Here is a 40,442-nt window from a genome sequence, read left to right as displayed (position 1 = left end):
CGACGTACCGGATCACTTCGGCGTCGAGCGGCAAGGCGCTGGACGTGCGGGACAACTCGACGGCCAACGGTGCCGCGATCCAGCAGTGGACCTACGGCGGTGGCAGCAACCAGAAGTGGGTGGTGACGGCCACCTCCGGCGGCTACTACAAGGTCGTGTCCACGCTCAGCGGCAAGGCGTTGGACGTGGCGGGGGTCTCGACCGCCAACGGTGCCGGGGTCCAGCAGTGGGACTACTCCGGTGGCGGCAACCAGCAGTGGCGCCTGAACGCGGTCGCCGGTGGGTGCACCCTGACGGCCAAGCACTCGGGCAAGGCCCTGGACGTGCGGGACAACTCCACCGCCGACGGTGCCGGGATCCAGCAGTGGGACCTGTCCGGTGGCGCCAACCAGCGGTGGACCCTCACCGCGGTGAGCTGACCGCCTGACCCGGTGGGCAGGGACGACCACACGGCCGCCCCTGCCCACCGAGGGCGTACTGCACCGTGTTCCCACACCCTCCGCTCGCGTCGCGCGTGCCTGCCGGTGGCTTCAGATCGCGTAGGTCATCGGCTCCGCCGGTGCCGCGTACTGGCCGGCGTGCGCCACGGCCGCGGCGACCCTCGTCGTGACCTCCGGGTTGAAGACGCTGGGGACGATGTAGGTCGGGTTGAGCTCCGCATCGGTGACCACCGAGGCCAGGGCGTAGGCCGCGGCGAGGAGCATCTGGTCGGTGATCCGGTGCGACTGCGAGTCGAGCAGGCCCCGGAAGACCCCCGGGAACGCCAGGACGTTGTTGATCTGGTTGGCGAAGTCCGACCGACCGGTCCCGACGACGGCCGCGTGCAGCGCCGCGTCGTCCGGGTCCACCTCCGGGCGGGGGTTCGCCAGCGCGAACACGATCGAGTCGGAGGCCATCGTCGCGACGTCGTCGCCGGTGATGACGTCGGGCGCCGAGACCCCGATGAAGACGTCGGCGTCCTTGAGGGCGTCGGGGATCGACCCGATGATGCCCCGGGGGTTGGTGACGGAGGCGGTCCACACGAGGGACGCCGCGAGGCCTGCTCGATCGTGCCGGATGACACCGTCGATGTCGGCGACGACGACGTCGCGCGCGCCTGCCGCCAGGAGCAGCTTCAGCACGGCGGTCCCGGCCGCTCCGGCGCCCGAGAGCACGATGCGCACGGTCTCGAGCTGCTTGCCGACGACCTTGAGCGCGTTGGTCAGCGCCGCCACGACGACGATCGCGGTGCCGTGCTGGTCGTCGTGGAACACGGGGATGTCGAGACGGTCCCGCAGGCGGGCCTCGATCTCGAAGCACCGCGGCGCCGAGAAGTCCTCGAGGTTGATCCCGGCGAACACGGGGGCGATCGCACAGATCGTCTCGACGATCTGGTCCACGTCTGTCGTGTCCAGCGCGATCGGGAACGCGTCGATCCCCGCGAACCGCTTGAACAGCACGGCCTTGCCCTCCATCACGGGCAGCGACGCGAGCGGACCGATGTTGCCGAGGCCGAGGACCGCCGTACCGTCGGTGACCACGGCGATCGTGTTGCGCTTGATGGTGAGGCGGCGGGCGTCCTCCGGGTGGGCCGCGATCGCCTCGCAGACGCGCGCGACGCCCGGGGTGTAGGCCATCGACAGGTCGTCGCGGTTGCGCAGCGGGACCTTGGACTCGATGGACAGCTTGCCGCCCAGGTGCATGAGGAAGGTGCGGTCGGAGACCCGGTCGACGACGACCCCGGTCAGCACGCGCAGCGCGTCGACGATCTCCGCCGCGTGCTGCTCGCCGCGGGTCGCGCAGGTGACGTCGACGGTCATCTGCTCGTGGCCGGAGGCGGTCACGTCGAGCGCGGTGACGATGCCACCGGCCTTCTCGATGGCGGTGGTGAGCTCGCTGACCGCCGTCGGACGGGCCCGCACCTCCAGTCGCGCCGTGATGGACGAGGAGACGCTGGGGGACACCATCTGGCCATTCTGTCGCCTTCGTCGGGCTACTCGCTCGTAAGGTGGCGCGCGTGACTCTCGACCCGCTGCTGCAGCTGCCCGGCGTCCGTGAGGCCGTGGAGCGTGCACGCGTCGCGTGCGAGGAGCTGCGCTGGCACGAGGCGTACCGGCGCCGGTGGCGTGAGGTGCGAGCCGAGGCGGGGCTGCGTTCCGTGCGCGCCTCGGCGGAGCTGGAGGGCGCGCGAGTGCCGCTGTCCGTGGTGCGGGCACTGGCCACCGGTGGTCTCTCCCACGGGCTTTCCGACGACGAGCCGGTGGTGGCCGGTGCCCTGCGCGCGGCCGTCGTCGTCGAGGAGCTGATGCCGGCGCTGGGCGCCCGCGGTGCCGCCGCGCTGCCGCCCTTCGGCCAGCTGCTGGCGCGCGTGCACGCCGCGGCGACCGGCGGCTGGCTCCCGGCGGAGCACGTGGGCCGGCTGCGGGTGGACCTGCCCCCCGCCGACCTGACCGGCCTCGGGCCTGCGCTCGTCGGCGATGCGCTGGCGGCGCGCGTCGACCTGCTGTCCTCGACCGTGGCCGCCTCGGAGGCGCCTGCGCTCGTCGTCGCCGCCGTCGTGCACGCCGAGCTGCTGACCTTGCGGCCGTTCCGCGCCGGCAACGGCGTCGTAGCGCGGTCGATGGCGCGGCTCCTGCAGACGACGCGTGGGCTGGACCCGACCGGTTCGCTGATCGAGTCGTGGTCGGTGAACCCGTACCTGGGCGCGGCCGCGGGGTTCGCCACCGGGACGCACCCGGGTGTGGCCGGCTGGATCGAGGCCTGCTCCGCGGCGGCGGTCGCCGGCGCCGCCCGGGCGCGAGCGGTGGCCGACGGCGTGCTCGCGGGGGCGCTGCCGCAGGACTGACCCGCGTCTCAGGCGGAGACCCGGTTCGTCCCACCCACCGGACCGCCGTCCCAGCATGCGACGACCGAACCGTCCTGGCCTGCGGCCCCGCAGGTGGGGGTTCCCATCCGAGTCGCAGCGGAGTAACAAGGGGGTCACAACTGCATGACCCGCGAGGGCACCCACGCGCAGGAGAGCCCACCTATGGGCAGGTCGACCGGGCTGGTCCCGTAGCGACCGACGCCGGTGCACGCATGTTCACCCTCCGGTCATCGTTGGCGACGGCGCCCCTCAGGGGGCGCTGTCGTTCGTCCGGGGTCGGTCGCGTTCGTCGGTCCTGGACGGGCTCAGCGCCGACGACGGCGTCTGACGACCAACCACGTGACGAGGACGGCGACTGCCACGAGCACGACCGCACCGGACGTGATCACGCGGGCAGGCGGACGTGGGAACGAGAACAGCGGCACGGGCCGGTTGAAGCTGAGCGTGTCCCAGTCCTTCTCGGCGACCAGCCTGCGCAGCGCCCGGTCGGGGTTCACCGCGAACGCGTGGCCCACCACGCCGAGCATCGGGGCGTCGGTGATGGAGTCGGAGTAGGCGTAGCTCTGTGACAGGTCGTAGCCCTGCTCGTCCGCGAGTGCCGTGATCGCGGAGGCCTTGTTGTCGCCGTACGCGTAGAAGTCGATGTCGCCCGTGTACCGGCCGTCGACGACGTGCATCCGGGTCGCGATCACGTGGTCCGCGCCGAGGGCGGCCGCGATCGGCTCGACCACCTCGGCCCCCGACGCCGACACCACCACGACGTCGCGCCCTGCCGCGTGGTGCTCGGCGATGAGCGCGACCGCCTCGAGGTAGACGGTCGGGTCGATGGACTCGTGCAACGTCTCGGCGACGATCGAGGAGACCAGTGCGACGTCCCAGCCCGTCACCATCCGACTCAGCTGGGCCCGTAGGCGCTCGGTCTGGCCCTCGTCGGCACCCCCGAGCAGGTACAACAGCTGGGCGTACGCGCCCCGCATCACGGCCCGGCGGGTGAGCAGGCCCTCCGCGAGGAACGACCGGGAGAACGCGGTGGCCGACGACGTCGCGATGATCGTCTTGTCGAGGTCGAAGAATGCCGCAGCCCGAGGCCCGGACGACTTCGTCTCAGGCGTCTCCTGCTCGTCCATGCTGCTCCGGTGTGCGGTGGTCGGCTGCGTGCTCCGCGAGCCTAACGGCAGTCACCGACAGATCCCGTGACGTGCACGCCACTCGTCGGCGAGCAGGGCGTACCCCACGCTGTCCAGCCAGCGCCCGGACCGGTGCAGCGACTCGCTGACCGCATGCACCTCACGGCGCATCCCCAGGCGTTCCATGAGCCGCACGGACGCGTCGTTGTCGAGGAAGGCGTTGGCGACGACGCGTCGCACGGCGAGGTCCTCGAAGGCGTGCCGGACGAGCTCGCGGACGGCCTCGGTGGCGTACCCGTGGCCGCAGTGGGCGGGATCGAGCACCCAGCCGAGCTCGGCCTGGGCGCCACGCGCCTCGTCGGCCACCTCGCGCTGGGCCCACGCGTCCTCGCGGCGGAGCATCAGGTCGCCGACGATCGTCGGCTGCGAGCCGTGCCGCAGCTCGACGACGAGAGTTCGAGCGAGCCGTGCCGGGTCCGTGAAGTACGCACGGAAGGCGGCCGGCTCGCTCGGGGTGCCGGTGAGCCATTCGTTGACCGAGTCGAGCCGTCGGTAGGCCCAGGTGGCTGCGGCGTCGTCGGCGTTCGCCGGGCGCAGGGTGAGTCGATCCGTGGCCAGCGGCCGGTCCAGCGCCGGCACCGGTTCTTCTGCTGAGCTCATGTCGAGAAGTGTGGCCCCGATGTCCCGCCTCCCGGGCAGGACCAGTGCAGATCGGCCGGTCGCCCCGGCCAGAGTGTTGGTGCCGTCGCCGGTGCGGACGATGGACAGCCCTGCGAGCCAGTGGTCGATGAGGTGACCACGACCCAGCGCTCGTCCTGCGGCGGTGAGCCGTCCACAGCCCGGAGCTCGTCGCGTTCTCTTCGTCTGGCCGTCGTCGGCCTCTCCCCGCGGGGGAGCCTGGGCAGGTGCCGGCGACCGACCGGCCGGGACGGGGTGGACGTGGCGGCCGTGGTGCTCGGAGTCGTGGCAGCACGCGGCGGCGCGGGGGCCTCGACCTTCGCCGCGACGGTCGCGCGGGGGCTGGCGGTGCGCACCTCGACGGCTCTGGTCGACCTGGACCGGGCGTCGGGTGGGATCGACGTGCTGCTCGGGCTCGAGGGGACCGACGGGGTCCGCTGGCCCGACCTGGTCGGCGCGCGCGGCGACGTGTCGGGCTCCGACGTCGTCGCGCTCCTGCCGCGGTGGGGGCGGTGCGCGGTGCTGAGCTCCGACCGGTTCCGGCCCGGTGTGCCCGAGCCTGCCGTCGTCGCCGACGTGCTGCACGGACTCTGCTCGGCGCTCGGTGCCGTCGTGCTCGACCTCGACCGGGCCGCCGTCGTGACCGGTGAGTCGCTCGTGGCCGTGTGCGACAGCGTGCTCGTCGTCGCGCCCCGGGACCTGCGCTCGGTGGCGGGTGTCCTGGCCATGCGGCCGTTCCTCGACGGACCGGACGTGGGGCTCGTCGTGCGCGGACCCGCGCCCGGGGGCCTGGGTGCATCGGAGCTCGCGGCGGCGGTCGACCTGCCGGTCCTCGCGACGCTGCGCCGGGACCGGCGGCTCGCGCCCGCACTCGAACGCGGCGGACCGCCGGCCCGGGGCCGGACCGCCCGGACGGCCGCTCGGCTCGTGCGTGGTGTGCTGTGAGCGTCGACCCGGCGTTCCTCGACCGGGTCCGCGCCCGGGTCGGGGTCGGTGACGCGCTGGAGGTGGCGGTCGAGGCGGCGGCCCGGTCGTCCGGCGTGGTGCTCGGGTCGAGCGCGTTGTCTGCGACGTCGCGGACGGTGCGGGGCGAGCTCTTCGGGGCCGGTCCGCTGCAGGCGCTGCTCGACGACCCCGACGTGACGGACGTGCTGGTCAACGGGCCGCGGGACGTGTGGGTCGAGCGGGCCGGCCGGTTGGTGCCCGCGGCCCTCGACCTGGGGTCGGAGTCGGACGTGCGGGCGCTCGCCGTCCGGCTCGCGGCGGCCGGTCAGCAGAGGCTCGACGACGCCTCGCCGACGGTCGATGCGCGGTTGCCCGACGGCACGCGCCTGCACGCGGTCCTGCCGCCCGTCGCCGGCACCGGCGTGCTGCTGAGCCTGCGCGTGGTGCGGTCGCGGGCACTGACGGTCGACGAGCTTGTCACCTCCGGCACGCTCGCGGTCACCCTCGTGCCCATGGTCCGCGCGCTGGTCGCCACCCGCGCGAACGTGCTGATCTCCGGCGCGACGGGTTCCGGCAAGACGACCCTGCTGGCGGCGCTGCTGTCGCTGGTGCCGCACGACGAGCGGATCGTCGTCATCGAAGAGGCCGGGGAGCTGCGACCGAACCATCCGCACGTCGTCCGGCTCCTCGCCCGGCGGCCCAACGTCGACGGCGCCGGCAGCGTCGGCCTGAGCGAGCTGGTCCGGACCGCGCTGCGGATGCGTCCCGACCGGATCGTCCTGGGCGAGTGCCGTGGTGCTGAGGTCCGGGACGTGCTCACGGCCTTGAACACCGGGCACGACGGTGGGTGCGCGACCGTGCACGCGAACGCTGCCGAGGACGTCCCGGCACGCCTCGAGGCGCTGGCGGCGCTGGCCGGGATGTCGCGCGACGCCGTCGCCGCGCAGGCGTCCAGCGCGATCGACGCGGTGCTGCACCTGCGGCGTTCCGGGCCGGATCGGGCCGTGCGGTACGTCGCCGAGGTCGGCGTGGTCCGGCGTTCCGGAGGCGGGACGCTCGAGGTGGTCGACGCCGTGCGCGCGGACGCTGGTGGCACGTGCGTCAGCGGACCGGGATGGCCCGCACTCGCCGAACGACTCGGGCTCGGCGGTTCCCACGGATGACGGAGCTCGTCGGGCTTGGCGTGCTCGCGGGGATCGCGGTCCTCGGCGTGCCCGTGCCTCGGCTCGTCGTGCTCCGACGTGCGCGTGGGGTCGGCCGACGGCGCGGGGCAACGGGCGGCGACGACGACCTCGAGCTGTCAGCCGTGGTCACGCTGGCCGCGGCGCAGCTGCGCGCCGGAGCAGCGCCGTCGGCTGCCTGGGCTCGGGCCCTGGGTTGGCCGGTGGGTCGGGTGCCCACGGTCGAGCAGCTCGTGGGTCGGGCCGCGCGACGCAGGCGGGGGCACGACGCGCTCGCCCAGCGGGCCGCAGCGGTCGTCGCGGCCGCACGGTTGTCGGACGACCTGGGTGCCCCCCTCGCGACGGTGCTGGACCGCGTGGCGATCGGGCTGGCCGCCGACGAGGAGTGCGAGGGCGAGCGGACCGCCGCCCTTGCCGGTCCGCGTGCGACCGCCCAGGTCCTGGCGTGGTTGCCGCTCCTGGGCCTGGTCCTCGGCGTGGCGCTCGGGGCGCACCCGGTGCAGGTCGTGCTCGCCGGAGGCGTCGGGACGGCCGCGGCCGTGGTCGGTGCCGTGCTCGTCGTCCTGGGGCGGTGGTGGACGCGGGCGCTGCTCGCACGGGCGGAGCGAGCCGACACCGTGCCCCGACGGCGACCGAGGAACGCCGACCGAGGTCGACGACTGCTCGACGACGGAGGGCGACGGCCTCGCGCCCCCGGCGGCCCGGGGCACCGGTTCGCGGGAGCCGACGAGGCCGAGCGGCGGGCGGCGTGAGCGGCCTCGTCGTCGTGCTCGCCGTGCTCGGCGCGACGAGCCCCTGGTGGAGCCGGGGCCCCGTGCCGCGTTCGCCGGCCCTACCGGCCGCTGTGGTCACGCCGACGGCCTCGGACCCCGTGCTGCTGCTCGACCTCGTGGAGGTTGCCCTCTCGACCGGTGCGTCGTTGCCGCGTGCGCTCGCCGCGGTCGGATCGGCGGCGAGGGGTGCCGCCGGCGAGCACCTCTCGCGGGCGTCCGCGTCGCTGCTGCTCGGGGCGTCATGGGCGTCGGCGTGGGCAGGCTCGGCCGCAGGTCTGAGCGACGTCGCAGAGGTCCTCGAGGCCAGCTGGACCACGGGCTCCGCGCCCGGGCCGGCGCTCCGCGCGCGTGCTGACGAGCTCCGGCGTCGGCGCCGAGCCAGGGCGCGCGCTGCGGCCGGCGCGTTGGGCGTGCGACTCGTCCTGCCGCTCGGCCTGTGCTTCCTGCCCGCGTTCGTGCTGCTGGGTCTCGTCCCGATGGTGCTCAGCCTCGCGGCCGGTCTGTTCGGCGGCTGACCCGGACCGTCGGGACCGTCGTCGGGCGGGTCGTCTGTGTCCGACTGCCTCGCCGGCCGACCCGCACCTGTCCGAGCGCCTACACGGCCGGCCCGCACCCGTACCTGGTCGTCGCCGAGACGCCCACAGCCCCGGCGCCGCATGCCGATCCGTGGAGGCCCGTAGCGGTGGACCGTGCGGACGCACGCTGGTCGGACGCCGGATCGACGGCGTCCCGACGAGAGGAGACGGACATGACCCGCGACGAGGATCCGACCAGCGCCACCGATCGCCGGACCGCACCGCCGTGGCAGGAGCCGATGCCGGCAGACCGGTCCGTGCACTTCCTCGAACCGCGGTTGGCCGCCCGCCGCCGGGCCGTGCTGCCGGGCGTGACGAGGTTGCTCCGGGACCGCGGACGGCACGTTCACGACGATCTGGCCGAGGCCGGGATGGCGACCGCCGAGTACGCGATCGCGACGCTCGCGGCGGTCGGGTTCGCGGGGCTGCTCGTCGTGATCCTCCGCGGCGACGAGGTGAAGGGGCTCCTCCTGGCCCTCATCCGGCAGGCGCTGGCCCAGTGAGCGCGCGGGACCGGGGGAGCGTCACGGCAGAGCTGGCGGTCGGGCTGCCGGCCGTGGTGCTCGTGCTGGTCGCGCTGCTCGCGGTCTCCTCGGCGGCGATCACACAGGCGCGGTGCTCCGACGGTGCCCGGGCCGGCGCACGATCGGCTGCGCTCGGCGAGGACGATGCGATGGTCGTCGCGACGGCGCGTCGGGTGGCCGGTGCCGACGCCGACGTGCGCGTGTCGCGGTCCGACGGGTGGGCGGGCGTCACGGTGACCCACACCGTGGGACCGTGGCGCGGCGTGCCGTTGCGTGCCTCGGCCACATCGGTCGCGCGGGACGAGCCGTGACCAGGTTGCGGGTCGGAGCGCGACAGTTCGGCGCACCTGGACGCCGTCCGGCGGGAAGCGCGAGGCGCTGGACGGGACCTCCGGTCGGCGACGACGGGTCCGGGACGGTGCTGCTGCTCGGGCTGGTGTGCGTCGTGGTCCTGATGACGGGCTTGCTCGGGCTGCTGGCGTCCGCGCACTCGGCGCGCGGGCGTGCTCAGGGGGCCGCCGACCTGGCGGCCCTGGCCGCGGCGTCCCGACTGCTGCCGGCGGGCGGCGGGGACCCGTGCGGGATCGCCGCACAGGCGGCGTCGCGCAACGGCGGGCGCCTGACGATCTGCGAGGACCAGGGCCGGGGTGTGGTGCGTATACGGGTCGTGGTGCCGACGCGCGTCGGGTTGGCCTCGGCCGAGGCGCGTGCCGGTCCGGCCTCGGCCCGGGAACGAGGCGGGTAGAGGACTGAGGGAGGGTCAGGTGGGGGCGTGGGCCAGGACCGCGTCGAGCAGGCGGATCGCGGCGGCCTTCTCCAGCGGGTTGTTCGCGTTGCCGCACTTGGGGGACTGGACGCAGGACGGACAGCCCGACCGGCACCGGCACGCCGCGATCGCGTCGCGGGTGGCGCGCAGCCAGGTGGCGCCGAGCCTGAACCCGCGCTCCGCGAAACCCGCTCCGCCGGGATAGCCGTCGTGCACGAAGACCGTGGCCACCCCCGTGTCGGCGTGCAGCGCCGTGGAGAGGCCGCCCAGGTCCCAGCGGTCACAGGTGGCGAGCAGGGGAAGCAGCCCGATCGAGGCGTGCTCCGCGGCGTGCAGAGCGCCCGGCGCGGTCTCGGCATCGACGCCCGCCGCCTCCAGGACCGACGGGGGAGCGGTCCACCAGACGGCGGTCGTGCGCAGGGTGCGGGCGGGCATGTCGAGGGTCTCGTTCCCGAGGATCTGGAGGTCGGGGATGCGTTTGCGCTGGTAGCCGGTGACCTGAGTGGTGACGTCGACGGCGCCGAACCCCCACGTGACGGGCCCCCAGGGGACCTGCGCGTCGACGGAGCGGATCTCGGTGCTCGTCGCGTGCCGGGACCAGGTGCCGTAGTCGACGTCCCGGCGGGTGACCAGCGCGACGCCGTCTTCCAGGCGCAGCTCGTCGACGACGAACGTCGCCCCCTGGTGCACGTAGACGGCGCCGGTGTGCACGGTGGAGTCGGAGGACGCCGCGTCGACGGTGCCGAGCAGGCGTCCGGTCACGGACTCGACGACGCGGACGGGCTCCCCGCCGGAGCCGCGCAGGTCGGTCAGGCGGCTGGCCACCTCGTTGCGGGTCCAGTACCAGCCGGACGGCCGCCGACGCAGTGCGCCCCGCTCGACCAGCTCGCCGAGCAGCTCGAACGTCCGCGGCCCGAACCGTTCGAGCTCCTCGAAGCGCAACGGCAGCTCGGCGGCCGCGGCGCACAGGTGCGGGGCGAGGACGTAGGGGTTGGTGGTGTCGAAGACGGTGGCCTCGACCGGGGTGTCGAAGATCGCCTCGGGGTGGTGCACGAGGAACGTGTCGAGCGGGTCCTCCCGCGCGACGAGGGCGACCAGTCCGTCCGCGCCGGCGCGTCCCGCGCGACCGGCCTGCTGCCAGAGCGACACGCGAGTCCCGGGCCAGCCCGCGATCAGCACCGCATCGAGCCCGGAGATGTCGACGCCGAGCTCGAGAGCGTTCGTCGTCGCGAGCGACAGCAGTGAGCCGGTCCGGATCGCGTGCTCCAGCGCACGCCGCTCCTCGGGCAGGTAGCCGCCGCGGTAGGCCGACACGGCCCGGCCGAGGGACGGGTCCACCTCCTCGAGGTGTGCGCGGGTGGACGCAGCGACGGACTCGGCCCCGCGGCGCGAACGCGTGAACGCCAGCGTGCGGGCGCCCGCGATGGTCAGGTCAGCCAGGAGGTCGGCGATCTCGGCGGTCGCGGTGCGACGCGGACGGTCGGCGGGCTCACTCACGACGCGCTCACCGGTGCCGACCGGTCCGGAGCCCTCCCGCGCGCCCGCGACGACCGCCAACGCGGCGATCGCGGACCCGAGCGGGACCGGCTCCGCAGCGACCGGCGGCGTGCTCAGGGCACCGGAGGAGGAGACCCGCTCCGTCCCAGCGGACGTCCCCCAGACGTCGTCCGGCGCGGGTGGTCCCAGGGCGTCCGGGGCGCGGGCGAGGTCGGGCAGCGGCAGGTCGCTCGCCCATGGGTCGTCGTCCGACGTCGGAAAGGAGATGCCGGGCAGCTCCGGCGGCTGCCAGAGGACGAACGTCTTTCGCCCGGCGGGGGAGGCGTCGTCGGTCACCGCGGTCACGTCGGACGGGTCCACGCCGACCAGCCGCGCCGCGCTGACCGCCGGGTCGGCCGTCGTCGCGGAGGCCAGCAGGAACGTCGGCGTCGCGCCGTAGGACTCGGCGAGCCGACGCAGCCGGCGCAGGACGAGCCCGACGTGCGCGCCGAAGACGCCGCGGAAGGCGTGGCACTCGTCGAGCACCACGAACTGCAGCGACCCGAGCAGCCGCGCCCACCGCCGGTGCTGCGGCAGGAGTGCGAAGTGCAGGAAGTCGGGGTTGGTGAGCACGACGTCGGCATACTCCTGCACCCAGCGACGCTCCTCCAGCGAGGTGTCGCCGTCGCACGTCGCGATGCGCGTGTCCTGGGTCCGGGACGCGACGAGCAACCGGTCCAGCGCGACGAGCTGGTCGGCGGCGAGCGCCTTGGTCGGGCACAGGTAGAGGGTCGTCGCGCGACGGGCGAGCGACTCGATGCGCCCGGGGTCGAGCGTCGAGCGGGCCGCCGCCGTGCGGACGCGGGACAGGGCCGGCAGCCAGAATGCGAGCGACTTGCCGGACCCGGTCGACGTGGCCAGGACGGTGTGCCGGCCGGACCAGGCCGCGTCCGCCGCCGCCACCTGATGGGTCCACGGGTGTTCCACCCCGAGGGCCCGGTAGCCCCGCACGAGGTCGTCGTCGGCCCACGACGGCCAGTCGGCCTGGGTGCCCGCGCGTGCCGGCAGGTGCCGGACGTGTGTCATCCGTTCGGCTCGTCGGCCCCCTGCCAGCAACACGTCGAGGAGCTCGCCGGTTCGCGCCACCGGGTCATCCTCGCACCGTCAGCCGCCGGCGACGCGCTGCTGGCAGGATCGGAGGCATGGCGGCCCACATCGACCTGAACTGCGACCTCGGCGAGGAGATCGACGTCTGGGAGCCGGGGGTCGCAGGTCTGGATGCGCTGCTGCTCGACGTCGTGACCAGCGCGAACGTCGCATGCGGGTTCCACGCCGGTGATCCGCGCGTGATGGCGACGGTCTGCCGGGCCGCCGCGGTGCGTGGCGTGTCCATCGGGGCTCACGTCTCCTACCTCGACCGCGAGCACTTCGGCCGTCGGGCCCTCGACGTCCCGCCGGACGTGCTCCGCGCCCAGGTGGCCTACCAGGTGGGGGCGCTGCAGGCCGTGGCGCGCGTGGTCGGCGCCACCGTGGCCTACGTGAAGCCGCACGGTGCGCTCTACAACACGGTCGTGCACGACGAGGGCCACGCTCGAGCGGTCGTGGAAGCCGTGGACCTGCCGGTGGTCGGCCTGCCCGGGTCGGCGGTGCTCGCGATCGCGGCGGCGCGCGGGCTGCGCACGGTCGCCGAGGCGTTCGCGGACCGCGGCTACCGAGCCGACGGGACGCTCGTCCCCCGCTCCGAGGACGGCGCACTGGTCACCGACCCGGCTCAGGTGGCGGCCCGCGTCGTCCGGATCGTCGACGAGGGCGTCGTCACGTCCGTCGACGGGACGGATGTGGAGCTGCGCGCGGAGTCGGTGTGCGTCCACTCGGACACTCCCGGAGCCCTGGCGCTCGCCCGGTCCGTCCGCCAGGCCCTGGAGGAGTCGGGGATCATCGTGCAGCCGTTCACGATGCCATGAGCGCAGAGCCCGGCGACGGGACGGTCGGTCAGCCGCGCGTGCTGTGGTTCGGCGACGACGCGGTGCTCGTCGAGCTCGCGGACCTGGCCGCCGTCCGGGCGCTCGACGACGCGATCCGAGCCGCGAGAGATCGGGCGGCCCGACCACCGGCGGCGCAGGAGGGGACGCCGGCCCCGAGGGCCGCGGCCGCCAGCGCGCCGACGGTCGTCGCGACGATCGTCGACCAGGTGCCTGCCGCCCGCACCCTGCTGCTGCGGGTCGCCCGGGGTGCTGATCCCGGCGCGCTCGAACCCGTGGTCGCCCATGCCTGGGCGCAGCGACGGACGGCAGCCGAGGCGGTGCCGGACGAGCCGGTCACGCTCGAGGTGGTCTATGACGGCGAGGACCTCGCGGGCGTCGCCGAGCTGACCGGTCTGTCCGTGGCGGAGGTCGTCGCCCGGCACACCGCGGCGCAGTACACGGTCGCGTTCGGCGGCTTCATGCCCGGCTTCGCGTACCTGACCGGGCTCGACCCTGCGCTGAGGCTTCCGCGGCTCGCCTCGCCGCGGCAGAAGGTCCCGGCGGGGTCGGTGGCGATCGCCGACGAGTTCAGCGCCGTCTACCCGGCGGCGACCCCGGGCGGCTGGCGACTGCTCGGGCGGTGCGCGGTCCCCCTGTTCGACGTGGACCGGGACCCGCCGGCGCTGCTGCGCCCCGGCACGCGGGTCCGGTTCGTGAGCACGTCGTGATCGAGGTGATCGACCCGGGCGTGCTCACGCTCGTCCAGGACCTGGGGCGGCCCGGGTGGGCGCACGTCGGCGTCGGCCGGTCGGGCGCCGCCGACGCCGGGGCGCTGCGGCTGGCCAACCGGCTCGTCGCCAACGACGAGCACGCCGCAGGCCTGGAAGTGCTGCTCGGTGGGCTGCGCGTCCGGACGCTCGGACCGGTGACCGTCGCGATCACGGGGGCGCCCGGTCCGGTGTGGATCGACGGGAGGCCGGTCGCGCACGACGCGGTGCTGGAGCTGGCGGCCGGTTCGCAGGTGCGCCTCGGGACGTCGACCGTCGGGCTGCGGTCGTACGTGGCCGTCCGCGGCGGGATAGCGGTCCCGGCGGTCCTGGGTTCGAGGTCCACCGACCAGTTCGCAGGCATCGGCCCTGCGCCCCTGGCCGCCGGCGACGTGCTCCCCGTCGGGCCGGCACCGCGGGACTGGCCGATCGTCGACCTCGCCCCGCAGCGCCCGTGGCCTACCGAGATCGTCCTGCCCGTCCAGCCCGGTCCGCAGGTGACCTGGTTCGACGACGGACTTGCCGCCCTGTGCGGTCACGAGTTCACCGTCACCCCCGCGACCAACCGCGTCGCGTTGCGGCTGTCCGGCCCGGCGGTCCGGCGCCGCCAGGCCCGCGAGCTGCCCTCGGCCGGTCTGGTGCCGGGTGCGGTGCAGATCCCGCCCGACGGCCAGCCGGTCGTGTTCGGCGTCGACCATCCGGTCACGGGTGGCTACCCCGTCCTCGCGGTGGTCCGGGGTCGGGCTCTGGACGTGATCGGGCAGCTGCGGCCCGGCAAGGGCCTCCGTTTCGTCGTCGGCTGACACACGCGTCAGCGATACCCGGTCGCGTCCGGCGGTCGACCGGCGCCCTGGACCTCGTCGAGGTAGCGCCAGCAGTCGGGCCGCGATCCGTCGACGTCGGTGAACCCGTACTCCTGGGCGAGCCCGCCCGACGAGAAGGAGCCACCGTTGCGGCGGCGCACGTCCGGATCGGCGGCAAGACCGGCGACCGCCCGCCCGACGAACAGCGGGCTCTCGGAGATCGCGGCGAAGTGCCGGTCGGTGGCATCCCGCCACGTCTCCTCCGTGACGCCCATGTGCTCGAGCATCATCTCGGAGCGCAGCCAGCCGGGCGTCAGCGCGACGGCGGTGCCGCCCACCGGTGCCAGCTCGCGGGCCAACGTGAAAGCGAGTCGTAGGGGCACGGCCTTGGCCAGGTCGTAGAACGTCGACACCCGGTAGTTCGCGTCGTTGTGCTCGCGGGTCCCGTCGGTCATCTCGACGACGAGCCCGCCCGGGGTCCGGGTCAGCAGCCGCAGCGCGAAGTGGCTGGTGATCAGGTGCGTGCGCGTGACGTTGTCGAGCATCTGCAGGCCACCCGCGAGGTCGTGCTCCCAGACCGGCACGTCCCACTCGATGAGGTTCTCGCCGCCCCACACGTCGTTGACCAGCACGTCGAGCCGACCGTGGTCGTCGGCGATCCGGTCGGCCAGCGCCGCCACCTCGTCGGGAACAGAGTGGTCCACGCGCACGGGGATGCCTGTGCCGCCGGCGGCGGTGACCGCTGAGGCGGTCTCCTCGATCGTCTCGGACCGGTCGTACCCGGACCGCGCTGCGCCGCTGCTGCGACCCGTGCAGTAGACGGTGGCGCCCGCCTCCCCGAGAGCGACCGCGATCCCGCGACCGGCCCCACGCGTCGCACCGGCGACGAGCGCGACCTTCCCCACCAACGACGTCTGTGCCACGACGCGAACCTACCGACGTCCTCCGACACCGAGCGCCGGCCCCGCCTCAGGAGATCGTGACCTGGACCGGGAGGTCCGTGACCGACACCGAGGTCGAGTGGTGCACGCCGTCGACGAACAGGTCGACAGCGACGTCGACGACCGGGACGACCGTGTAGGTGCCGCGAGCCAGCGGAGCGGGGTCGTTGCCCGCCGTGCCGCACCTTGTGAGCACGGCTGAGTCGCTGAGGTCCAGCGTGCTCCTCGTCCCGAGGTCGGCCCGCGTCCTGGCAGAGGCCGCGTCCGAACGGGTGCTCCCGACGATCGTGCCGCCGTCCGCGACGAGGAAGTACGGCGGGTGCTGCAGGTCGGTGCCCGCACGAGCGGCGCCTCTGTTGGTGAGGCCGGCCGCGTAGGGGAGCGGCTCTCCGGCCAGGACCGACAGGGTCGATGGCTCGACGTCGAGCGAGAGCCCCGCAACCGTCCCGGGATCGCTCGGGCCCGGCAGCGCGTCGCCGCACGTGAGCGGTTCGGGCATCAGCCTGTCACCGAAGATGCCCGTGCCGACGGGGATCGAGCCGGGCCTGGCCGACATGGCCTGGGCGTCGCCGAAAATCGTGAACGGGATGGCGGGTCCGACGGCCGTGACCGGCTGGGCGTCGCCGTGGGCGACCAGGTCCTCGACGGTGCCGTCCTCGACGATCGACGGGTCGACCCCTATCGGGGTCAGCTGCACCAGCGAGTGCAGCTCGTACGCGCCGCCAGGGAGCGGCCGCCCCGTGCTGACGGCGCTGTTCCCGGCGTCGCACACCTCGAGAGAGATCCGGCCGAGGTAGACCGGCAGGGGCCCTTGGACCCCTTCGAAGGAGACGAGATCGGTCCGGGTCCCGTCGTACAGGTCCCCGCCGGCGACGACGACGCCGTCCTTGGTCACCGCGAACGTCGGCCCGGCGCCCGGAGCGGCTCCGACGACGTGGACACCGTTCTGGAGCGGCGTCTCGACCCGCGCGGTGACGGTCAGCCCGCCACCGGCGTCGACCGTGCTCGGTGAGGTCACCTCGATCGAGTAGTCCGGGTCGACCGGAGCTTCCGGGGCCGTGGCGGCGAGGGAGCCGCAGGCGCCGAACGGCAGTGCGGGGTTCCCGGTGGGCAGCACGACGGCGGCCGTCGACGTCGTCGGGCTCGGGGTCGGGGTCCGGAGAGTGGGGCTGACGGCCGGCGGGTTGGCCTGCTGCTCGTCGGGCAGCACGGCGTACGCGGCACCGCCGACGAGCACGACGGCGGCCGCGGCGCCGACAAGGCTCACGAGCGTGCGGCGGTGCCGGTTGCGCCGGGCACGGGCCGTGATCGTCGGGAGCGGAAGTCCTGCGCCACGGGTCGTCTCGACGTGGCTGCTCTCGACGCGGTCGGCGAGCTCGTGGAGCGCGTTCTGCAGATCGCGGTTCATGACCGGCCTCCCGTCGCGATGGTGCTCAGATCCTCGGTGGTCAGCCCTGGCTGGGGTCCGAGCTCCGGTTCGAGCTTGCGGCGGGCGTCGGACAGGTAGCGCTTGACGGCGCCGTCGGAGATGCCGAGTCGGTGGCCGATCTCAGGCAGCGTGAGGTCGTCGTAGAAGCGCAGGACGACGCAGGCGCGTTCGCGGGGGGTCAGGACGGTGAGCGCGCGTGCGACGTCGGCGCGGTCGCCGGCCTGGGCGTGCGCGTCAGCGGACGGGTCCTGTGCCAGCAGGTGGGTGACGGACGCCAGCCGCTTCCTGGACCGGTAGGCGTCGAGGTAGGTGTTGAGGATGACGCGGCGCACATAGGCCTCGACCCACTGGACGTCGCGGGGTCGTCGTCGCGAGTACGCGTTGACGAGCCCCTCCTGGACGAGGTCCTCGGCAGCGTGGCCGTCGCCGGTCAGCAGGTACGCGTAGGCGACGAGCGCGGAACCGCGCGTCGCTACCAGCGCCCCCAGCTCAGACTCCCAGCTCACCGGTTCTCCTCGTGTGCTCCATACCCACGCAGACGTCTGTCACATCGGAACGGTTGGGGTCTGACGTGACCGAACGCGTACGGGGCGAGTCTGTTTGAATGCGTACGGGAGGGAGGGACCTGTGGATATTCGCGTGTCGAGCAGGGACGAGGGCTCCCGAACGGTCGTCGAGGTGGCGGGGGAGATCGACGTGTCGTCGGCCGACGCCCTGCGGGACGAGATCTCCAACGTCCTCGAGCGGGAACGGTTCGACCTCGTCATCGACCTGCGCGCCGTGCAGTTCATGGACTCGACCGGGCTCGGGGTGCTCGTCGGGACGCTGAAGAAGGTGCGCTCGCAGGGCGGCACGCTCCAGCTGGTCATCGACTCGGAGCGGCTGCTCAAGGTCCTGCGCCTGACAGCGCTGCTGCAGGTGTTCACCGTGCACGACACCCTCGAGGCCGCACTGGGTGCGTGACGAGCGCCGGCGGCGGCGGACCGGGGGTAGCGGCGGCGGTTCCCTCGCGGTCACATTTCGGACGCGTCGTCGTGCGATCCACGTCACATCTCATGGCTAGACTCACCCGGTCACACGGCAACGGGGCTGGATGACAGGGTGCGGTCCGGGGGGGCCGCATCGATGTCGAGGAGGATGCATGGTCGAGCTCGGGTCCACGAGCATCACGATCGTCGGCGTCATCGCGGCGATCGCCGTCGTGTCGCTGATCGTCGCTGTCGTACTTCGTCGCCAGGTCCTCGCCGCGGGTGAGGGCACCGAGAAGATGCAGGACATCGCCAAGGCAGTGCAGGAGGGCGCGTCGGCCTACCTGAGCCGGCAGTTCCGCACCCTGGCGGTCTTCGCGGTCGTCGTCTGCGCCCTGCTCTTCCTGCTGCCGGGCGACAGCGGCGTCAAGGTCGGGCGTTCGGTCTTCTTCCTGATCGGTGCGGTGTTCTCCGCCACGATCGGCTACCTCGGCATGTGGCTCGCGACGCGGGCGAACCTGCGCGTCGCCGCGGCCGCCTCCCAGGCCGGCGGACGCGCCGAGGGTGCGCGGATCGCGTTCCGGACCGGTGGGTTCGTCGGCATGAGCGTGGTCGGTCTCGGCCTGCTCGGCGCGTCGTCGGTCGTCCTGATCTACAAGGAGCAGGCGCCCGCCGTGCTCGAGGGCTTCGGCTTCGGCGCTGCCCTGCTCGCCATGTTCATGCGCGTCGGCGGTGGCATCTTCACCAAGGCGGCGGACGTGGGCGCCGACCTCGTCGGCAAGGTCGAGCAGGGCATCCCCGAGGACGACCCGCGCAACGCCGCGACCATCGCGGACAACGTCGGCGACAACGTCGGTGACTGCGCCGGCATGGCAGCCGACCTCTTCGAGTCCTACGCGGTGACCCTCGTCGCCGCCCTCATCCTCGGCAAGGTCGCGTTCGGTGAGCAGGGCCTGGTGTTCCCGCTCATCGTGACCGCGATGGGCGCGATCGTCGCGGTGCTCGGCGTCCTGATCACGCGGGTCCGCGGGTCCGAGTCCGGCCTCACCGCGATCAACCGGGGCTTCTACATCTCCGCGCTGATCGGCGTCCTGCTGTCGGCCGCCGCCGCGTTCGTCTACCTCCCGGACACCTTCGACGGCTTCGACGGCGGCACCCTGGCCGGTCACTCCGGCGACCCGCGGCTCGTCGCCTCGGTCGCGGTCGCCATCGGGGTGGTCCTGGCGGGCGTCATCCTCTGGGTCACGGGCTACTTCACGGGCACGACGAGCAAGCCGACGCTGCACGTCGCGCGCACCACGCTCACCGGTGCCGCCACCGTCGTCCTGTCGGGCATCGGCGTCGGTTTCGAGTCCGCCGTCTACACGGCGGGCATCATCGCCGCGGCGATCTGCGGGGTCTTCCTGCTCGCCGGCGGCTCCGTGACGCTGGCGCTGTTCCTCATCGCCGTGGCCGGCTGCGGCCTGCTCACCACCGTCGGGGTCATCGTCGCGATGGACACGTTCGGCCCGGTCAGCGACAACGCCCAGGGCATCGCCGAGATGTCGGGCGACGTGACGGCGGAGGGTGCGCAGATCCTCACCGACCTCGACGCCGTCGGCAACACCACGAAGGCGGTGACCAAGGGGATCGCGATCGCGACCGCCGTGCTCGCCGCTACCGCGCTGTTCGGCTCCTACCAGGAGGCCGTCCTGACCGCGATCGGCAAGGCGCTGCCCGACTGGAAGCCGGGGACGACCGTTCCCGGCAGCGACCTCCTGCACGCGATGGTGAACTACCAGATCATCAGCCCGGTCACGCTCGTCGGCGTGATCCTGGGTGGCGCGACGGTGTTCCTGTTCTCCGGCCTGGCCATCGACGCGGTCACCCGCGCGGCCGGTGCCATCGTGTTCGAGGTGCGTCGCCAGTTCCGCGACAACCCCGGGATCATGACCTACGAGGTCCGCCCGGAGTACGGCCGAGTGGTCGACATCTGCACGCGTGACTCGCTGCGCGAGCTCGCCACCCCGGGCCTGCTGGCCGCGTTCGCGCCGATCGCTGTCGGCTTCGGACTCGGCGTCGGGCCGCTGGCCGGGTTCCTGGGCGGCGCGATCGCGACCGGCGTCCTCATGGCGGTCTTCCTGGCCAACTCGGGCGGTGCCTGGGACAACGCGAAGAAGATCGTCGAGGACGGGAACTTCGGCGGCAAGGGGTCCGACGCCCACGCGGCGGCGGTCATCGGCGACACCGTCGGCGACCCGTTCAAGGACACCGCCGGCCCGGCCATCAACCCGCTGATCAAGGTCATGAACCTCGTGGCTCTGCTCATCGCCCCGGCCGTCGTGGCCGTGTCGGTGGGCGCCGACGCCAACACCGCGCTCCGGCTCGGCATCGCGGCGGTGGCCGCGGCGATCGCGTTCGGTGCCGTCATCGCCTCCCGCCTGCGGGCGGCGCGCGACGACAAGGGCGACCTGACGCGTGAGGCGGAGAAGCTGCTCGCCCGTTGACGCACTCGTCGACGCCCCCGGTCGCGGCGACCGGGGGCGTCGCTATCGTGTCCTCCGTGCAGCGCATCGACCTGGTTCGCGAGGCGGCGGTCGCGTTCGCGGCGTGCTCGCGCGCGGTGGGCAACGACGTCGACGAGCTGGTGCGGCCGAGCCGGTTGACCCCTCCGCTCGCCGAGCTCCTGTGGAACCTCGACCCGAGGTGCGACCCTCCCGCGATGAAGGACCTCGCGGTAGCCCTGCGCTGCGACAGGTCGAACGTCACCACCCTGGTCGAGCGTCTGGTCGCTCTCGGGCTGGTGACACGGTCGGAAGACACGTTCAACCGGCGGTCGAAGGTCGTGACGCTCACCGCGGCGGGACGGGTCACCCGTGCGGCGACGATGGGCGGTCTGGCGGAGCAGTCGGCGTTCGCTGCCCTGACCGACAGCGAGCTGGTCGAGCTCGCGCGACTGCTGGCGCTGCTGGGCTCATGAGAGTGATGACGTACAACCTCAAGGGGTTGCACATGTCTGCGCGGGCGGCCGCGACCGTGGTGCGCTCCGCCGAGCCGGACGTGCTCGCGGTCCAGGAGCCACCCCGGGGCCTCTTCGGTCGCGCGCGGATGCGGAGGTTCGGCCGAGCCGTGGGCATGGAGCCGGTGGTGAGCGGCCACGGCGCCCGGACGACCGCGCTGCTCGTGCGGGACCTGCCGGTGCAGAGCGCGCACGCGATCCGCCTGTCCTGGCGACCGGGTCGCACGCGCCGCGGCGTCGCCGTGGCGCAGGTCGACGGGATCACGTTCGTCGTCGTGCACTTCTCCTTGGTCAGCGCGGAGCGGGCGGCGCACCTCGACCGGCTGCTGGCGTCGGTGGTCCCGACCGCCCGGACCGTCGTGCTCGGCGACCTGAACGAGCAGCCGGCCGGCTCGGTGTGGACGCGGCTCACGGCGCACCTGGGTGCACCGGCAGCCCCGACCGGTCCCACGTTCCCGTCGAGCGGTGCCCGGCAGCGGATCGACGCGGTGTTCGCGACGCCGGATCTCGTCGTCGGCCCCGCGACCGTGCTCGACGGCCCTGCGGTCGACGCCGGCAGCGACCACCGACCGATCGTCGTCGACCTGCGCTGACAGACTGGCGTCGTGGAACACGACCCCTTGCTGATCGACCGGCTTCGCGACGACCTCATGGCAGCGGGGTACGGCGTCGCCGGGGTCGAGGAGGTGCTCGGGACGGTCGCGGCGGACGCCCTGCACCGCGAGGAGCCCGTCCCGGCCCTGCGCGCGACCGAAGGATCCGGCGAACCCGTCGCCGTGCTCGTCCGGACGTTCCTGCTCGGCTCCGCCGTACCGGTCCGTCGGCTCGAGCGGGCCTTTCGCACGCTCGGTGTCGCCGGTGCGGTCGCGCTCGGTCTGGTGGAGCTCGACGGCGACGACGTCCGGGCACTCGTCGACCTTCGCCCGTACGCGGCCGTCGACGGGGGCGGCGAGGTCGACTGGTGGATCGCGTCCGACCTGGGCGAGCTGGCCACCGGGCGTGCGCTGCGCACCGACCACGTGCTGGGCGTCGGTGGGGCGTCGACCACGCTGGCGCAGGTGACGGTGCGCGACCCGCGAGCGCTGGTCCTCGACCTGGGCACGGGCTGCGGCATCCAGGCCCTGCACGCGTCGCGCCACTCCCGCCGGGTGATCGGAACCGACATCTCCCGTCGGGCGCTGGAGTTCGCGCGGTTCAACGCGCTGCTGGCCGCTGTCCCGCTCGAGCTGCGGGCCGGTTCGATGCTCGAGCCGGTCGCCGACGAGCACGTCGACCTGGTCGTGAGCAACCCGCCGTTCGTGATCACACCCCGCACGCCGGACATGCCCGCGTACGAGTACCGCGACGGCGGCCGTTCCGGTGACGCGATCGTGCGCGAGCTGGTCGAGGGCGTCGGTGCGGTGCTGGCCCCCGGCGGGGTCGCGCAGCTGCTGGGCAACTGGGAGGTCCGGCGTGGCGAGGACTGGCACGAGCGCGTCGGCAGCTGGCTCGACGCGTCCGGGTTGGACGGTTGGGTCGTCCAGCGCGAGCTGCAGGACCCCGCGCAGTACGCGGAGACGTGGATCCGCGACGGCGGCACGACGCCCGACCGGGACCGTGACGCGTGGGCCGCCCGGTACGGGTCGTGGCTGGACGACTTCGCCTCCCGGGACGTCGAGGGCATCGGGTTCGGGTTCCTGACCCTGCGCAAGCCGGTCGCGGGCGCGCCGACGCTGCGCCGGCTGGAGGAGGCGACCGGGTCCGTCCGCCAGCCCCTCGGCCCCGTGATCGCCGCCTCCCTGGCGGCGCACGACTGGCTGGAGTTCCACGACGACGAGGGCCTGCTGGCCGCGCACCTCGCCGTCGCGCCGGACGTGACCGAGGAGCGTTACCTGACGCCGGGCGACCCCGACCCGCAGGTCGTCCTCCTGCGTCAGGGCGGCGGCTTCGGCCGGGCGGTGCAGGCGGGCACAGCGCTCGCGGGCTTCGTCGGGGCCTGCGACGGTGACCTGTCGGTCGGCCAGATCGTCAACGCCCTGGGGGCGCTCCTGGACGTAGGTGCCGACGCGGTGGCCGCCGACGTCCTGCCGTCGGCACGCGGCCTGATTCGCGACGGGCTCCTGCTGCCCTCGTCGTAGACGCCCGGCCAGGACCTGGGCTCACAGGTGGGCAAGACGGCCGCTCCGTGCGCCGGTTCGACCGGTGCACCTTGCGTTCGGTGCCGAACCACGCGAACCATGGCGGCATGGCCAGCATCGAGCCCGACCTCGTCGTGCCGGACGTCCCCGCAGCCGCGCAGTTCTACGCCGAGGCGTTCGGCGCGACGGAGCAGCACCGCGTGCCGGACGGCGGCGTGATCCAGCTGGAGGTGCAGGGTGCGAGCTTCTGGCTGTCCGGCGAGGGATCCGACCGGCGCTCGCCGGCTGCCGTCGGTTCCCGGTCGGCGTGGCTGATCCTGGTCGTCGACGACCCCGACGCTCTGTGGGCGCGGGCGGTCGACGCCGGTGCGACGCCGGAGAACGAGATGACCGACGACTACGGCTGGCGGGTGGGCAGCGTCGTGGACCCGTGGGGCCAGCGTTGGGAGATCGGCAAGCGGCTGGGAGCCGAGGGCTGAGGTCACCCACGCCGACACGTCGGTAGGCTCTGCGCGTCGCGACCGCGGCACGGACGGAGGACGACGATGACGGAGCCGGTCACACAGCAGGGCACGCCGCAGGTGGCGGTGCTGGGCGGCGGTGTCATGGGGGAGACCCTGCTGAGCGCGCTGCTGACCGCCGGCTGGTCCACCGATCAGGTCGAGGTCACCGAGCGTGCGGTCGAGCGCGCGGGCGAGCTGGCCACGACCTACGGCGTGCGGACCGGGGCGTCCAACGCGCAGGCCGCCGCGCGCGCCGACGTCGTGCTCCTGGCGGTGAAGCCGAACGTCGTCGCGTCCGTGCTCGACGAGATCCGACCGGCACTGCGCGGCGGCGCGCTCGTGGTCAGCGTGGCGGCGGGTCTGCCGATCGCGAGCTATGAGAAGCGGCTCGCGCAGGGCACGCCCGTGGTGCGCGTCATGCCGAACACCCCGGCGGTCGTCGGCAAGGGCGCCAGCGCGATCGCGGCAGGGACGCACGCGAGCGTCGGGCACCTGGTGCTCGTCGAGAAGATGCTCGCCGCGACGGGTCTGGTGCTGCGGGTCGCGGAGTCGGACCTGGACGCGGTCACCGCGATCTCGGGGTCCGGTCCCGCGTACGCGTTCTACGTGATCGACGCCATGGCCGAGGCGGGGGTGCTGCTCGGTCTGAGCAGAGACGTCGCGACGAGGCTCGCCGTGGCCACCGTCGAGGGTTCCGCCGCCCTCGCCGCGCAGTCCGGAGACCATCCGGCGGTCCTGCGTGAGCGCGTCTCGTCGCCGGGCGGCACCACGGTCGCCGCCGTGCAGGTGCTCGATGCGCACGGCGTCCGAGCGGGCATCGTCGCGGCTGCCGAGGCGGCACGGAACCGCTCACGGGAGCTTGGTGCGCAGTACTCGTCGTGAAGCTGTGAAGCCTTTCGGGTGAAGCCCACCTCGCCGAGCCGCTCCTCGGGAAGCGGTCCTAGGCTCGAAGCATGACGACGTCCGAGGCGGGTCCCACCGAGTCCGCGCGGCCGCGCGGCCGGCGACCGTCCGGCGGCGACACCCGCGGCACCATCCTCGCCGCGGCGCGCGCGGAGTTCGCCGAGCGAGGGTACGACGGTGCGAGCATCCGGTCGGTCGCCCGTCGGGCGGACGTCGACCCTGCGCTCGTCCGGCACTACTTCTCGCACAAGTCGGAGCTGTTCGCCGCGGGCATGGTCCCGGCGCGGGCGGACCCCGCGGACCTCGTCGTCGGTGTGACCGCCGGTGGCCTCGAGGGCCTCGGCGCGCGGCTGCTGACCACGATCCTCGAGCTGTGGGAGGCGGACGGTGGTGCCGCGTTCCGGGTCGCCTTCGCGGGCCTCGGCTCCAGCGAGGTGCACGCCGAGGCGCTGCTCGGGTACGCCGGGCGCGAGGTGTACGCGGCGGTCGCGCAGCTGCTGCCCGCACCCGACCGGCAGCTGCGCATCTCGCTGGTCGTGTCGCACGTCGCCGGTGTCCTGCTCGCGCGCAACATCGCGTACATCGAGCCCATCGCGTCGCTCCCCGTCCCGCGCGTCGTCGAGCTCGTCGCGCCGACCCTGCAGCGCTACCTCACGGGGCCGGTGTAGCCCTGCGCGCGACGGACAGGGCCCACGCGACGAGCGGCACCTGCAACGGCAGCCGGGCCCACGCCACCGCGGCCCAGCGCCCGCGGGAGCGCACCGCCATCGTGACGTTCCCCGGAAAGACGCCGACGAGCAGCACCGCCGAGGCGTGCCCGCCGAGGCGGCGGGTCGCCGGAACGGCGAGCGCCGCGGCGCATCCGAGCTCGGCGATCCCGCTGCCCAGCACCCACGGCCCGGGGTCGCCGAGCGCGTGCGGGATCAGGCCGCGGTACACCCGCGGCCGGCTCAGGTGGATCACGCCGGACGCGCCGAGCAGGGCGGCGAGACTCAGGGCCGGGCCGTGACGGCGAAACGCGTCGGGAAGCACGCGCCACGGTAGGCCGGGTCCTCGGCGGGTGCATGTCGGTGGCCGTGACTACCGTGCGGTTCATGAGCCTGTTCCAGGAACGACGGGCGTTCGTGCCTGCCGACTACGCCGAGGTGATCGCCCGTGAGTCCGCCCGCGCGGCCGATGCGCTCGCGCTCGCCCCGCCGGCCGCCCGCGTGCCGTCCTGCGACGACTGGGACGCCGCCGACCTCGCCTACCACCTCGGTGAGGTCCAGGACTTCTGGGCGCAGCTGGTCCGGCAGGCGCCGACCGGTCCGGACGACCTCGAGGAGACGGAGCGGCGCTCGGACGACGAGCTGGTCCCGTTCCTGCGTACGCGGACCTCGGTACTGCTCGACGCCCTCGCGGCGCGCGCACCTGACGACCCGTGCTGGTCCTGGTCGCCGCGGGGCGGCACGGTGGCCTGGGTGTACCGGCGACAGGCCCACGAGGCGGTCGTGCACCGGGTCGACGCCGAGCAGGTCGCGGGCGTGCCGGTGACGGACCCGGGCGGCGAGCTCGCGGCCGACGGCGTCGACGAGATGCTCACGGTCATGGTCAGCGGTCTGCCGCCGTGGGCCGCGTTCGCGCCGGACGGTGCACGCGTCCGGATCGTCGCCACCGACGCGGGTCGTGAGTGGGTCATGGCGCTGGGCCGCTTCACCGGGACGTCGCCGACGACGGGGACCACCTACGACGAGGAGTGTGCGGAGGCGGTCGACGGCGCCCCGTGGGAGGGCGACGACGAGGACGTCGCGGCGACGATCAGCGGGAGCGCCTGGGGGCTCGACCTGTGGCTCTGGGGCCGGTCGACCGGTGCCGACCTGCGCCACCAGGGCGACCAGGACGTGCTCGCGCGGCTGCGCGCCGTGATCGTCGAGTCGACGCAGTAGGACCGTGCGGCGCGGACCCGGCGGCGCGGACCCGGCTCAGGGGCGCGCGGCGAAGCGCTCCAGCAGGTCGGCGTGGCCCGAGACGATGATCAGGTCGTTCGACGACAGCCGCGTCTCGGGCGTCGCGTAGACGAAGTCCTCGCCGGGGCTCTTCACCCCGACGACCGTCACGCCGTACCGCTGGCGGACCTTCGACTGCGCGAGCGTGAACCCCTGGGTCTCCTTGGGCGGGCGCATCTTGACGATGGTGAACCCGTCCTCGACCTCGATGTAGTCGAGCAGCTTGCCGGACACCAGGTGCGCCACGCGTGCGCCGACATCGGCCTCGGGCTGCACCACGTGGTGCGCGCCGATCCGCTGGAGGATGCGGGCGTGCTCGTTGCTGACGGCCTTGGCCCAGATCTGCGGCACGCCGATGTCGACCAGGTTGCCGGTGATCAGCACGGAGGCCTCGAGGTAGGACCCCACCCCGACGACGGCCACGGGGAACTCGCGGGCGCCGAGCTGCTCGAGGGCGTCGGGGTTGGCGGCATCCGCCTCGACGAGCGCGATCCGGCCCGCCCACTGCGCGACGAGCTCCGGGTTGCGCTCGACGGCGAGCACGTCCTGGCCGAGCCGGTCGAGGGTCGCGGCGATGGCCGACCCGAACCGGCCGAGCCCGATGACGAGCACGCCCGCATCCTTCTTCGGTGCGCGCGGAGCGTTCTGCGACCCCTTGGACTGGTCGCCGAATCTGTCAGCCAATGATCGGCCTCTCTTCCGGTAGCCGGATCACGCGACGGCGATTGCGGAGCGCGAGCGCGGCCGCAAGCGTCATCGTGCCAGTTCGGCCGATGAACATGAGAACGACGAGCACGTACTTGGCATTCTCGGGCAGGTGAGGGGTGATGCCGGTGGACAACCCGCACGTGGCGAACGCCGAGATCACCTCGAGCAGCACCTGGTCGAGACCGTACGTCGAGGTCATCGACAGCAGCAGGAGCGACGCGACGAGGACGAACGTGGCGGAGACCATGGTGACCGCGATGGCGACCTGCAGCGCGGCGCGCGGGATGCGTCGACCGTACGCCTCGACATCCCTGTCGCCGCGCCCCTCGGCAATGATCGCCAGCAGCATGACCGCCAGAGTCGTCACCTTGATGCCACCTGCTGTCGAGGCCGAGCCGCCACCGACGAACATGAGGGCGTCGGTGACGAGCCAGGTCGACTGGCGCATCTGTCCGACGTCCACCGTCGAGAAGCCGCCCGAGCGGGGCATGACCCCGGCGAAGAGCGACGAGAGCGCGGTGCCGCTGAAGTCGAGGGGTGCGAACGTCTCCGGGTTCGTCCACTCGAGCGCAGCGATCAGCACGGCCCCCACGACCACCAGGGCAAGGCTCGTCGTGATCGTCAGCTTGGAGTGCAGGCTCCAGCGGCGCGGTTCGCGCAGGTGACGGGTGACGTTGAGGATCACCGGGAAGCCGAGCGAGCCGATGAAGACGCCGACGATGATGGGCAGGAGGACCCACCAGTCCGACACGAACGGGTCGAGGCCGTAGGTGGTGGGCACGAAGCCGGCGTTGTTGAAGGCAGACACCGCGTAGAAGGTGGCGTGCCAGGCGGCCTCGCCGGCGGACTCGTTGTGCACGAGGAACCGGGGGAACAGGACGAGGGCGATGAACGCCTCGAGCGTGACCGACGTGATGACGACGGTCCGGATCAGCGAACCGACCTCGCCGAGCCGCGTCTCCTTGGTCTCCGAGGAGACGAGGAGTCGCTGCGTCAGGCCGATGCGCCGGGAGACCGCCATGCCGAGCAGCGACGCCAGGGTCATGACGCCCAGGCCGCCGATCTGGATGGCGACCAGGATCACGACCAGTCCGGCCGTCGACCAGTAGCTTCCCGTGGGCACGACGACGAGACCCGTGACGGTGCTGGCGGAGGTCGCGGTGAACAGTGCGTCCACGAGGTCCGGCCGGTGCCCGCTCGTGGTCGACCAGGGTGCGGACAGCAGAACGGTGACGATCCCGATGACGAGGGCGAACACGCCGAGCGCCAGCCGAGCCGGTGAGTGACGGGCCGAGCGGTCGACGAACTCGCGCAACCACACCGTCACGCCGGGGCCACCCCGCGCCATCGAACCTCCCGCTCAGCACCGAACGGGCTCACTCTGGCACGCACGCGCGGCCGGGACCGGACAGACACCTCGGCGTGAGATCGACACCGGACCGAGGGGATGCGACGGTGGGCGTATGACGCCGGCGGAGGAGCAGCCCCTGACGGGACCGGTCCGCGTCGTGTGGTCGCCCGACATGCTCGCGTACGACTTCGGGCAGGGACACCCGATGACGTCCGCGCGGCTGGACCTGACGATCCGGCTGGCGCAGGACCTCGGCCTGTTCGACGCCCCCGACGTCGTGATGGCCGACGCCGGCGTCGCGACCGACGACCTGCTGGCACGGGTGCACGACCGCGCCTACATCGCGGCCGTCCACCGGGCCGCGACGGACGGGGTCGTCGACCTCGAGCACGGCCTCGGCACCAGCGACGACCCGATCTTCCCGGACATGCACGAGGCCTCCGCGCGCATCGTGCAGGGGACGGTGGACTCGATGCTGGCCGTCTGGGAGGGCCGCGCAGCCCACGCGGTGAACGTCACGGGCGGCCTGCACCATGCGATGCCCGCAGCCGCGTCGGGCTTCTGCGTCTACAACGACGCGGCGGTCGGCATCCGGGCCCTCCTCGAGGCGGGCGCCCAGCGGGTGGCCTACGTCGACGTCGACGCCCACCACGGGGACGGGGTGCAGGCGGTCTTCTGGGACGAGCCCCGCGTGCTCACGGTGTCCGTGCACGAGACCGGTCACGCGCTGTTCCCTGGCACCGGTCACCCGCGGGAGACGGGCGGCGACGACGCGCCGGGGACCGCCGTGAACCTCGCCCTGCCCTCGGGCACGGGCGACGCCGGGTGGCTGCGCGCGATCGACGCGGTGGTCCCCGCGGTCGTGCGCGCGTTCGCGCCGGACGTGCTGGTCACCCAGCACGGGTGCGACACGCACGTGCTCGACCCGCTGACCCACCTGCGCATGAGCATCGACGGCCAGCGCGCGGCCGCGCAGCTGCTGCACCGACTCGCGCACGAGGCCGCCGGCGGTCGCTGGGTGGCCCTCGGTGGTGGCGGGTACGCGGTCGTCGACGTGGTGCCGCGCTCGTGGACCCACCTCATCGGCGTCGCGACCCACCAGCCCGTCGACCCGGCCACGGCGGTCCCCGAGACGTGGCGCGACCTCGTCCAGGAGCGCTTCGGCCGGCAGGGTCCCGACCGGATGACCGACGGTCGGGACGCCCGGTTCAGCCCGTGGACCTCCGGCTACGACCCGAGCGACGACGTCGACCGCGCCGTCCGCGCGACGCGGTCGGCGGCCTTCCCGCTGCTGGGGCTCGACCCGGACCTGGACTGAGCGCCCGCGCCACTGGGCCGCACGAGCGAGTCCCAGCCGTCACCCCTTTCACTTCAGTCCCACGCGCCACTACGCTGACCGGGCATCCTCCGGTGGATGTGCGGAGCCCGCACGTCGCTGGGGCGGAGAAGGAGACACGACCACATGAGCGAGCAGCCGGCGCGCACCCGGTACCTGACCGTGCTCGAGGTCGCCGAGGTCATGCGCGTCTCCAAGATGACCGTCTACCGCCTGCTGCACTCGGGCGAGCTGCCCGGTGTCCGCGTGGGACGGTCCTTCCGTGTCCCGCAGGACGCCCTCGACCACTACCTGGCCACGTCGCTGCCGGTCGAGACCTCGGCCGCCGACGAGGACCGCAAGAGCTCCTGAACCGGTCCTGTCCGGGACGGGCGTCGCGGAGGGCTCTGAAGATCGCGTAAGGTAGAGCCTCGGACTTTCTCCGTGCGTGGGCGACTCGGTTCCAACGGCATTGCGCGCGCATCGATCGACCACCAGCAGGCACGGCCCGTCCGCCGGGCCTCCACTCGGAAATGAAGTGAGGACCCATGGGTTCCGTCATCAAGAAGCGCCGCAAGCGGATGGCCAAGAAGAAGCACCGCAAGCTTCTTCGCAAGACGCGTCACCAGCGCCGCAACAAGAAGTGACCCCGCGCCGAGCCCGCTCGGCGTGAGGGAGCAGCACGACGGGCTCGGCAGACGCCGGGCCCGTTTTGTTGCGCCGGGGCGTCAGAGGGGGCGTTCGAGGACGTAGTCGTCCTCGACGCGGGTGCCCACGGTGAAGTGCTTGGTGCCGACGACGGCGAAGCCGGACCGTTCGTAGAACGCGCGGGCCCGAGCGTTCTGCTGGTTGACCCCGAGCCAGATCCCGGCGGCCCCCCGCGTGCGCGCAACGTCCAGGGACGACGCCATGAGCGCGTGCGCGAGGCCGGCGCCGTGGTGGTCCGGGTGGACGTAGCACTTCGACAGCTCGACGGTCGGTTCGAGGGTCAGGGCCGCGACCACCTCGGGGTCGGTGGGCGTCGAGAACACGAGCATCGTGTAGCCGATCAGCACGGGTCCGTCGTCGGCGACGAGCACGGCGCGATCCGGAGCGGCGAGGTAGGACGCGAACCGCTCGGGGGAGAGCACGGCGTCGACGAAGGCGCGCTGGTCCTCGGCGGTCGAGCCCGGCGGGCAGGCGAGCGGGAACGTCAGCGCGGCGAGGTCGGCGAGCGCCGGCACGTCGGAGGGGAGTGCGGGGCGAACGGTCATGCGTCGTGCGACCCGCGCCAGGACCGGACGACGGTCCGGGCCACCAGGCCGAACGCCCACGCGAGACCCGCGAGGCTGACCACGGTCGTGCCGCGGCGCGCGTTGCGGCGGCGGGTCCGGAACTCGCGGACGGGCCAGCCCACCTCGGCGGCGTGCCGACGCAGACGGCGGTCCGGGTTGATCGCGCAAGGGAAGCCGACCTCGGACAGGATCGGCACGTCGTTGGTCGAGTCGCCGTAGGCGTAGGACTGCGCCAGGTCGATCCCGTTGGCCTCCGCGATCGCGCGGACCGCCTGCGCCTTGGCGCGACCGTGCAGCATGTCACCGACCAGGCGGCCGGTGTAGTAGCCGTCCTTGTGCTCTGCGATGGTGCCGAGCGCGCCGGTCGCGCCCAGACGGCGAGCGATGATCTCGCCGATCTCGCGTGGCGTCGCCGTGACCAGCCAGACCGAGTGGCCGGCGGCGATGTGCTCGTCCAGCAGTCGCTGGGTGCCGGGGTAGATGCGCAGCAGCAGGACCTCGTCGTAGACGTCCTCGGCGATCGCGGTGACCTCGGCGACGGAGTGGCCGGTCATGATCTCCAGAGCACGCTGGCGGACCTCGTCGATCTGCTGCTTGTTCTCGCCGAACGTGAGGTAGCGGAGCTGGTGCAGGCCGAACCGGAACAGGTCCCGCTTGCGGAAGAAGCCGCGCAGGTACAGGCCCTTGGCCAGGTGGAACGAGCTGGCACCGCGGATGATCGTGTTGTCGACGTCGAAGAACGCGCCTGTGCGAGGTCCGTCCGGTCCTGCCCCGGGCGCCCGGGGGACCGGGTTCAGGGCGAGGGAACTCACGGCAGCCGGGCGCACGCTTCCACTGTAACGACGCAGACTGGCCGAGCGCGCAGGTCCTCGGTCGGTACCGTGAACACATGGCGAACAGGGTTCAGCAGCGAGTTCTGCTCTACGGCCGCGCAGGGTGCCACCTGTGCGACGACGCCCGCGAGGTGGTTCGCGCGGTGTGCGACGAGACCGGCGTGGACTGGGCCGAGGTCGACATCGATGCCGGCCCCTACGACGGGAGGGACCTCGCCGACGAGCTCGGCGAGCTGGTCCCGGTCGTGGAGGTGGACGGTGTCCAGCAGGGCTACTGGCGGATCGATCCCGCGCGTCTGAGAAGGGCTCTTACCCGGGGTGCGGTCCGCCCCCTACCCTGACGGTCAGGATCTGGCCCGGACGGGTCGACAATGCTGTCGCGGGGGTCGATGTGGACACGCAACGGACGGGACCTCGGGCAGCCCCGAGGGTCCGCACGAACGGGCCGGCCCGCGAGGTGCCGCCGTCCACCGTCGCGCGGCTGCCCGGGTACCTGCGGGCGCTGCAGGGGTTCGAGGGTGTCGTGACGACGTCGTCCGACGAGCTCGCCGACGCGGCCGGCGTCACCCCGGCGCAGCTGCGCAAGGACCTGTCGTTCCTCGGGTCGTACGGCAGGCGCGGGGTCGGGTACGACGTGGAGCACCTCTCGGAGCAGATCGGTGTGGTGCTCGGGCTCAAGACGCAGCGCCGCGTGGTCATCGTCGGCATCGGCAACCTGGGGCACGCGCTGGCGAGCTACTCGGTGTTCGCCGAGCGCGGCTTCGCGGTCGTCGGGCTGGTGGATACCGACCCGGCCGTCGTCGGCACGTCGGTGGCGGGCCTCGTCGTGCAGCCCTCCGAGGGCCTGGCCGACCTGGTCCGCACCACCGACGCGACCATCGGCATCATCGCGACCCCGGCGGCGAGCGCGCAGGCCGTGTGCGACGCGCTCGTCGGGGCGGGCGTCGTCGGCATCCTCACGTTCGCTCCCCGGGCGCTGCGGGTTCCCGAGAACGTGGACCTGCGGGCCGTGGACGTGGCCTCCGAGCTGCAGATCCTGGCGTTCCACGACCATCGCCGCGCCGGTACCGGGGACTCGGCATGACGAGAGCCGGTGCCTCGAAGGGCACCGGCTCTCGTCATGCGCAGGGTGGAGGTCAGCTCTTGATGGCCGACACGTCGAGCGCGATCGTGACCTTGTCGCCGACGAGGACGCCGCCGGCCTCGAGGGCCGCGTTCCAGGTCAGGCCGAAGTCCTTGCGGGAGATGACGACGCTGGCCTCGAAGCCCGCGCGCGTGTTGCCGAACGGGTCGACCGCCGTGCCGTTGAACTCGGTGTCGAGCTCGACGGAACGGGTCTCGCCGTGGATCGTCAGGTCGCCGACGATGACGTGCTTCTTGCCCTCCTCGCGCACGCCGGTGGAGACGAACGTCCACTGGCCGAACTTCTCGACGTCGAAGAAGTCGCCGCTCTTCAGGTGGCCGTCGCGGTTCGCGTCGCCGGTCGAGACCGTGGACGGGTCGAGCGTCACCGAGACGGAGGTGGCCTCGAGGTTCTCGCCGACCGTGATGGTGCCCTCGGTGACCGCGACGGTGCCGCGGACCTTCGAGATGCCGGCGTGCCGCACGGTGAAGGTCGCCTCGGTGTGCGAGGCGTCGATGGTCCAGGTGCCCGTGGTCAGGCCCGTGGGGAGTGCGGTCGTGGTCGTGGTGCTCATGGCATGTCCTCCGAGATGTTGAACGATCAACTAATCCGTTAGTTCAAAGTTGTACTACACTCGGAGTCCACCTGCAACCCGGAGGGCGTTGTGAGCACGAGCACAGAGGTCACGGCCGAGACCGTCGTCTGGCTGACGGACGAGCAGCAGCAGACCTGGCGCTCCTTCCGTCAGGGCGTCGCGCGGCTCCTGGCCGTCCTGGAGCACGAGCTCGACGCCAAGTCCGGGTTGTCCACGCACGAGTACGAGGTGCTGGTCCGCCTGTCCGAGGCCCCCGCCAGGACCCTGCGCATGGCGCAGCTCGCCGACAACGTCGCTCACTCGCGCAGCCGGCTGACGCACACGGTCCGCCGCATGGAGGAGTCGGGCCTCGTCGCTCGCGTGCCCTGCGAGTCCGACGCCCGTGGCGTGAACGCGACGATGACCGACAAGGGCTGGGAGACGCTGGTCGCGGCGGCGCCCGGACACGTGCAGTCGGTGCGCGACCACCTGGTCGACGTGCTCACCCCGGAGCAGTTCGCGGCGCTCGGAGATGCCATGGAGACGGTCCGTGTCCACCTCACGGGTGGCGCGTGTCACGTCGAGGCAGAGCCCGACGCGTGCTGAGCGCACAGGTCTGTTTGCGAGACTGACCCCATGGTCGCCACCACGATCCACCTGATGCGGCACGGCGAGGTGCACAACCCCGCGGGCGTGCTCTACGGCCGACTGCCGGGATACCACCTGTCCGAGCGCGGCGCCGCCATGGCTCAGACGGTCGCCGACCACCTGGGGGGCACGTCGTCGGGCGCTCCCGGTGGTGAGCGTCGGGTCCGTGACACGCAGGTGTCGGCCCCGCCGGCCCGCCGCGACGTCGTCGCCGTGATCGCGTCCCCGCTGCAGCGCGCGCAGGAGACCGCCACGCCCATCGCGGCCGCGTTCGGCCTCGAGATCGCCACCGAGCCGCGCATCATCGAGGCGGGCAACCACTTCGAGGGCCTCAAGTTCGGTGTCGGCGACGGGTCTCTGCGGCACCCCGAGCACTGGCCGTACCTGCGCAACCCGTTCCGCCCGTCCTGGGGCGAGCCGTACACCGAGCAGGTCGAGCGGATGCTCGCCGCCGTCGCGGACGCCCTGGTGCTCGCGCGGGGTCACGAGGCCGTGCTCGTCAGCCACCAGCTGCCGGTCTGGGTCACCCGCCTGGCCCTCGAGAACCGTCGCCTCTGGCACGACCCGCGCCGACGCCAGTGCTCCGTCGCGTCCCTGACCAGCCTGCGCTACGAGGGTGACACCCTGGTCGGCATCGGCTACAGCGAGCCGGCTGCGGCGCTGCTGCCCGGGACCAAGACCGTCGCGGGGGCCTGACGTGCGCGGACGGCTCGTGGCGGTGCTCACGACGGGCATGCTCGCGGCCGGAGCGTTGCTGCTCGCCGGCTGCGGCCAGCCGGCCAGCAGCAACGACGTCGCGCAGCAGGGTTACGTCTCCAACGACGGCAGCGCCCGCACCTGGGCGGTCGGCGACCGCTCGGGGCCGGTCGAGCTCGCGGGCACCGACTACGAGGGCACGGCGCAGGACGTGTCGGGCTGGCGCGGTGACGTCGTCGTCCTGAACACCTGGTACGCCAACTGCCCGCCGTGCCGCGCCGAGGCGCCGGACCTGGTGGCGGCCGCGAACGACTACGCCGACCAGGGTGTGCACCTCCTGGGCATCAACCACACGGACGACGCCGGCGACGCGCAGTCGTTCCAGACGAAGTTCGACGTGCCGTACCCGAGCATCGACGACGCCGACGGCTCGGCGACCGCGGCGCTCGAGGGCATCGTGCCGATCAACGCGGTGCCGACGACGATCGTGCTCGACCGCAGCGGCCGCGTGGCCGCGCGCCTGCTCGGCGTCGTGGACCCGTCGACGCTGCGTTCGACGCTCGACGAGCTGCTCGACGAGACGTCCACGACGCCGGCCCCGACACCGGCGTCGTGAGCATCGTCGCGAGCGCCGGTGATGCCTTCGGCCAGGCCATCATCTCCGGGTCGTTGCTGCTGGCCGTCCCGATTGCGCTGCTCGCCGGGCTGGTCTCGTTCGCGTCGCCCTGCGTCCTGCCGCTCGTGCCCGCCTACCTGGGCTACCTGGGCGGGATGACGGGCTCCGGGAGCGCTGTGCTCGTAGGGGGCACCAGGCCGATCGGCACGCTCGCGCCGAAGCCGCAACGCAGCCGCCTGATGCTCGGCGTGTCGCTCTTCGTCGCCGGGTTCACGGTCGTCTACCTGGCGTTCGGCGTCCTGGCGGGCTCGCTGGGCGGGGTGCTGCTGGAGTACCAGGACGTCCTCATGCGGGTCCTGGGTGTCGTCGTCATCGTCATGGGCCTCGCGTTCCTCGGGTTCGTGCCGTTCCTGCAGAACGAGCGCCGGATGCATCTCGCTCCGCGCGCCGGTCTGTGGGGTGCGCCGTTGCTCGGCATCACGTTCGGGCTCGGCTGGGCGCCCTGCATCGGCCCGACGCTCGCCGCGATCATCGCGCTGTCGCTCGACGGCGGGACCGCCGGCCGCGGAGGCATCCTGGCCGTCGCCTTCTGCCTGGGCCTCGGCCTGCCCTTCCTCATCGTGGCGTTCAGCGTCGAGCGCAGCGCCAAGGCCCTCGCGTTCCTGCGGCGGCACCGGCTCGCGATCATGCGGTTCGGCGGCGGGATGCTCATCGTCCTCGGTCTCGCGCTGGTCACCGGCGTCTGGGGCCAGTGGGCCGCCTGGATGCAGGGGCTCGTCCAGGGCGACGACCCGTTCGTGCCGGTGGTCTGACATGAGCCAGTACCGCCCCGAAGGCATCTCGGACGTCTTCACCGAGCCGGCGGACGGCCCGGAGGGCCCCAAGCCCGTCGTCCAGGGAATCGGCCCGACCGGCTGGCTGCGGTGGGCGTGGCGGCAGCTCACGAGCATGCGCGTCGCCCTCCTTCTGCTCATGCTGCTCGCGGTCGCCGCGGTGCCCGGCACGGTCTGGCCGCAGCGCGCCCAGCATCCTGAGCGGGTGGTCACGTACCTGACCGCGCACCCGACGCTCGGGCCCCTGCTGGACCGCATCGGCGCCTTCAACGTGTACTCGTCGGTCTGGTTCAGCGCGATCTACCTGCTGCTGTTCGTCTCGCTGGTCGGCTGCATCCTGCCCCGGACCAAGGTGCACCTGGCGGGTGTGCGGGGTCGGCCGCCGCGTGCGCCGCGACGGTTCGGCCGGTTCCCGGCACAGGGCGACGGTCTGTCCGACGAAACCCCCGAAGAGCTCGCGCAGACGGCGACGAGCGTGCTGCGGCGCGGCTGGCGTCTGCTGCCCTTCGTCCCCACGTACCGGGTCGAGGCGCGCGACGAGGGCGACGGCACGTGGTCGGTCGCGGGGGAGCGTGGCTACCTGCGCGAGACCGGCAACCTGGTGTTCCACCTGGCCCTCGTCGGGCTGCTCATCTCCGTGGCGACCGGCCAGGTGCTGCACTACCGCGGGCAGATGATCGTGGTGCAGGGCCGTGGGTTCGCCAACTCGCAGGGCTCCTACGACACGTTCGAGCGCGGCACCGCGTTCGCACCGACCAGCCTGGTCCCGTTCACGCTGAAGCTCGACGACTTCGAGTCCCGGTTCGACCCGGACACGCTCGCGTCGCGCGACTTCACCGCCCACGTGACGCTGACCGAGCCGGGCGGCGAGCCGGAGGCCAAGACGATCAAGGTCAACCACCCGCTCGACGCGGGCGGTGCCAAGGTCTACCTGCAGGGCAACGGCTACGCACCCGACCTGACGATCCGGGACGCCTCGGGGAAGGTGGTCGCCGGGGGCGTCACGCCGTTCCTCCCGCAGGACCAGGTCTACACGTCCAAGGGCGTGGTGAAGGTGGCGAACGTCGAGGACCGGGACAAGCAGATCGGGCTGATCGGGTTCCTGCTGCCGACGAAGAAGACGGTGCAGACCCCGCGCGGCCCGGCCTACGTCTCGCAGTTCCCCGAGCCGAACGACCCGGTCCTCGTGCTGAACGTCTGGGAGGGGAACCTCGGGCTCGACGCGGGCGTCCCGCAGAACGTCTACGAGCTCGACGAGGCTCGGATGACGCAGCTCGAGGATGCCGAGGGCGATCCGGTGGTCCTCGTCGTGAAGCCCGGTGAGACCGTCGAGCTGCCCGACGGCCTCGGGACCCTCACGTTCAACGGGCTCAAGCGGTTCGTCGCGCTCGACCTGCGCCACGACCCCGCGCTCGTCTACATCCTGGTGTTCGCGCTGATGGCGTTCGCCGGGCTCGCGACCTCCCTGTTCGCGCCGCGTCGACGGGTCTGGATGCGGTTCGTGCCGGGCCGCGACGACCACGCCGGCCGTACAGTGGTGACCGCTGCCGGACTGGCGCGCGGCGACGACGTCGGGCTGCAGCCCGAGCTGGACCGGGTGCTCGCTGCGACGCTCGCACCGTCACCTGGGCCCACACGAGAAGACCGAGAGGGCACGCCATGAACACCGGTGACCTGAGCACCCTGCTCATCTGGGGCGCCGCGACCGCGTTCACCGTCGCGCTCATCGCCTACGCCGTCGACCTCGCGCGGATCGCCGAAGGCTCCCAGCGCGTCAAGCAGCCCGCCCTCGTGTCCGCGGGCGCCGGTGGACAGGTCTCCGCGGCCGCCGGGTCCGCCGACCAGCGCGCACCGAGCCGTTCCGTCAAGGCCGAGGGGATCGCGCGCTCGACGCACTACGTCGGCATCGCGCTGCTGTTCGGCGGGATCGTGCTGCGCGGGTTCGCCGCCGGGCGCTGGCCCACCGCGAACATGTACGAGTTCACGCTCGTCGCGGTGTTCTGGGCCACGCTGATCCTCGCGATCGTGCAGCGGCGCCGCATCATCGCGTTCCTGTCGGTCGTCGTCATAGGCCTGGCCGTCGTCGCGCTGGTCGTGGCGCTCAACTGGTTCTACATCAAGGCCGACGCCGTCCAGCCGGCCCTGCAGAGCTACTGGCTCGTGCTGCACGTCGGCGTCGCCATCGCCGCCACCGGCATCTTCACCGTGGCGTTCGGCACGTCGGTCCTCCAGGTCCTCAAGAGCTACCGGGAGGAGGTCACGGTCGAGGACGGCAACGCCGCACGGCGCGCGCTCGGCGGCCGCCGGTTCAGCTGGCTCGAGCAGGTGCCGAGCGGCCGCGACCTGGAAGCGATGTCGTTCCGGCTCAACGCCGTCGCGTTCGTCCTGTGGACCTTCACGCTCATCGGCGGCGCCGTCTGGGCCGAGCACGCCTGGGGCCGCTACTGGGGCTGGGACCCCAAGGAGGTCGGCACGTTCGTCGCGTGGGTGGTCTACGCGGCGTACCTGCACGCGCGGACCACGCGAGGCTGGAGCGGGCGGCGGGCGTCGTACTTCGTCTTCGTCGGCTACGCCGTCGTGCTCATGAACTTCACGGTCGTGAACCTGGTGGTCACCGGGAAGCACTCGTACTCGGGCCTGTGAACCGTCCCTACGCCGTCTCCCGCACCACCAGGGTCGGGGTGAACATGACACCGCGTGAGGGCTGCTCGGGCTGTCGGATGCGGTCCAGGAGCAGTCGGGCCATCTCGCCGGCCATGTCCTCGACCGGCTGACGGATCGTGGTGAGCGCCGGGACAGCGTCGCTCGCGGTCGTGCTGTCGTCGAACCCGATGACCGCGACGTCCTCGGGCACCCGGCGACCGGCGTCGACCAGGACCCGGACGACGGCCTCCGCCACGAGGTCGTTCGCGGCGAAGACGGCGTCGGTGTCCGGGTGCTCCGCGACGATCGTGCGCCCTCCCGCCGTCCCGCTGCGGGCGGAGAAGTCGCCGTGCACGACCGTGACGTCGATGCCCAGCTGCCCGGCAGCCGTCCGGAACCCGTCGAGCCGCTCGCGGGCGGCCGCCACCTCCGGCTGACCGGCGAGGACGACGGCCCGGCGCCGGCCGAGTCGGCCCAGGTGCTCCGCAGCCAACCGGCCACCGATGGTCTGGTCGGCGTCGACCCAGCTCACCGGCAGCGCCGCGGTGGGCTGGTGGGAGAGGACGACGGGCACGTTCATGTCGAAGAGCGCGCGGGGCAGGCCGTGCTCGTCGCCGCCGGACAGGAACAGCACACCGTCGACGTGCCCCTGCCGCAGGTAGCTGAGGACGAAGTCGTGGGCCTCGCGGTCGGCGGGCACGACGACCAGGTGGACTCCGGTGGCGCGCAGGACCAGCTGGGCACCCGCGGTCACGCGTCCGAAGTAGGGGTCGGAGAAGATGCGCTGCAGGAACTCGGCGCCGGCCGACCCCGACGGGGGCTCCGAGATCACGAGCGCCACCGAGTTGGTCCGGCGGGTGACCAGGGACCGCGCGGCGAGGTTGGGCACATACCCCGTGGCGCGGACGGCGTCGTCGACCGCGCGACGCATCTTGGGGTCCACCGTCGCGACGCCGTTCAGCACACGGGACACGGTGGAGCGTGAGACCCCGGCCCGACGTGCCACCTCTTCGATGGTGGACGGCGCAGGCCTGCTGGTCATGGGTCCTTTCATAGCACTGCACAGCAGTGCGGCGGGACCAAGGCCCATGGCCTCGGCCCCGCCGCCTGCCTGGATCAGCGGTAGACCCGCACGTAGTCCACGAGCATCGACGACGGGAACGGCGTGGTCGCGTCCACCGGACCCGGCCAGTCACCGCCCACCGCGAGGTTGAGGATCACGTAGAAGTCGTGGTCGTAGATCCACGGACCACGCGTCGACTCCACGGTCGCCTTGTCGGCCGTGAAGACCAGCTGGTTGTCGAGGTAGTAGCGGATGCCGGAGGCGTCCCACTCCGCGGCCCAGACGTGGTAGTCGTTCGACAGCGGCGCACCGCTGGGCAGCTTGTACGAGCCGCCGTAGCCACCCGCACCGTTGTACGCGGGTGCGTGCAGCGTCGAGTACGACGTCGTGGTGTCCTTGCCCAGGACCTCCATGATGTCGACCTCGCCGTTGTACGGCCACGGCCGGCCGGTGAGGAAGTCGGCGCCCATCATCCAGAACGCCGGCCAGTAGCCCTG

47 protein-coding genes (1 of these 47 cut by a window edge) are annotated in these 40,442 nt (G+C 72.9%); 32 read left to right on the top strand and 15 right to left on the bottom strand.

Going from position 1 to position 40,442, the window contains the following annotated elements; translation table 11 throughout:
* On the top strand, window positions 1-419 hold a 419-nt coding region (locus I847_RS0114010; protein WP_028050195.1), incomplete at its 5' end, for an RICIN domain-containing protein.
* A 111-nt stretch (window positions 420-530) separates the two neighbouring features.
* Here I847_RS0114010 and I847_RS23800 read toward each other — a convergent pair.
* Window positions 531-1,946, bottom strand: a complete 1,416-nt coding sequence (locus I847_RS23800) for an NAD-dependent malic enzyme (RefSeq protein ID WP_034610271.1) — start codon at window positions 1,944-1,946, stop codon at window positions 531-533.
* Between the two features lie 50 nt (window positions 1,947-1,996).
* Here I847_RS23800 and I847_RS23795 point away from each other — a divergent pair, with 50 nt between their 5' ends.
* Window positions 1,997-2,824 carry a Fic family protein gene (locus I847_RS23795; RefSeq protein WP_231384229.1) on the top strand — a complete coding sequence of 276 codons (828 nt, stop codon included), beginning with the start codon at window positions 1,997-1,999 and terminating at the stop codon, window positions 2,822-2,824.
* A 326-nt stretch (window positions 2,825-3,150) separates the two neighbouring features.
* On the opposite strand, the gene I847_RS0113995 is transcribed toward I847_RS23795, so the two are convergent.
* Both I847_RS0113995 and I847_RS0113990 read right to left on the bottom strand, forming a co-directional pair.
* Window positions 3,151-3,972, bottom strand: coding sequence for an HAD family phosphatase (locus I847_RS0113995; RefSeq protein WP_028050194.1), 822 nt, complete (start codon window positions 3,970-3,972; stop codon window positions 3,151-3,153).
* Window positions 3,973-4,023: 51 nt separating this feature from the next.
* The gene (locus tag I847_RS0113990) at window positions 4,024-4,632 is read right to left on the bottom strand and encodes a GNAT family N-acetyltransferase (RefSeq protein ID WP_051274904.1); all 609 of its coding nucleotides are present in this window, start codon (window positions 4,630-4,632) and stop codon (window positions 4,024-4,026) included.
* 132 nt (window positions 4,633-4,764) lie between these two features.
* Between I847_RS0113990 and ssd the strand changes: the two genes are divergently transcribed.
* The 7 genes from ssd (at window position 4,765) to I847_RS23765 (ending at window position 9,393) form a co-directional block, all read left to right on the top strand.
* Window positions 4,765-5,595 (top strand): septum site-determining protein Ssd, encoded by an 831-nt coding sequence (gene ssd, locus I847_RS23790; protein WP_231384228.1) that lies wholly within the window; start codon window positions 4,765-4,767, stop codon window positions 5,593-5,595.
* Window positions 5,592-6,758 (top strand): TadA family conjugal transfer-associated ATPase, encoded by a 1,167-nt coding sequence (locus tag I847_RS23785; RefSeq protein ID WP_034610268.1) that lies wholly within the window; start codon window positions 5,592-5,594, stop codon window positions 6,756-6,758. The genes ssd and I847_RS23785 overlap by 4 nt, the downstream gene beginning before the upstream one ends.
* Window positions 6,755-7,528 carry a type II secretion protein F gene (locus I847_RS27150; protein ID WP_196804566.1) on the top strand — a complete coding sequence of 258 codons (774 nt, stop codon included), beginning with the start codon at window positions 6,755-6,757 and terminating at the stop codon, window positions 7,526-7,528. Before I847_RS23785 ends, I847_RS27150 begins: the two co-directional genes overlap by 4 nt.
* Window positions 7,525-8,064: a type II secretion system F family protein gene (locus tag I847_RS23775; protein ID WP_034610262.1), complete on the top strand. Its 540-nt coding sequence runs from the start codon at window positions 7,525-7,527 to the stop codon at window positions 8,062-8,064. The genes I847_RS27150 and I847_RS23775 overlap by 4 nt, the downstream gene beginning before the upstream one ends.
* A gap of 233 nt (window positions 8,065-8,297) precedes the next feature.
* A complete protein-coding gene (locus tag I847_RS27435) occupies window positions 8,298-8,627 on the top strand; it encodes a DUF4244 domain-containing protein (RefSeq protein ID WP_051274911.1) in 330 nt (109 codons plus the stop codon).
* Complete coding sequence (locus tag I847_RS0113960) at window positions 8,624-8,959, top strand: TadE family type IV pilus minor pilin (protein WP_028050192.1); 336 nt, start codon at window positions 8,624-8,626, stop codon at window positions 8,957-8,959. Before I847_RS27435 ends, I847_RS0113960 begins: the two co-directional genes overlap by 4 nt.
* Window positions 8,956-9,393: an Rv3654c family TadE-like protein gene (locus I847_RS23765; RefSeq protein ID WP_196804565.1), complete on the top strand. Its 438-nt coding sequence runs from the start codon at window positions 8,956-8,958 to the stop codon at window positions 9,391-9,393. Before I847_RS0113960 ends, I847_RS23765 begins: the two co-directional genes overlap by 4 nt.
* Before the next feature lie 15 nt (window positions 9,394-9,408).
* On the opposite strand, the gene I847_RS0113950 is transcribed toward I847_RS23765, so the two are convergent.
* Window positions 9,409-11,976: a DEAD/DEAH box helicase gene (locus I847_RS0113950; protein WP_081680941.1), complete on the bottom strand. Its 2,568-nt coding sequence runs from the start codon at window positions 11,974-11,976 to the stop codon at window positions 9,409-9,411.
* 116 nt (window positions 11,977-12,092) lie between these two features.
* Between I847_RS0113950 and I847_RS23760 the strand changes: the two genes are divergently transcribed.
* From I847_RS23760 to I847_RS0113935, 3 genes are read left to right on the top strand one after another with little or no spacing between them, the layout of a single operon-like run.
* On the top strand, window positions 12,093-12,854 hold the full coding sequence (locus I847_RS23760; RefSeq protein ID WP_034610259.1) for a LamB/YcsF family protein: 762 nt from the start codon (window positions 12,093-12,095) through the stop codon (window positions 12,852-12,854).
* Window positions 12,851-13,582 (top strand): allophanate hydrolase subunit 1, encoded by a 732-nt coding sequence (locus tag I847_RS0113940; RefSeq protein WP_051274902.1) that lies wholly within the window; start codon window positions 12,851-12,853, stop codon window positions 13,580-13,582. Before I847_RS23760 ends, I847_RS0113940 begins: the two co-directional genes overlap by 4 nt.
* Entirely contained in the window at window positions 13,579-14,424 is an 846-nt protein-coding gene (locus I847_RS0113935) for a biotin-dependent carboxyltransferase family protein (RefSeq protein ID WP_028050189.1), read from the top strand. The genes I847_RS0113940 and I847_RS0113935 overlap by 4 nt, the downstream gene beginning before the upstream one ends.
* Window positions 14,425-14,432: 8 nt before the next feature.
* Here the strand turns inward: I847_RS0113935 and I847_RS0113930 are convergent, their stop codons facing one another.
* From I847_RS0113930 to I847_RS23755, 3 genes are read right to left on the bottom strand one after another with little or no spacing between them, the layout of a single operon-like run.
* Complete coding sequence (locus I847_RS0113930) at window positions 14,433-15,347, bottom strand: SDR family oxidoreductase (protein WP_028050188.1); 915 nt, start codon at window positions 15,345-15,347, stop codon at window positions 14,433-14,435.
* 46 nt (window positions 15,348-15,393) lie between these two features.
* Window positions 15,394-16,773, bottom strand: coding sequence for a hypothetical protein (locus I847_RS0113925; RefSeq protein WP_028050187.1), 1,380 nt, complete (start codon window positions 16,771-16,773; stop codon window positions 15,394-15,396).
* Window positions 16,770-17,300 (bottom strand): SigE family RNA polymerase sigma factor, encoded by a 531-nt coding sequence (locus I847_RS23755; protein WP_034610257.1) that lies wholly within the window; start codon window positions 17,298-17,300, stop codon window positions 16,770-16,772. Before I847_RS23755 ends, I847_RS0113925 begins: the two co-directional genes overlap by 4 nt.
* A 133-nt stretch (window positions 17,301-17,433) precedes the next feature.
* Here I847_RS23755 and I847_RS0113915 point away from each other — a divergent pair, with 133 nt between their 5' ends.
* The 8 genes from I847_RS0113915 to I847_RS0113880 all read left to right on the top strand — a co-directional run bounded on the left by I847_RS0113915 (window position 17,434) and on the right by I847_RS0113880 (window position 24,951).
* Complete coding sequence (locus I847_RS0113915; protein WP_304412689.1) at window positions 17,434-17,757, top strand: STAS domain-containing protein; 324 nt, start codon at window positions 17,434-17,436, stop codon at window positions 17,755-17,757.
* Between the two features lie 178 nt (window positions 17,758-17,935).
* Entirely contained in the window at window positions 17,936-20,248 is a 2,313-nt protein-coding gene (locus I847_RS0113910) for a sodium-translocating pyrophosphatase (protein ID WP_028050185.1), read from the top strand.
* A 56-nt stretch (window positions 20,249-20,304) separates the two neighbouring features.
* Window positions 20,305-20,721 carry a MarR family winged helix-turn-helix transcriptional regulator gene (locus tag I847_RS23750; protein WP_196804564.1) on the top strand — a complete coding sequence of 139 codons (417 nt, stop codon included), beginning with the start codon at window positions 20,305-20,307 and terminating at the stop codon, window positions 20,719-20,721.
* Entirely contained in the window at window positions 20,718-21,353 is a 636-nt protein-coding gene (locus I847_RS0113900) for an endonuclease/exonuclease/phosphatase family protein (RefSeq protein WP_034610256.1), read from the top strand. Before I847_RS23750 ends, I847_RS0113900 begins: the two co-directional genes overlap by 4 nt.
* A 57-nt stretch (window positions 21,354-21,410) precedes the next feature.
* Window positions 21,411-22,877 carry a methyltransferase gene (locus I847_RS0113895; RefSeq protein WP_081680940.1) on the top strand — a complete coding sequence of 489 codons (1,467 nt, stop codon included), beginning with the start codon at window positions 21,411-21,413 and terminating at the stop codon, window positions 22,875-22,877.
* A 107-nt stretch (window positions 22,878-22,984) separates the two neighbouring features.
* Entirely contained in the window at window positions 22,985-23,356 is a 372-nt protein-coding gene (locus I847_RS0113890; protein WP_028050182.1) for a VOC family protein, read from the top strand.
* Between the two features lie 66 nt (window positions 23,357-23,422).
* Window positions 23,423-24,262: a pyrroline-5-carboxylate reductase gene (proC, locus tag I847_RS0113885; protein WP_028050181.1), complete on the top strand. Its 840-nt coding sequence runs from the start codon at window positions 23,423-23,425 to the stop codon at window positions 24,260-24,262.
* Between the two features lie 71 nt (window positions 24,263-24,333).
* Window positions 24,334-24,951 carry a TetR/AcrR family transcriptional regulator gene (locus tag I847_RS0113880; protein WP_028050180.1) on the top strand — a complete coding sequence of 206 codons (618 nt, stop codon included), beginning with the start codon at window positions 24,334-24,336 and terminating at the stop codon, window positions 24,949-24,951.
* Here I847_RS0113880 and I847_RS0113875 read toward each other — a convergent pair.
* Window positions 24,935-25,315, bottom strand: coding sequence for a membrane protein (locus tag I847_RS0113875; RefSeq protein ID WP_028050179.1), 381 nt, complete (start codon window positions 25,313-25,315; stop codon window positions 24,935-24,937). The two genes, I847_RS0113880 and I847_RS0113875, sit on opposite strands and share 17 nt — an antisense overlap.
* Before the next feature lie 62 nt (window positions 25,316-25,377).
* Between I847_RS0113875 and I847_RS25755 the strand changes: the two genes are divergently transcribed.
* On the top strand, window positions 25,378-26,208 hold the full coding sequence (locus tag I847_RS25755) for a maleylpyruvate isomerase family mycothiol-dependent enzyme (protein WP_196804563.1): 831 nt from the start codon (window positions 25,378-25,380) through the stop codon (window positions 26,206-26,208).
* Window positions 26,209-26,244: 36 nt separating this feature from the next.
* Here I847_RS25755 and I847_RS0113865 read toward each other — a convergent pair whose 3' ends face one another.
* Both I847_RS0113865 and I847_RS0113860 read right to left on the bottom strand, forming a co-directional pair.
* Window positions 26,245-26,952: a TrkA family potassium uptake protein gene (locus I847_RS0113865; protein WP_028050177.1), complete on the bottom strand. Its 708-nt coding sequence runs from the start codon at window positions 26,950-26,952 to the stop codon at window positions 26,245-26,247.
* Window positions 26,945-28,324: a TrkH family potassium uptake protein gene (locus tag I847_RS0113860; RefSeq protein WP_028050176.1), complete on the bottom strand. Its 1,380-nt coding sequence runs from the start codon at window positions 28,322-28,324 to the stop codon at window positions 26,945-26,947. Before I847_RS0113860 ends, I847_RS0113865 begins: the two co-directional genes overlap by 8 nt.
* Window positions 28,325-28,439: 115 nt before the next feature.
* Between I847_RS0113860 and I847_RS0113855 the strand changes: the two genes are divergently transcribed.
* From I847_RS0113855 to I847_RS26245, 3 genes are all read left to right on the top strand, one after another.
* Complete coding sequence (locus I847_RS0113855) at window positions 28,440-29,645, top strand: acetoin utilization protein AcuC (RefSeq protein WP_196804562.1); 1,206 nt, start codon at window positions 28,440-28,442, stop codon at window positions 29,643-29,645.
* A gap of 144 nt (window positions 29,646-29,789) precedes the next feature.
* A complete protein-coding gene (locus I847_RS0113850; protein ID WP_028050174.1) occupies window positions 29,790-30,014 on the top strand; it encodes a helix-turn-helix domain-containing protein in 225 nt (74 codons plus the stop codon).
* Between the two features lie 176 nt (window positions 30,015-30,190).
* A complete protein-coding gene (locus tag I847_RS26245) occupies window positions 30,191-30,289 on the top strand; it encodes a 30S ribosomal protein bS22 (protein WP_003792170.1) in 99 nt (32 codons plus the stop codon).
* Between the two features lie 81 nt (window positions 30,290-30,370).
* Here I847_RS26245 and I847_RS0113840 read toward each other — a convergent pair whose 3' ends face one another.
* Together I847_RS0113840 and I847_RS0113835 are read right to left on the bottom strand one after the other, a co-directional pair.
* Complete coding sequence (locus tag I847_RS0113840; protein ID WP_034610250.1) at window positions 30,371-30,895, bottom strand: GNAT family N-acetyltransferase; 525 nt, start codon at window positions 30,893-30,895, stop codon at window positions 30,371-30,373.
* Window positions 30,892-31,743 carry an HAD-IB family hydrolase gene (locus tag I847_RS0113835; protein WP_081680933.1) on the bottom strand — a complete coding sequence of 284 codons (852 nt, stop codon included), beginning with the start codon at window positions 31,741-31,743 and terminating at the stop codon, window positions 30,892-30,894. Before I847_RS0113835 ends, I847_RS0113840 begins: the two co-directional genes overlap by 4 nt.
* A gap of 62 nt (window positions 31,744-31,805) precedes the next feature.
* Here I847_RS0113835 and I847_RS0113830 point away from each other — a divergent pair, with 62 nt between their 5' ends.
* Window positions 31,806-32,090 (top strand): glutaredoxin family protein, encoded by a 285-nt coding sequence (locus I847_RS0113830; protein WP_028050171.1) that lies wholly within the window; start codon window positions 31,806-31,808, stop codon window positions 32,088-32,090.
* A gap of 50 nt (window positions 32,091-32,140) precedes the next feature.
* A complete protein-coding gene (locus tag I847_RS0113825; RefSeq protein ID WP_028050170.1) occupies window positions 32,141-32,833 on the top strand; it encodes a redox-sensing transcriptional repressor Rex in 693 nt (230 codons plus the stop codon).
* 52 nt (window positions 32,834-32,885) lie between these two features.
* On the opposite strand, the gene I847_RS0113820 is transcribed toward I847_RS0113825, so the two are convergent.
* On the bottom strand, window positions 32,886-33,446 hold the full coding sequence (locus I847_RS0113820) for a YceI family protein (RefSeq protein ID WP_028050169.1): 561 nt from the start codon (window positions 33,444-33,446) through the stop codon (window positions 32,886-32,888).
* Window positions 33,447-33,536: 90 nt separating this feature from the next.
* On the opposite strand from I847_RS0113820, the gene I847_RS0113815 reads away from it, so the two are divergent.
* The 6 genes from I847_RS0113815 to ccsB are packed head-to-tail and all read left to right on the top strand — an operon-like array spanning window position 33,537 to window position 38,882.
* Window positions 33,537-34,052 (top strand): MarR family winged helix-turn-helix transcriptional regulator, encoded by a 516-nt coding sequence (locus I847_RS0113815; RefSeq protein WP_028050168.1) that lies wholly within the window; start codon window positions 33,537-33,539, stop codon window positions 34,050-34,052.
* A 30-nt stretch (window positions 34,053-34,082) separates the two neighbouring features.
* Window positions 34,083-34,790, top strand: a complete 708-nt coding sequence (locus I847_RS0113810) for a histidine phosphatase family protein (RefSeq protein ID WP_028050167.1) — start codon at window positions 34,083-34,085, stop codon at window positions 34,788-34,790.
* 16 nt (window positions 34,791-34,806) lie between these two features.
* Window positions 34,807-35,406: a TlpA family protein disulfide reductase gene (locus I847_RS0113805; protein ID WP_369751738.1), complete on the top strand. Its 600-nt coding sequence runs from the start codon at window positions 34,807-34,809 to the stop codon at window positions 35,404-35,406.
* Window positions 35,403-36,218 carry a cytochrome c biogenesis CcdA family protein gene (locus tag I847_RS23740; RefSeq protein WP_231384227.1) on the top strand — a complete coding sequence of 272 codons (816 nt, stop codon included), beginning with the start codon at window positions 35,403-35,405 and terminating at the stop codon, window positions 36,216-36,218. The genes I847_RS0113805 and I847_RS23740 overlap by 4 nt, the downstream gene beginning before the upstream one ends.
* Window position 36,219: 1 nt before the next feature.
* Entirely contained in the window at window positions 36,220-37,902 is a 1,683-nt protein-coding gene (locus I847_RS23735; protein WP_034610246.1) for a cytochrome c biogenesis protein ResB, read from the top strand.
* On the top strand, window positions 37,899-38,882 hold the full coding sequence (gene ccsB / locus I847_RS0113790) for a c-type cytochrome biogenesis protein CcsB (protein ID WP_028050165.1): 984 nt from the start codon (window positions 37,899-37,901) through the stop codon (window positions 38,880-38,882). Before I847_RS23735 ends, ccsB begins: the two co-directional genes overlap by 4 nt.
* 7 nt (window positions 38,883-38,889) lie before the next feature.
* On the opposite strand, the gene I847_RS0113785 is transcribed toward ccsB, so the two are convergent.
* Together I847_RS0113785 and I847_RS0113780 are read right to left on the bottom strand one after the other, a co-directional pair.
* Window positions 38,890-39,924: a LacI family DNA-binding transcriptional regulator gene (locus tag I847_RS0113785; RefSeq protein ID WP_155856153.1), complete on the bottom strand. Its 1,035-nt coding sequence runs from the start codon at window positions 39,922-39,924 to the stop codon at window positions 38,890-38,892.
* A 74-nt stretch (window positions 39,925-39,998) separates the two neighbouring features.
* Window positions 39,999-40,442, bottom strand: the 3' portion of a protein-coding gene (locus tag I847_RS0113780) for a discoidin domain-containing protein (RefSeq protein WP_231384226.1). 1,704 nt of this gene lie beyond the right edge of the window; 444 of the gene's 2,148 nt are visible here — the last part of the coding sequence; its start codon lies beyond the right edge, outside the window; the stop codon is at window positions 39,999-40,001.

It is taken from the genome of Cellulomonas sp. URHD0024 (assembly GCF_000426185.1).
In the GTDB taxonomy this organism is placed as follows: domain Bacteria; phylum Actinomycetota; class Actinomycetes; order Actinomycetales; family Cellulomonadaceae; genus Cellulomonas.
Note: the sequence above shows the minus strand (reverse complement) of the source record. Positions and strands in the feature narration are given on the sequence as shown.

Coding starts and splice junctions, on each gene's coding strand:
- I847_RS0113895 (WP_081680940.1), top strand. CDS start 21,411: ATGGCAGCGGGGTACGGCGTCGCCGGGGTCGAGGAGGTGCTCGGGACG.
- I847_RS27150 (WP_196804566.1), top strand. CDS start 6,755: ATGACGGAGCTCGTCGGGCTTGGCGTGCTCGCGGGGATCGCGGTCCTC.
- I847_RS0113890 (WP_028050182.1), top strand. CDS start 22,985: ATGGCCAGCATCGAGCCCGACCTCGTCGTGCCGGACGTCCCCGCAGCC.
- I847_RS0113810 (WP_028050167.1), top strand. CDS start 34,083: ATGGTCGCCACCACGATCCACCTGATGCGGCACGGCGAGGTGCACAAC.
- I847_RS0113850 (WP_028050174.1), top strand. CDS start 29,790: ATGAGCGAGCAGCCGGCGCGCACCCGGTACCTGACCGTGCTCGAGGTC.
- I847_RS0113990 (WP_051274904.1), bottom strand. CDS start 4,632: ATGAGCTCAGCAGAAGAACCGGTGCCGGCGCTGGACCGGCCGCTGGCC.
- proC (WP_028050181.1), top strand. CDS start 23,423: ATGACGGAGCCGGTCACACAGCAGGGCACGCCGCAGGTGGCGGTGCTG.
- I847_RS0113900 (WP_034610256.1), top strand. CDS start 20,718: ATGAGAGTGATGACGTACAACCTCAAGGGGTTGCACATGTCTGCGCGG.
- I847_RS27435 (WP_051274911.1), top strand. CDS start 8,298: ATGACCCGCGACGAGGATCCGACCAGCGCCACCGATCGCCGGACCGCA.
- ccsB (WP_028050165.1), top strand. CDS start 37,899: ATGAACACCGGTGACCTGAGCACCCTGCTCATCTGGGGCGCCGCGACC.
- I847_RS0113785 (WP_155856153.1), bottom strand. CDS start 39,924: ATGACCAGCAGGCCTGCGCCGTCCACCATCGAAGAGGTGGCACGTCGG.
- I847_RS25755 (WP_196804563.1), top strand. CDS start 25,378: ATGAGCCTGTTCCAGGAACGACGGGCGTTCGTGCCTGCCGACTACGCC.
- I847_RS23735 (WP_034610246.1), top strand. CDS start 36,220: ATGAGCCAGTACCGCCCCGAAGGCATCTCGGACGTCTTCACCGAGCCG.
- I847_RS26245 (WP_003792170.1), top strand. CDS start 30,191: ATGGGTTCCGTCATCAAGAAGCGCCGCAAGCGGATGGCCAAGAAGAAG.
- I847_RS0113910 (WP_028050185.1), top strand. CDS start 17,936: ATGGTCGAGCTCGGGTCCACGAGCATCACGATCGTCGGCGTCATCGCG.
- I847_RS0113925 (WP_028050187.1), bottom strand. CDS start 16,773: ATGAACCGCGATCTGCAGAACGCGCTCCACGAGCTCGCCGACCGCGTC.
- I847_RS0113940 (WP_051274902.1), top strand. CDS start 12,851: ATGAGCGCAGAGCCCGGCGACGGGACGGTCGGTCAGCCGCGCGTGCTG.
- I847_RS0113880 (WP_028050180.1), top strand. CDS start 24,334: ATGACGACGTCCGAGGCGGGTCCCACCGAGTCCGCGCGGCCGCGCGGC.
- I847_RS0113830 (WP_028050171.1), top strand. CDS start 31,806: ATGGCGAACAGGGTTCAGCAGCGAGTTCTGCTCTACGGCCGCGCAGGG.
- I847_RS23800 (WP_034610271.1), bottom strand. CDS start 1,946: ATGGTGTCCCCCAGCGTCTCCTCGTCCATCACGGCGCGACTGGAGGTG.
- I847_RS23760 (WP_034610259.1), top strand. CDS start 12,093: ATGGCGGCCCACATCGACCTGAACTGCGACCTCGGCGAGGAGATCGAC.
- I847_RS0113950 (WP_081680941.1), bottom strand. CDS start 11,976: ATGACACACGTCCGGCACCTGCCGGCACGCGCGGGCACCCAGGCCGAC.
- I847_RS0113820 (WP_028050169.1), bottom strand. CDS start 33,446: ATGAGCACCACGACCACGACCGCACTCCCCACGGGCCTGACCACGGGC.
- I847_RS0113855 (WP_196804562.1), top strand. CDS start 28,440: ATGACGCCGGCGGAGGAGCAGCCCCTGACGGGACCGGTCCGCGTCGTG.
- I847_RS0113840 (WP_034610250.1), bottom strand. CDS start 30,895: ATGACCGTTCGCCCCGCACTCCCCTCCGACGTGCCGGCGCTCGCCGAC.
- I847_RS0113860 (WP_028050176.1), bottom strand. CDS start 28,324: ATGGCGCGGGGTGGCCCCGGCGTGACGGTGTGGTTGCGCGAGTTCGTC.
- I847_RS0113995 (WP_028050194.1), bottom strand. CDS start 3,972: ATGGACGAGCAGGAGACGCCTGAGACGAAGTCGTCCGGGCCTCGGGCT.